The sequence below is a fragment of the Culturomica massiliensis genome (assembly GCF_900091655.1).
GTDB classification, from domain to species: domain Bacteria; phylum Bacteroidota; class Bacteroidia; order Bacteroidales; family Marinifilaceae; genus Culturomica; species Culturomica massiliensis.
The window spans coordinates 807,402-865,072 of the sequence record NZ_LT594621.1 but is presented as its reverse complement, the minus strand read 5'-3'; the positions used below and the strand labels follow the sequence as shown (position 1 = coordinate 865,072).

Sequence of the window (57,671 nt, the reverse complement as noted above, 5' to 3'; positions counted from 1 at the left end):
TATACAGCTCTTGCAATAAGAATCCTCTGTTTCTGTCCTTGACTTAATCCCTGGCCTTCATCTCCTACCATCGTATTATATTTTAACGGTAGTTTATTTACAAAGTCATCTACATTAGCAATTTTCACTGCATACGATAATTTTTTTATATCAGGCGCATTTTCTGAAACTGCAATATTTCCAGCAATCGTGTCTGAAAAAATGTAGCCATTCTGCATTACAACTCCACACCGATCCCTCCACCATCGTAGATTTATGTTATTTATATCAATACCTCCAATTAGTATTTTACCTTTCGTCGGTTCGTAATAGCCTAACAACAATTTTATCAGCGTAGTCTTTCCACTTCCACTTGCACCAACGATTGCAGTTGTTTTACCTGCCGATATTTTCAAACTAATATTATCCAATACCATTTTATCCCTTATCCCTGGATATTTAAAGTACATATTCTCTAAAATAATATCTCTACCAGACTCAGGAAAAGAGCATACACATCTTTTAGATGTATTTTCATCACTATTGGAATGAATATCATTAATTCTCTCAAGGCTAATACTTATATCCTGCCACTTATATATAAACTGCATTAATTCAGATACAGGCGAATTGAGCTGCCCGACAATATATTGCAATGACAACATCATTCCTAAAGTTATCTCCCCCTGAATGACACTTGTTGCGGCAAAAATAGTTACAAGCATATTTTTCAATTCATTGATAAAAGTACTTCCAATTTCCTGTGCCTGTTGAAGGGACATAATCTCGATATTAACATCGAACAAATCTGATTGGGTATCTTCCCATTCCCAGCGTTTACGTTGTTCTGAATTATGAAGTTTAATATCTTGCATACCAGAAATAAGCTGATATGTTTTATTTTGATTAATTGATAATTGTTCAAATAATTTGTAATCTAAAATACGTCTTTTCTTTAAAAATCGACTTATCCATAATGCATACAATATACTCCCAACAATAAATATTATAAATATCTTATAACTATATATCAATATAATCAGCCCAAATATGATAAAGCTAACAAAAGCAAACAGTAAATTAAGAGTTTGTGCGGTGATGAATCGTTCAACTCTTTTATGATCCTCAATTCTTTGCAAAATATCTCCTAAATGTTTGGAATCAAAAAAAAACATAGGTAAACGCATGAGTTTGATAAAGAAATCTGAAATCAGCGAAATATTAATCCTAGTGCTAATATGAAGTAATATCCATCTTCTTATTAAATCAATTGTAGCATTACCTAATATTAACATAAACTGTCCTAACATTATTAACCAAATAATGTTAATATCATTTTGACCAATACCAGTATCAACAAGTGTTTGAGTCAAAAATGGTAATAGAAACAACATGCCGCTACCAACAATAAGCCCTATCCCTAACTGAAGAAAATATGATTTATATTTGGATAGATATGTCCCCAGAAAAGAAAGATTTTTACCATAGATATTTTGTTTTTTCGGAGACTTACCGGAAGGCGTAAACTTAACTGTAGGTTCAAGCAAAATCCCAGAGCCTTTATCATACCCCATAGAATGAGTACTTAACCAATTATTTAAGAATTGAGCTTCATTATATTCTATAAGACCTCTTCCAGGATCTGCAATATAAAATATGTACTTATTATTCTTCTGAGTTATTTTATACAAAACAACAAAATGATTTTGTCGCCAATGAAGAATGCAAGGAAGGATTGCTTTAATGCATAAATCGTCATATGTAATTTTCCCAGCAACAACCTTAAAATCAAGATCTTCTAGAGCATTGCAGATTCCTTTGAAAGTAACACCTTCCTTACCTATTTCACATTTTTTCTGTATGATTTCAAAACTAACTATTTTTCCGTAGTATTCAGTTATCATCTTCACACATGCTGCTCCACAATCACTACTGTCAAACTGTCTAAATATTGGAAATTTTTTCTTCATCCATATATTTTTATTGTTATTCGATGTAAACGTTATTGCCAAATAAACGACTAAATTTAGTTGGTAATTATAAACCTATATACAAAGAGTATTAATAAGAAATGATATGTTGTTATCTGAACAAGCAATTAAAAAAGTCCGGCATCTCTATCCCTATTATTTAATCTCCTTTCGCTCTCATTATATTTTTTACCTACACCGAAATTGTATATTATTCCCAGCGTAAACATTGATTTATTGTCTATAATATTATTTACAAAGTTGTATTTTACTAAACTTTCGTTCAATGTCCGACTTTTATAGTCAGCATCTACTAAAAACCAAAGAACAACGGCTGTAACACTGAAATTTTTGTAAGTGTATCGAGCCATTAAGGTTGAATTTTTTTCTCCAAGATTCAGATATGGCCCTGAGAGTTGCCAATCTCTTACATTGGCACTATATGAAAATGTAAACTCTTTGATTTTTGAAGCGACCTCATAATTAAGACTAAATTGATTCTTCGTATATTCGCCAACAATATTACTGTTTATACGAGTTCTGGAAAAAGTACCACCAACCGTTATTGTAAAAATCTTATTTTTAAAAGGATCAAAATATAACGATGTCAATGCGCCGTAGTCCAACGCATAGTTTGCATTTTCATATTTCAGCCTAATAAGGCCGTCTTCTTCAATAAAAAAAGAATTGGTAGGATCTTTTTTGTGCTGCATCACACCACCGATTCTCATAGAAAGCCATGGATTGTTATAATCGTATACCAGCAATATCCGATTCATATTTGTATTCTTTAGAAACGGATTTCCCTCTTTAACAATTCCCTCTGATATATATATTTTATTACTACTTAACTCAGTAAGACTTGGCATTGTTGTAGAATTCTTATAGCTAAACCGAATTATATTATTGGGGGTTATGTTATATCCAATAAGCATTTGAGGCTCAAACATCCATGCATTTTGCCGGGCTTCATCACTGCTATTATCATAATATCCGAGGCCGATATTAAAACGATAACTAAAATTCATCCACTTTCCACGAATTTCGGCATATGTATTATTTGAGTTTTGGTTTGTGAAAAAATCACCATTTCCAAAACTATTATCTATACTATATGTAAGTCTACCTACAGAAAATTTATTGCCTATACTCAAACGCATCATTTTATTGATAGGCATTGTATAATCAATATGACCCATTAAAGACTTTTTGACATTGTTTGAAGTCATATTATCCAATAATTCCAACTCTTCATTACTTGCTTTATATTCCCTCCGACTGTACCGTTTATCCGCGTTAATATATGTACCTGTTAAATTTACCATTAGTTCCTTACCTTTAGATAAATTGATTACAGAATACACATCAAGTGAAGGTGTAAATTGCTTTGTTCTGTCCCATATAACTCCAGTTCGATCATATTCATTTTGGCCAATATACTGATCTATCTGAAGTGCACCATCTCTATGCGAGTGTTGAAAATTGGGCTCAAATTTAATCTGTAGCTGATACTTATCTTCAACATTGCGCGAATATATAATAGAAATGTAATTGTCATCATATCCAAATTTTCTTTTCTCAAACTCTCTCCTAAAATGATATTTATCATTTAATTGATATTCATAATTGTTTGAACTTTCAATATGAGAATAATTCCGATAATATGTAGAAGCATTGAACTTCAATTGATTTTTATTTTTCCAATTATAATTAATAAACATCCCCCCATTTATAAAACCAGTAGTGAAAGCACTCGTCAGATTAACTCCACCATACAATCCATCATTTGCATGTTTTGTAATAATGTTAACAACGACCGGGTAGTTTGCATATTTTGCAGGAGGAAAGTCATAATATTCTACTGATTTTACATTTTGTGCATTGATGGCATATAATTCTTGTTCTGTTGCATTTGCACCGTTTATCAATACTTTGACTTTTTCTCCATTAACTGTCGTAATTTTTTGATTTGCATAATCCAAACTTAGTTTCGATAACCCGGCAAGCAAATCCATACTGTTAACACTATTTTTAAGTTGTGAAGACGTGATATTATAAACAGTTTTATCAATTGATTGTTGGGTTGGACGCTTTCCAACAACAGTAACTTCCTCCATCTGCTCTGATTTTAATTCTAAAACAAAATTTTTAACAAACTCATTTCCTGCAGATGGGTATACAACCTTTATTTCTGAAATTAGTTTCCAAAATCCAATCCGCGATATGACAATACGGTATTTTTTAGGTTGTAAACTATAAAACACAAAATCTCCATTCGTATCAGTTATCGAAGAAGCTATAATCGTAGTCGTATCCACAATATCAACTAACACAACCGATGCAAAATCAAGCGGTTCTGTTACTTTACCAGCTGAAGATATCACCTTTCCTCGAAATTTTACCTGAGAAAAAGCAGTTAGGTAAAATAAAGATAAGATTAAAAAAATCAATATTGTACGATATAGATTCATGATTGCATACAATTAAAACAAATTTGTCTGAAATAAATATTTAATTGAGTAATTTTTAAAAACATATTCAATCATATTTTTGAAAACCTGTGTTAAGAAAGATAAAAAATAAGTTCTAAAATTTATATTAACTCACTCTAAACTATTTCAGATTTCTTAAAATATAGAGTCGTTCTAACTGTCCATTAAAATCTTACGGACAGATTTTAATAGACAGTATTTAAACTCGACCCGACCAATTTGCACAATTAATCAAATTGATTTGCAACATATGGTTCAAAAGACAATATGCCAGATGCTTTTTGAGAATCTTTGAGTTCTATATTGATCACTCCGGAAAAAATAGGAGAAATACTATTATCAAACAAAATAAAATCAATATTTTCAATGGCTATTGCCGGTATTTTTGCGAGTTTAGGTAAATTTTTTACAGGTAGTGATACCCCATTTACAAATATTCTGATACTTCCACCTTCTGAAGTTGTAATGTTAAATGTTTCTTTGTCCAAGTCTACATCCGGAATAGATGCAATAGCCTCAGCTATTGTACCTGCCTCAGCTGAAAGAGCATCAGTACCATATTTTTTGACATTGAACTGAACCTCCTCATTCTTTTCTAATTTAAAGTGTAAAGTAAGATTACCTGAGTGACTTTTAGGTAATTTAGTAAAGGTTTTACTAAATTCTCGATAGCCCGGAGCTATAATCTTGACAAAATATTTTTTTGATACTACATCTTTGCCAATATCATAGGATCCAGTATGATCTGTAAAACCGACATACTCAATTTTATTGTGATCATCATAATCGCAATATAATACAGTTGCATATGGGACACCTATCAATTTGTCTCCACTTTCTGAAAAAATAACTCCATTTACCCAAAGCGTTTGAGCATTCACTACTGTTGTCATAGATGTAATCATTAAAATTAGGCTAAAAATAAGTTTCATAGTTAAATTTGTTTTAATTCCTCTTGCAGTAAATACTGATTGAAGTTGATTAGAATAATATCATTAATATCTTCAAGTTCACTAATAGAACAATGCATTTCATTTCCATCCATTACCTTCTGTGAACAAATACCAGGACACGCAGGAAGAAGTTTACATTTCTCGCACATAACAGGAATATTAGAACTCATTCGATACAATACTTTTTCCACATTCCAATTTATTGTACCACTTGGCAATAAATTCCCTTCCTTATTTGCATCCGTAAAATCTCTCGCAGTGCATTTAAATACACTCCCATCGTAGTTAATGACAGCTTGATTATAGTTATCTGCATAACAAACATGAGTCATTACTGATTTCAAAGGATTATAATCTACAACATGTTTTCGCTGATTTGCTTCTTCAATAAAATCATAAAGATTAGAATAATCAATCGTTGTATCATCAACCTGCCATATTTTATGAATTCCTATTGAACTTTTGGCCCTGTCAATAAAATTAATATCGTCTAAAAGCTCTTTAAGAGACTCAAGCGTATCATTTTCTATATTAATTCTCACTCTGAGAGAGTAGTTCTGTAAAGTTTGTGAAATCATTTGCAGATTTAACAATATTTTATCATAAGAACCTTTATGATTTTGTTTTGAAAACCGTATTTTATCATGACGCGACCTGCTCCCATCAAAGGTAATTTGAAAATGTACTGAATAATCATTGAGAAAATTTAACAACTTCTCAGTTATAAGTGTACCATTGGTTGTAAAAATAACCAATAGTTGTATGTTATTCAAATCACAGAACTGTTTACATCTAGACAATAATGATGTACAAATCTTCGGATTGAGAAGAGGCTCTCCTCCAAAAAAACTAAGACTCAGAACTTTATAACCAGTTGCATTATAATGCTGAACTACATGTTCGAAAATCAAGTCGGATGTATGGATCGTCATTTTTGATTCTTGAACATGATTTTCATAACAATACCAGCATCTAAGATTACAATTCATTGTTGTGTTTATTGTCAAATCATATCTATGAAGGCTAAACCTTCGTTTTAATCTAATTAATTTGATAATATTTATTTCATCCACATCCTCATCTACAATTGCGCCGATATTCTTAAGTTTTGTATAATAATTATTATACATCTTTTCAAATTGTGATAAATCTTTATTTGATTTAACAAGTTCAGTGTAAATTCTATTGCTAATAATAGAATACGAACCTCTGAAAGAATTGTATAATAACACTTTTTCTTTATCAATAGGTACGTAGTGATTATAGTAACTTAATTTTTCCATCATTGCTAAAAAATCTATAATTCCTGGACTGTAAACCGAAATGAATTGATAAAAACCACTCTATACTTTTTGACAAAAGTATAGAGTGAGAAAATTAAGACTTACTTACATGCACACCCCGCTACATTATTGTTGTTAATTGTGCAACTAGGATTAACCTCAATATCCAGGTCTTTCAGAATATCTTCAAGCCATCCTGTATTACCTCCTGACAATACAACCATTTCATCTTGGTTAAATTTTTCAACGATGTCCGAATTCAGACGTAGCATTACTTTTTTTTTCATAACAAGTGGTTTTAAATTAGGTTCTAATTTTAATTTTCAAGCTGCATAAGGAGCCAGAACCCATTAACTCTTTTTGCAACCTTTAGACTCAGCTGTAATATATATCGCCCCAGTAAAACACACCAGAAAGAAAACATTTACAAATACAACCATCTCCAATAAAACTATTTATCAAATTTGTGATATTGCCTTGTTTTATTTACCGAGATATTGTTTATTAAAGAAATCCCCTCGAACAAATTCTTTTTTCCATCAATAAATAGTGAAAATATCACGCTCTAAGCTTGGAAGTGAATAGATGTATGAGCCTCTATCGACGATTATTATAATTTTTTTAAATATAAAATGAAAATATATCATTTGTCTCATTTTGTATTTCCCGATTTTACAAAAATAAGCTTTGAAAATCAGTAATTTAAAAAATAATATTTCCCATACCTGTAAAATATTATCCCGAATTCCGGTTTTATCCGCAAGAATAAAAAAAATCGTTTTGGATCTTATTCAAAATTTACTTCAATGAGTTCGTTTATGCTGGACTCTATCAAATGCTATTACTTTCAGTGATTGCTCTAACTTTGATTTCTTATTCAAATTATTAATCGCATTTATATTGTGATTAAGCATATCTTGTGTTATGTTCTTGTCTAAACTTTCTATCAGATAATATTAAATTATTACATCAGAATAATGGTTTATCCAAAAAAGGATTAAATTTGCCAATTGATTACCCATATGGACTCTGAACCTGTATGTTTGAAATCAATTAATAAATCAATATTTATTGTTTTCTTTTATATTTGTATCCGTATGGATAAACGCGACTTTCTATATTTTATTTTCGTACCACTATTGGTATTGACATTTTTTTCTCACCGGCAGCCGGAACAAACGGAGCGGACAATAATCTCTACAACCGTACAGGCAGAACTGGAAATTTTTGCCGAATACCACTGGCAGGATGATGACGACTATATATACGCACCGTCGTCCCGTAACAGAAAAGCCAATATACCGGTGCTTTCAGCCAGACTATATACTTCGGTAAGCTGCCCCTTTGGCTCGGATATTTCGAAGTCGCTAACAACTCCCTGTAAAAACAAACAGGTCTCCCTTTCCGTTTTATGTGTTTACCGGATTTGACCATATATTACGTCAAAGAACCGCCGGATAGCATTTTACACTTCAAGGATACGATAATTCTGTTTCTACATGTCCTGACTGAAACGATAGCAGAAAAAGTTCGTATCAAAAATGCCCGATATTTATTTAAACACAGGTAAAATCATTAATTTTGAACAAAACATACCGATTGACTATGGAAACCAGACATTATTCAGGTTTAAACAATATAGAAGTTGAAGAAAGCCGGAAAAAATACGGAGAAAACAGACTGACACCGCCGCCCCGGACTCCCCTCTGGAAATTATTTCTGGAAAAATTCAAAGACCCGATTATACAGATATTGCTGGTTGCTGCTACTTTATCTTTGATAATTTCCATTATACACAGCGAATATGCGGAGACTATCGGCATTTTTGTGGCTATTTTTCTGGCTACAGGAGTCGGGTTCTGGTTTGAAATGGATGCCAACAAAAAGTTCGAACTACTGAACCAGGTCAACGACGACATATTGATCAAGGTGCTTCGCAACGGCAACATTCACGAAGTAGCTAAAAAGGACATCGTGGTCGGCGATATTGTTGTCCTCGAAACAGGTGAAGAAATTCCGGCCGACGGTGAATTGCTGGAGGCTATCTCCTTACAGGTAAACGAATCGACTCTGACCGGAGAGCCGGTGATCGATAAAACCACCGATCCCGCTGAATTTGATAAAGAAGCGACCTATCCTTCAAACAAAATTTTAAGAGGTACCACCATTGTAAACGGACACTGTATCTACCGGATTGAAAAAGTCGGAGATGCGACTGAATTCGGAAAAGTAGCTGAAAAATCGACAGAAATCAACAACGATAAAACTCCGCTCAGCAAGCAATTGGAAAAGCTGGCCAAATTCATCAGTATTGTCGGCTTTATTGTTGCAGGTGCTACATTTATCGGTTTACTTACTAAAGATATCTTTACAGGCGCATTTACAGCGGATAATATCTTTACACTGGATACAGCCGGACGCATCCTGCAATATTTTATGATCGCTGTCACCCTTATCGTTGTTGCCGTGCCCGAAGGTCTGCCTATGAGCGTTACATTAAGTCTTGCATTAAGTATGCGTAAAATGCTGAAAACAAACAATCTGGTCCGAAAGATGCACGCTTGTGAGACAATGGGAGCGACAACGGTCATTTGTACCGATAAAACCGGTACACTTACCCAAAATCAAATGCAGGTGTATCAAACGAATTTTTATGCCTTATCCGGACAGCAACTCGGTGAAGATGAAGCCAGCACATTAATTCGTGAAGGTATTTCTGTCAACTCTACGGCTTACCTGGAGTATAACGATTCGGAAAAAATCAAAACCCTGGGAAATCCGACAGAAGCAGCCCTACTCCTTTGGCTGCATTCACAAGGAGTCAACTATATGGATTACCGGGAAAATACCAAAGTACTGGAACAACTTACGTTCTCCACCGAACGTAAATACATGGCCACCATTGTCCGTTCTTCGCCGGAGGATAAACCGATCCTGTACATGAAGGGAGCGCCGGAAATCGTTCTCGGCAAATGCAACCGGGTATTGACAGCTGAAGGCCTGGCTGAAATTACGGCTTATCAGGCCACCGTTGAAAAACAATTGCTGGATTATCAAAACCAGGCGATGCGTACCCTGGGATTCGCATATAAAATATTGGAGGATGAAAATTACGATGAAATCGAATCGATCGCTTCAAAAGACCTGACGTTCTTAGGTATTGCAGCGATTTCCGATCCGGTGCGTCCGGATGTTCCGGAGGCCGTACAAAAATGTCTGAATGCCGGGATCAGTGTAAAAATCGTTACCGGTGATACGCCGGCAACAGCGCGGGAGATCGGCCGGCAAATCGGCATCTGGAAAGAAACGGATACAGACGAACAAATCATTACGGGCATTGACTTTGAAAAACTACCGGATGAAGTGGCTGTTCAGAGAGTATTGAAACTTAAAATCATGTGTCGTGCCCGGCCGACGGACAAACAGCGACTGGTAGAATTACTCAAACAAACCGGTGCTGTGGTTGCCGTTACAGGAGACGGTACCAACGATGCTCCGGCATTGAATCACGCAGACGTCGGTTTGTCAATGGGTACCGGTACATCCGTGGCCAAGGAAGCCAGCGATATTACCTTACTCGATGATTCGTTCAACAGCATCGCAACGGCTGTTATGTGGGGACGCTCCTTATATCACAACATCCAGCGTTTTATACTGTTCCAGTTAACCATCAATTTATCGGCTTTATTGATTGTACTGATCGGTTCCATGATCGGTCACGAATTACCTTTGACCGTTACGCAAATGCTTTGGGTAAACATGATTATCGATACTTTTGCTGCCGCTGCATTGGCTTCGCTCCCTCCCAATCCGAAAGTGATGGATGAAAAACCGCGGAAACCTTCGGACTTTATCATCAGTCCCAAAATGCGGAACTACATTCTGGGGATCGGTTTCAGCTTTACGATATTGTTATTGGGAATGATGTACTATCTTGCCGACACCTTTGTCGATGCACAGGGCAAGGCTCTTGTCGGGTCGTCCCTATTTTTTACGACCTTCGTCATGTTGCAGTTCTGGAATATGTTCAATGCCAAAGCCTTTCTTTCACACGGCTCGGCTTTTGCCAACCTGAAAAACTGTACGGGCTTTTTAATCGTAATGTTTATAATACCTATAGGACAATTTTTAATTGTACAATTCGGCGGAGAAGTGTTTCGTACGGTTCCTCTTTCCTTAAAAGACTGGGGAATTATAATCGGAGCAAGCTCTCTCGTTCTTTGGATAGGAGAAATTCTCAGATTATTCAAAAATAACAACAAATGAAATCGGAGTAATACTCCGATTTCTCCTAATTTCCCGATAATATGAGTTCCAGAAAAATCAGAACGGCTTTATACAATGTTTTGCCGGGAGAAAAAGCCCATTGTAAAATGGCTCCGCGCCCTAAATATATTGCAGGAATTGAAGGTATTCATTCAACACCTCCGGTTAACAGTGCTGTACTCATATTGATTGTCCCTTATGAAAACGAGCTGGCCATTCCTTTTATCAAGCGGGTAAACCGTGGCAAATACCACGGCGGGCAAATTGCATTTCCCGGGGGCAAAATGGAAAAAGAAGATACCAACGCCTTACAGACTGCTCTGCGGGAATGCCACGAAGAAATAGGTGTACCCGAAGAAAAAGTATCGATTCTCGGGGTATTGAGCGATATTTACATCCCGTTGAGTAATTTCAATATTACGCCTATTGTCGGCACTACCCTTAAATTACCGGATTTTACCTTATCCAGGGATGAAGTGGAATGTGTACTCCTGGTAAAATTATCCGATTTATTCAACGACAAAAATAAAACGACTCATTCCTTTGTCCGGCACGACCATGAAATCATAGCACCGGGATATACCATCGGTAAAAACTTTATCTGGGGAGCCACAGCGATGATTATAGCGGAATTGGAACAATTAATGAAAACCAATACATTTAATCATCTGGGACAATTGTAAGTACGCTTATTTTTTCCGGCAAACGAAATACACCGGATGATAAGTCAGCGGATACGTGTGTCTTTCATTTGCAAATCGATCGTATGCCTTACAAAATTGCTGTATCTTACTCTTTGTCCAGGAATAAGGAGTGGCTGTTGCATTGGCTCCCGTCCGCTTTACATGTAATAATACTTCCAGCGGATCCTGAAAATACAGGATGTGTTGCCTTTCCTCCGCATACAATAACTCGAAATCAGCAGACAACCACTTTTCCCATTCATCGGAAGCATGGTATACTAATCCTTGTCCTGTTAATGTACGCAATTCAGTGAGGTTTTCGTCTCCAAAAGTGCTGAATATCAAAAAACCTCCCTCCCGGATTTGTCCGGCTAATTTTTTCAACGTCATTGCCGGCGCATTAAACCATTGAAATGTTGAAGCCGAAACAACCAGATCGTAAATCCGTTCGAGTGTGATCGTTTCAATATCCCCGATTAAACAGGCAGAAGCCGGCAGGTGTAATACACTTGCAGTTTTACTACACATATCATCAACCAAGTCATTTACATCCAAATGAGTATATGAAAACCGGTTCTGTAGTTTACGGGTCAGTAAGCCGGTTCCGCAACCGACTTCCAAAATGTTGCCGGCTTGTAGTTGCTGGGTATATTTATCAAGCAGACTGAACAAATGATTCACAATCATTTTCTGTACCGTAGCATTTTCGTCGTAGGTATCTATGCTTCGTTTAAAACGACGTTTTATGGTTGCTTTATCAATCATCATGTCAAAAATTTATAATATCCTCCCAACTTTGAAAATTATAGAACGGGTAGTGTCCTCCCCTCAACTTCTTTATTTCAGCTTTTCCGCTTGCCCAGTTCATCTGTTGCATAACCGGAAAAATCACATCCTTTTCAGAAACGAATATTTTATCCCATTTCAGGTTATTTTTATACACGGCACTTTGTGTACGTATCAGGCGGAGCTCTTCCACCTGTTCCGGCAAGTCGCGGCAAGGCCGGTTTGAAACGAATCGTTCCGCGTCTTCTGTTCCGTCCAGCATACGGCAAAAAAATTTATCCCTTCCCTGTATATTCATGCCTCTTTCCGTCAATGCATAGATCCGGCACGGAATACCCAGATTATCATCCACGGGGTATTCCGTACCGTTTATTGCAATATTGCATCGGGGCGAAATATTCAATTTTCCGACCGTATTGGCTGCAGCCCATACCCCCATCGACCAGGCGACCAAATATATTTCCCGATAATCTGAAAAATCCGGTAAAAACGGTAGTTCCAGCGATCTGTAATCCGAACAAATCAATAAATCACAATCTGTCCGAAGCTGGGAAACGGCCTTGTTATCCATCCCCCAACCGTTATAGAAAACGACTACCCGCCCCCCTGTATGTTGTTTAGCCCACTCTATTCGCATGTTCTTACGACAAAATATTCACTCTTATTCCAGGCAATCTATAAATTCAAACAGACAACCGTAATCTTCATCGGGAATCGCTGCATTCAATGAAAAACGAATACGGGATTCATTTTTAGGTACAGTCGGATACCTTACCGGAAGGGCAAAAAATCCGTTGTCCCGAAGTAAATCGGCCATCTCGATACTATTTTCATTGGAACCGCACACCCAGGGGACGATATGCGAGCCTCCCCTGGTCTCGAACCCTTTATCGGCCAATACCTGCCTCAATTTATCCGCAGTTGTTGACAGTTTTATTCTAAGATCGTAAAAATCAGGCATATGGTTCAATACAAAACGGGTCCAGGCCACATTCACCGGCGGTAAAGCCGTCGTAAAAATAAGACTCCGTTGGGTATTGATCAGGTATTCCCTGAACAATTGGGAACATACAACAAAAGCACCGACCGAAGCAAAAGCTTTTCCAAAAGTTCCGACAATAAAATCGATATCCTCGATACAGGCCTGTTCTTCGCAACATCCTAATCCGTTCGTGCCTCTAACCCCGACGGCATGTGCTTCGTCGACATACAGGAATGCATCGAATTCTTTCTTTATCTCGCACAATTCCTGTAAATCGGCCACATCCCCGTCCATACTGAAGACAGACTCCGTAACAATAAAAATATTCTCGTACTTATCCCGGTTTTGCTGTAACAGCTTTCTCAAATGCTCCATGTCCAGATGCCGGTAGCGAAGCATTTCAGATTCACTCAAACGCAAACCGTCGATAACGCTGGCGTGTACCAATTTATCGGCTACGATCAAATCTCTTTTGGAAGTCAAAGCCGGAAGTATTCCGATATTGGCATGGTAACCGGAACTAAATACCAATGCCGCTTCCTTATCGTACAGATCGCATAAATCGTTCTCCAGCATCTCATAATATTCATGATTTCCGGATAGTAAACGGGAAGACACGGCACTATACGGCAAAGCCCGTACATCTGTCTGCTCATAAAACTCCTCCAACAATTTCGGATAAGAAGATAAACCCAGATAATCGTTTGAAGATAAATTCAGCATCTCCCGTCCGTCCTCGTGAATCAAAAAACCATTGTGTTGTATGTTACGCAGTTTCCGGTAATTTCCGGATTCTTTGATAATTTCCAGTTTTTTGCTATAACGTTCTGTATTCATACTATTGCAATTTGAAAATGCATTACATCTCTTTGACTATTTTCAGTAAACTTTGCGTCAGCCGGCTTAATTCGTGGGGCCGGATAATGTACGGAGGCATAATGTATACCAGTTTACCGAACGGACGTACCCATATTCCCTCTTCTACAAATTTTGCCTGCAACACCGCCATATTTACCGGTTCTTTCGTTTCAATCACTCCGATCGTACCTAATACCCGTACATCTGCCACCTGCGGAAATGCTGCTGCGGGTGCCAGTTCTTCCTGCAATTGCCGTTCGATTCCGCCGATCATTTTTTCCAAATCATAACTCATGATCAGATCGACAGAAGCTCCGGCAACAGCACATGCCAGCGGATTCCCCATAAAAGTCGGACCGTGCATAAAAACATAAGGATTTTCGGTACAAATACAAGTAGCCACTTTATCGGTAGCCAAGGTAGCGGCAAAACTCATATATCCGCCGGTTATCGATTTACCGATACACATGATGTCCGGAGAAATACCGGCATGTTCCACAGCCCACAATTTTCCGGTGCGTCCGAAACCCGTCGCAATCTCATCACATATCAGCAACACACCATAGCGATCACATAATTCCCGTACCTGTTTCAAATAATCTGCCGAATAAAACCACATACCTCCTGCGCCCTGTACAATCGGTTCGAGTATCACTGCTGCAATCTCCGCAGCATGTGTTTCCAGACATGTTTGGAACGGTAAAATATCCTCTTCCCGGCAAGGTTGTCCGAAACGGCAAGCCGGTCGATCGACAAAATGTTGCACAGGCAAACATCCCTGAAAAATAGAGTGCATACCTGTTAGCGGATCACATACGGACATCGCATTCCACGTGTCTCCGTGATACCCCCGGGTAATCGTAAGAAAACTTTTCTTCTTCTCTTTTCCGGCGGCATACCAATATTGCAGAGCCATTTTCATCGCCACTTCAACAGCTACAGAGCCGGAATCGCAGAAAAAAATCTTATCCATTCCCCGGGGAGCGACAGACAATATCTTTTTTGCCAATTCTACAGCCGGACGGTGAGTAAATCCACCGAACATAACATGCGACATTTCTTTCAATTGTTTTTCGATTGCGGCATTCAGAACCGGGTGATTATAGCCGTGTACCTCACACCACCAGGAGGACATCCCATCGATTAATTTCCGCCCGTCTTCCAGCTCAATGTATACTCCTTCAGCCCTTTTTACCGGATATACGGGTAACGGATCGATTGTCGAAGTGTAAGGATGCCAGATATGCTCCCTGTCGTATTGTAATAATTCCGATGTGTTCATGATCTTTTATTTTACAGATGAAATCCCATGTTTTTGATTTTATTCATATCTTCGAGCACTTTGGAGCCCAAGGTCGTCAGCATATCCCCTACAATAGCCGCATTAATTCCGGCCTTTATTGCCTCTTCCTCAATATGCTGTATCAACAGCCGTCCTCCGGCGAAGCGCAGATAAGCGTCGGGATTGATAAAACGGAAAAGAGCTACGGTAGTTAAAACCTCTTCGTCTTTCAAAGGTTTTGCATTCTCCAACGGCGTACCCGGTATCGGGTTCAAAACATTCACCGGAATCGATTTGATACCGAGTTCCCGTAATGTAAAAGCGAGACGAATCCGTTCCGTCATGGTTTCCCCCATACCGATAATTCCCCCGGAACACACTTCCATACCAACTTCCTGGGCAGCTTTTATCGTTTCTATTTTGTCGGCAGTCGTATGAGTTGTGCACAAACGGGAAAAATAGTCCGGGGAAGTCTCCAGATTACAATGATAACGGTGTATACCCGCTTCTTTCAAACGCAATAATTGTTGCTTATTCAACAATCCCATGGAAGCACAGAGATGCATCGGGGTATGTCGCTGAATCTTCAAGGCATATTCGCACAATTTATCAATATTACGATCTGACAAAGCCCTGCCGCTGGTGACAAAAGAAAATTTGTCAACCCCATATTCCGCATTCTTTAAAGCCAGTTCCAAACAAGTCTTTTCATCAATCAGGTCGTACTCTTCCACATGCGTTTTGAACAATACCGATTGAGAGCACCACTTGCAATTTTCAGAGCAGCGGCCGGAACGGGCATTGACAATGGAACAGGTATCGAAATGCTTACCGCATTTCTGATCGCGTATTTCACCGGCAGCCTTATATAAAGACGGCTTATCCTCCGTATTACTCAATAGGACGGCTTCTTCAAAAGAAACCGATTCCCCACGTATTACTTTTTCTTTCAGTTCATTAATCTTCATCGCTCTTTTCATTAAAAAAGGATATACCGCTCACGCAGCATATCCTTTCCATGTAGTTATATTTTGAAAATGATTTCCAGTGGCTTCCGGGCATACCTTTCCCTGTAAAACCATAATTCCGCATTCATATTCCAATACGGCCTTATCTCTCCCGTCTATCCATACTTCCTCTCCTTCCTTCACAATAATTCCTTTACGGGCCGATTTCAACAAAGCACTCTCACAGATATGCAACGATACGGCAGAGATACAAACATTCTTTCCCAGAGCAACAAAGACGGCATATCCTTTCCTGCTCCAGCACGAAAAATAAATTTTCTTTTCCTTATATAAATACCTCTTCTCCATTCTAAAAGTGCGGCAAGTTAGTAAAACTTTATTTTAAAAACGGATTTTTTTTAGTAATATTGCCTGAACAGCCAAGATTATCTGACAAAATACCAATCAGGTCTGAAAGGCTGTTTATCCGGAATTGCAAATTTCACAAATTGCAGTTTCAATCAAAAATCGTAAATTCAAGATCTACAATTAATTTATATTGTAAATTTGAAATCATAAATAAATGATTAAAAACTTATTTCATGGAAAAAATCGACCTTCACCGCATCTATAAACGTAAGAAAACAGATCGGGACATCTTTCAGGAATTGATGGCATTTAAAGTCAGGGAAATATTATTGATTGCCAATTACTACGATGCCTATACCATTGAACGTGAAGGTCAGTTTACAGACAAGGTGTACGGAGAATATCTCCAGGTAAACCTTTATACCGCTCCTCGTTTTACAGCTGTCGCCTCTGAAAAAGAAGCTCTGGAGATCTTATCTCAACGCCGGATACACTTGATTATCATCATGGCAGGATTGGATAAAGTAACCCCGCAGATGATCAGTGAACACCTCAAAGATCAATATCCTGAAATTCCCCAATTGATGCTTGTCAACAACAATGCCGACTTGGCTTATTTCCACAGTATAGAAGAAAAAATAAGCCGGAGCATCGAACGTATCTTTGTCTGGAACGGTTCTACCAAAATATTTCTGGCAATGTCCAAATACATTGAGGACAAAAAGAATTTGGAAAAAGACACTCATTTGGGAGATATTCGTGTGATTTTACTGGTAGAAGACTCCATCCGTTATTATTCCCGTTATCTGCCTTTACTTTACAGTGAAATCGTAACGCAAACTCAGGAATTGATTAAAAACGAACCGGAAAACGACGATATGAGTCTGATCATGAAAATCCGGGTACGTCCGAAAGTCATACTGGTGAGTACATTCGAGGAAGCAACGGCTGTTATCGATAAATACAGGGATAATCTGATCGGTGTTATCTCCGACGTAAAATACAAACACAACGGTGTAGAGGATGAAGATGCAGGCATAAAATTAATCCAGTATACCCATCGGGCCGACGATAAAATTCCCTGTTTACTGCAAAGCCACGAAATTGAAAACGCAGCTAAAGCCAAAACGGTCAACGCTGAGTTTATCAACAAAAACTCGGTTACCCTTTCCCATGACATTACCCGTTTCATTAAAGAAAGACTGGGATTCGGTGATTTTATATTCAAAAACCGAAACGGATATCCGATAGATAAAGCGAGATCGATAGAAGAATTCAAGCAAAAACTAAGCACCATCCCCAACGAAAGTTTAGAATACCACTCCATTCGCAACGGCATTTCCACCTGGTTTATGGCCAGAGGTCAAATCAGTCTGGCAAAACGCCTGAGACGGTATCGTTTTGAAGATTTTCGTTCGACAGAAGAAATCCGTCATTTTATTCTACAGGTTTTCGAAAGTTATGAGTTAAAAAAAATAAGGGGCCGGATTATCAATTTCCGTCCGCATCTGGTCAATTCCAACCGGTATATTACCAGTCTCGGTAAAGGCTCTCTGGGAGGAAAAGGACGGGGTATGGCATTCCTGTCCAATTTCATCGAGAATGTATCTTTGAAAAAATTGATCCCGGACTTAAAAATCGTCATTCCCAAGACGGCCGTTATCGGTGTTGAAGAATACGATAATTTTATTGAATCCAACAATCTGATACAAACGATATATACAGAAAAACGTTATGAAATCGTACGGGATACGTTTATAAAAGCAGCGCTCCCTCCGGCTCTGCGTAAAAAGCTGCGGACGTATCTCGAGGTGATGAAGAAACCGCTGGCCGTCCGTTCTTCCGGACTTTTTGAGGATTCTCTGAATCAGCCCTTTGCCGGAGTGTATGCCACATACCTCATTCCCAATAATCATCCGGATATTGAAAAGCGGCTGGAAGACCTGGAAACAGCCGTTAAACTGGTATATTCCTCTATATACACGGAAGAATCACGTGCTTACTTCAATGCCATCGACTACGTCATCGAGGAGGAAAAAATGGCCGTAATCGTCCAGGAAGTTGTGGGAGAAGAACACAACGGTAAATATTATCCGAACGTCAGCGGGGTCGCCCAATCCTATAATTTTTATCCGTTCTCGTACATACAGCCGGAAGACGGTTTTGCCGTCATTGCAATCGGGTTGGGTGCTTACGTAGTAGGCGGTGAAAAAACCTATCGTTTTTGTCCCCGTTATCCTAAACTACAATTGGCTTCCATACAGGACATGATGCGTGATTCCCAAAAATATTTCTATGCCATAGACCTGGACTGCCGGAATTATGACCTGGTACGTGACGGAGAAAAGGCGGCCATTCGTCAATATGATGTAAAAGAAGCGGAAAACGACGGTACTTTACAATATTGTGCCTCTGTATACGATTTTATGAACGATCGCATCGTCTACGATTTTTCAACCCGGGGGGCCCGTATTCTGAATTTTCCGGGATTACTCGAATATGACCAGATTCCTCTGCCCGCCAGCCTGGAAATATTGCTCAACATCTTTTCCCAGGCCATGGGATCGCCTGTCGAGATTGAATTTTCACTTAATATAGAAAATCAGGTTCCGACTCTTTATCTATTGCAAATCAAACCTTTAATTAAAAATGATTTTTGGGTGGATATCGATCAGTTACCGATTGATATGACTCAGGTACTGTTACGGGCAACCAAAGGTATGGGAAACGGTAAAATCGAAACGATACGGGATGTTATCTACATCGACCCGGACAAGTTCGACCGGTTGAAAACCGAAGATATGGCTCAGGAAATTAAATCACTGAATCAAAAAATGACAGAAAGTGATGCCCGTTATCTGCTTATCGGACCGGGCCGCTGGGGTACGCGCGATCCGCTGACCGGCATACCGGTCAGTTGGTCGGATATCTCCAAAGCTCAGGTTATCGTTGAGCAGGGGTTAAAAGATTACCCACTGGATGCGTCCCTTGGATCTCATTTCTTCCATAATGTCACCTCCATGAAAGTCGGTTACTTTGCCATCCCTTATGATTCCGGCGATTCATTCATCAATTTCGATATATTAAAGCAACAACCTGTCATAGAAGAATATAAATATGCCAGACACATCCGGTTCGCAGAACCTTTAACCATATTGATGGACGGTAAAAAACAAACATCCGTAATTTTGTACGGACAAGAGGCTATACAACCGTAATCTATCGTTATCTTTGCAGCGTCAAACGCGAAAAAACATGAAAAAAGCCATTGTATTACTATCCGGAGGTCTGGATTCATCTACAGCACTGTATGTAGCTAAAAAAGAGGGATTTGATGAACTATATGCCCTGACTTTCGAATACGGTCAGAAACACGACCGGGAAATCAGAAGTGCCTCGGCAATTGCCAAAGCCGTCGGAGTTAGAGAACATAAGATTGTCCGGCTTATGCTGAATGCCTGGAAAGGTTCTTCCCTTACAGATCCGGACGTCGTAATACAGGATGGGGATGCCGACCGGACAGATATACCCGACACCTACGTACCGGCCCGTAATATGGTATTTCTATCCGTTGCAGCCTCTTATGCCGATGCTCTCGATATTACCGATATTTTTATCGGTGTCAGTGAAATGGATTATTCCGGATATGTAGACTGCCGGGAAGAATTTATCCGTTCCATGGAACAAACCATTAACCTGGGTACTGTACTCGGTGCCGAAAAGAAACAAAAAATTACCATCCATGCCCCTTTCCTGCGTATGACGAAAGCCGATGAAGTGAAATTGGGGACAAAACTGGGTGTCGATTTCAGCCTGACCTGGAGTTGCTACCGGGGAGGTGAAAAGCCTTGCGGAACCTGTGACAGTTGCCTGTTACGCGCCCGGGCTTTCGCAGAGGCCGGTATCGTAGATCCACTTGTATAACCTTAACGATAGTTCTATGATCATACGGAAATTATTCAAATTCGAAGGAGCACATATTGTCCGGAATTGTTCCTCCCGGCACTGCCGGGAAAATATGCACGGCCACTCCTATATCGTCGAGGTTTTCATTACTTCCGACCGGCTGGACAACGGCTATATGGTTATGGATTTCGGATTGCTGGACAAGGTCAAAGCCTTTATTGCAAGCTTCGATCACACATACACGCTATGGACACAAGAAGAGCCCGACTTTAAGCATTTCGTATACCGCTACAACAAACGGGTGGCAGAGATTCCGGTTTCCCCTTCTGCCGAAGGGTTTGCCCTGTTATTTTTATATATAATCAACCGGATTTTAGAAAATACAACCTTCCGAAACGGAGAAGGACACGTACAACTTTCATCCGTGCGGGTACATGAAACAGCCACCGGTTATGCCGAAGCATTCCGGGAAGACCTGAAACTGGCAGAATTTACCCCGGCCGATGTCTTATTTTCTCCTGCAATACAGGAAGAATGGAAATCCGATGAATGGTGGAAAAAAATAAGATAATACTTGCCAGAGACGGAGTTTTTCCCATTACCCGCAATGCGAAGGGAGAACCGGTATCTTCCCTTCCCAATTCCGGACTCTGTTGTCCGGGAACCATTCAGGGAGAAGGAAAGTTGAACGGTATTCCTTCTTTATTTATCCGATTAGCCGGCTGTAATTTACATTGCATTTGGACAAATCCGGACGGTAGCCTTTCTCCTTGTGATACAGCTTATGCCTCTTATCATATCCGGCAGGCCCGTTCCTGTACTTTGGAGGAAATCTGCCGGCTGATCGGCTACAATACAGGAGTTATCGACCACCTGGTCATCACAGGAGGCGAACCTTTACTTCAACATAAAGAACTGACAGAACTATGTATCAGACTAAAAAAGATTAAAAAGTTTCATATTACCCTTGAAACAAACGCAACCTTATACGCTGAAGAATTGGCAACACAGATCGATTTTTTCAGTTTATCCCCCAAATTGGCCGGTTCCATTCCCCCGCCACCTCAAAATATATTACACGACAAACAACGGCTTTCGCCCGAAACCATACAGAAATTCATATCCCATACCCGTACTCACAACAAAGATTTTCAATTGAAATTCGTGTATTCACAGGAAACGGACATTACTGAAATCAAAACACTTCTCTCCTGTTTAACAGACTGGAAAAAAGAAGATGTCCTTCTCATGCCCCAAGGCGGTAATTCCCGTGATGTAGAAGCCAACATTCAACAAACACTCCGTCATTGTATCGAGAACGGCTGGCGTTATTGCGACCGTCTGCATCTGGCTCTCTTCGGTTCCAAAGAAGGAGTATAATGTTGATTATCGCCTGGATATACAACAAAAAACTTGCAGATACGATTAAAACCCAATTGTATTTTCAGGTTGTCAGACATTCATTTTTTTCACGGAAAGCAGCAGAGGAGTTTTGTAGTAAATTTTTCCCTTATCCAGCAAATTACGGACAGTTGCAACCACTAATTCCCGGTCGAATTGTTCCTCCAAACGATGAACCAAAATCTTCAAATCAGTATCTTTATTCATCAGAATAGCTATAATTTCATCTTCAATTCTCGTTTTATCCCCGGAAGTCGTGTGCTTTTTTGTTTCCAGACATACATCACAAATGCCGCACCCCTTTTTTTCCTTTTGCCCGAAATAGTCCATCAATACCAATTGGCGACACCTCGAACTATCTTCGATATAACGTACCATTTCTTTTATTTTCGAGGCATACGCTTTTTTCCGGTCTTCGTAAGCCGCTTTCCCGATAGTCAGGTATGATACGGGCAAACGGGGTTGATGATAAACAATGTAGGGACGCTCGTTTCCGGGTACGTAACTAATGATCCTGCGTTTAGCCAACGCGATCAGGGTTTCGTATATTTCCTTACGTTTTACACCGGCCTCCTGTGCCAGATAATCCTCACTAATCCATACATATTGCGTAAAAATACCCGGATATCTCCGCATCAGCAATTCAATAATCCTGTTTTGCAAGTCATCGTCCGGACGAAAATAAGCCAAAGCCTCCCGGGATATTGTAAAGTTTATCCGGGAACGGGAATTTATATCCGTCGTACATTCCAGGTATCCTCCGACCTGTAATATCTGGATAGCCGAAAATGTACGGACATAATCCAGACCAAAATCCCGGACAAAAGCATCCGTATCAAATTCAAAGGCATAGCCGGCTCCGCTCCCTTCAGCTATCTGAAAATAATTTCCCAATGCTTCATATACCTGACGAATGTATTTCTTTTCGGGAAAACCTTTGGTAATCCGGCTTTTCAGTGCTGTTACTGCTGCCGGGTTACAGAGCAATACCGCATAAGCCCTTTTTCCGTCACGCCCGGCACGGCCGGCTTCCTGAAAATAAGCCTCCGGACAATCCGGAATATCGAAATGCACGACGATACGCACATCGGGTTTATCGATTCCCATTCCGAATGCATTGGTTGCAACTATCACCGGAGTAATATCGTTTTTCCAATCCTCCTGTCGCTGGGTCCGTTGCCGGGCTATGAGCCCCGCATGATAAAAATCGGCTTTAACACCGTTCTCCGATAGAAAACGAGCCAATTGCTCTGCCGTATTTCTTTTACGTACATATACAATGGCACTTGCCTGCAATTTACTCAATATGTGTAACAATTCCCCCAGTTTATCATTCACGTTCCGAACGACATAAGAAATATTTTCCCGTCGGAAACTTTTGGACAATACATTCGGACAAGTAAAATGCAATTGTTTCTGAATATCTTCGACCACATCCGGGGTCGCCGTCGCAGTCAGAGCCAAAACCGGAGCTTCCGGAAAAAAGGTACGGACTTCTGCAATACGTAAATAAGAAGGCCGGAAATCATACCCCCACTGTGAGATACAATGGGCTTCATCCACTGCGAATAAGCTTACTTTCATTTGTTTCAGCTTTATTCTGAACCTTTCCGAAGCCAAACGTTCCGGAGAAATATACAGAAATTTGACCGGAGAAAAAATACATTTATTGATAACCGACTCGACATGTTCCCGCTCCATTCCGGTATAAACGGCTTCTGCCTGAATCTGCCGCCGCTTGAGATCTTCGACCTGATCCTTCATCAAAGCAATCAAAGGAGTTATCACCACACATATACCTTCTTTGGCCAGACCCGCCACCTGGTAGGTAATGGACTTTCCCCCTCCCGTCGGCATCAGGGCAAGGGTATCTTTTCCGGACAGTACGGAAAGGATAATTTCTTCCTGTAAGCTACGAAAAGCATCGTATCCCCAATACTGTTTTAATATATCCCTGATATCTTCCACTCCGTTGTATTTACCCTACCTATAAATTGTAGATTTTAGATGTACGATTTTAGCTTACCCCCACAACTCTCCCTTGTAAAAAGAGGAATTATAAATGATAAGTCAAAAATCATAACGTACAAATATAATTGTATTCGGACAAAAATTGAAATTTTACGATTAAGTTGCAGGAGAAACCGTTATCCGGAAAACAATTCCTTTTTTTCAAGGAAAAAAACGTTCCGAAAACATTCGTTCTACAGCTATTTTTCGTATCTTCGCCCAAATATTTTAAATCCAAAAATCATTTACGATGTCGTTCATAGAAGATAGAATTATCGTTGAAGGGTTGACCTTCGATGACGTACTTTTAGTACCGGCTTATTCGGAAGTTTTACCGCGGAATGTAGATCTTACATCCAGGTTTTCCAAGGGAATAGAATTAAAAACACCTATTGTTTCTGCTGCTATGGATACGGTAACGGAGGCAGCCATGGCGATCTCCATAGCCCGGGAAGGGGGTATCGGAGTTATCCATAAAAACATGACAATTCAGGATCAGGCACGGCAAGTTGAAATGGTAAAGCGGGCAGAAAACGGTATGATTTATGCCCCGGTGACAATTCAACCTTATAAAACGGTAAAAGATGCTTTGGAACTGATGAAAGAATTCAAGATCGGTGGTATTCCGGTTGTGGATAACGATAATATGTTAGTCGGAATTGTTACGAACCGGGATTTACGTTTTGAAAACCGGATGGACAAACAGATTCAGGAAGTGATGACCAAAGACAACCTGATCACGACAACGGAAAGCACCGATTTACAAAAGGCTGCCGAGATATTGCAACAACATAAGATTGAAAAACTGCCGGTTGTTGATAAGCACAACAAACTCATCGGTCTGGTCACATACAAGGACATTACGAAAGCCAAAGACAAACCCCGGGCCTCCAAAGATTCGAAAGGCCGTCTGCGGGTAGCTGCCGGTGTCGGAGTAACGGCAGACACCATGGAGCGCGTAGAAGCCTTGGTCAGTGCCAATGTGGACGCCGTTGTCATCGATACGGCACACGGGCACTCGGCAGGAGTTATCGACATGTTGCGCAAAGTAAAATCGACATTCCCGAATTTACAGGTCGTAGTAGGTAATATCGCTACAGCAGAAGCTGCAATCGCCCTGGCAGAAGCCGGAGCCGACGCCGTAAAAGTAGGTATCGGGCCGGGTTCCATTTGTACGACCCGAATCATTGCGGGCGTGGGAGTTCCTCAGCTCACGGCAATTTACGAAGTGTCGAAAGTCATGAAAGAACGCGGTGTTCCGGTAATTGCAGACGGAGGCTTACGTTATTCCGGCGACATCGTCAAAGCACTGGCGGCGGGAGCCAGTTGTGTGATGGCCGGTTCTCTTTTCGCCGGAGTGGAAGAATCACCGGGAGAAACGATTATTTACAACGGCCGCAAATTCAAATCTTACCGGGGCATGGGCTCTCTGGAAGCCATGCAGAAAGGGTCGAAGGACCGGTATTTCCAGGATGCAGAAGACGATATCAAGAAACTGGTTCCCGAAGGTATTGTCGCCCGAGTTCCGTTTAAAGGCTCGTTATACGAAGTCATTTACCAGATGATCGGCGGCTTGAGAGCCGGTATGGGATATTGCGGTGCCCCGGATATAGAAGCTTTACACAAAGCCAAGTTTGTTAAAATTACAAGTTCCGGTATGGCCGAAAGTCATGCCCATGATGTAACAATTACCAGTGAAGCACCGAATTACAGCAGATAATCTTTATAGATGACAAAATAAAGTCCGGGGCATAATTTACCCCGGCTTTATTTACTTAGTACGAACGGATATGAAAATTTTCCTTTACTTGTTTTCTCTGTACGCTCTGACTGCCTGCACACAAAATTCCCACCCTAACGATGTGCCTGTTGCCAAAGTTTTCGATAGTCAACTGATGCGCTCTGAAATTGTGGCCTTTATACCTGCCGGTACTCCGAAAGACGACAGTGTGCTGATGGCACAGAGTTATATCCGCAACTGGATTACCAATAAATTGCTCCTCCAGAAAGCCATTGAGAATCTTTCGGATCAGGAAAAAAACATTCAAAAGCAAGTGGAAGATTATCGTACTTCTCTTCTCATCCATCAATACAAACAAAAGCTGATTGCACAAAAATTGTCGGAAGATATTGCTGAAAAGGAGATAGAAAACTACTACGAAGCCAACAAATTCAATTTTGTACTCTCTACCCCCATCATAAAAGCCGTATATGTCGTTATTCCGAAATCGGCCTCCAATATCAATGACGTAAGGAAATGGTATAAATCCGATAAAGCCGGTGATATGGAGAAACTGGAAGAATATTGCCTGACGAATGCCCGGAAATACGACGACTTCAACGAAAACTGGATTGAACTGAAATATGTATCCAATCTTTTGCCCGGTGACGGCAATATCCTGGAAAACGAGGTGAAACGTACCAAAAATATAGAAAAAGAAGACGATGACAATTTCTATTTTCTAAAAATCAATGAATTATGTCCCGAGCAGACCGTTGCTCCCCTCGGTTATGTACGCGATGAAATTATCCTGATTCTGAAAAATAAGAAAAAATTGCAATTTGAAAATGATCTGGATAAGAAAATCAATGAAGAAGCTATCCGGAAAAACTATGTAAAAATGTACTAAAATGCATGGAAAAATAAAAAGAGAAAATTGAATTTGATTGAAATATTCCCGGATTTGGATAAAATATATTAGTTTAGAGGCCGATTTACCGGGGATACCCTTTATATTTACCGGTGGTAAAAATTATCGTATAATTTATAAAATCAAATATAATGAAAAAAGGCTTTATCGCTATCCTATTGTTTTTTTGTACTGCGGTTGTCTATGCCCAAAACAACGTAATAGATAAGATCATCGCTATTGTCGGAGAAGAGATTATCTTAAAATCGGACATCGAAAACGAATTTCTGCACGAACAGGGACAAGGTTTGATTTCTGCTTCCAGTGATTACCGTGCTGAAATTCTGGAACGTCAGCTTATTCAAAAGCTTCTGTTGGCACAAGCACGACTGGATAGTATTTCAGTAACGGAGGACGAAGTCGAAAATGAAGTGAATTCGCGCATTCAATACCTGATGACAAATATCGGTTCGAGAGAGCGTCTGGAAACGTATTTCGGAAAAAACATCGAAGAAATTAAAAGCGATATGCGGGCTCCGATCCGTGAGAAACTGATCACCGAATCCATGCAGCAACACATTGTCGATAAAATCCGGAGTACTCCGTCTGAGGTGAAAGCTTTCTTTAAAAAACTTCCCAAAGACAGTTTGCCGGATGTACCGGATAAATACGAAATACAACAGATCGTTATAAAACCGACCGTCAGTGAAGCTGAAAAAGAACGTATACGGGATCGTTTGAGAAGTTTCCGGGAGCAAATCCTCAATGGAGAAAAAACATTCAGCACCTTAGCCGTAATGTATTCTGAAGACGGCTCTTCAGTACGGGGCGGAGAACTGGGATATGCAACCAAAAGTATGTGGGACCCTGCTTTTGCCGAAGCAGCTTTCAGCTTAAAACCCGGAAAAATTTCCAAGATCGTCGAATCTGAATTCGGTTTCCACATTATACAGTTGATTGATCGCCAGGGAGAAAAAATCAATGTGCGGCATATTATCCTGCAACCTAAAATATCCGATGCAGAACGGGAAGAAGCCCTGCATCGCCTGGACACGATCCGTGGTTATATCACAGACAACAAAATGACTTTTGACGAAGCAGCTTACTATTTTTCCACCGATAAAAAAACCAGAAACAACGGAGGACTTCTCTCCTCTCCCAACAGCCTGGATTCCCGTATCGAGAAAGCAGAAATCCGCGGAGAAATGGCAAAACAGGTAAACCGTATGAAAGTCGGTGAAATCTCAGAGCCGTTTATGGACCAGGACGAAGCCCGGGAAGAATATAAAATCATAAAGGTAAAAGCCTACTATCCCCAACACAAAGCCAATCTTGACGACGATTGGATGACATTCGAATCCATGCTGAAAAACCAGAAGCAATTGGAAAAAATGGAAAAATGGATCAAGGAGAAGCAAGCCAATACTTATATACATATCGACGACGCTTATAAAAATTCCAAATTCCGTTACGATAACTGGATAAAATAAAGGTGTCCTAACGATAACCACAAAAATAGTTGAGGGAATGAAAGATACGGTACAGCTGATCGATCAGCTGAAAGCGAAATACGAAGCATTAAAACAAGAAATAGGTCAAAAAATTGTCGGACAGGACGAAGTCATCAACAAAGTATTGATTTCAATATTCAGTAACGGGCATTGCCTGCTGATCGGTGTACCCGGACTGGCTAAAACCTTACTGGTAACCGCTATTTCAGAAACGTTGGATTTGAAATACAGCCGTATCCAGTTTACGCCCGATCTGATGCCTTCCGATATCATCGGTACTGAAATTCTGGACAATAACAGAGAATTCAAATTTATCGAAGGTCCTCTTTTCGCTAATATTATCCTGGCCGACGAAATCAACCGGACTCCGCCCAAAACGCAGAGTGCCCTGCTGGAAGCGATGCAGGAGCGTGCGATTACGGCAGCAGGGGTTACCCGGAGACTAAAACAACCGTTCTTCGTACTGGCCACTCAGAATCCGATAGAGCAGGAAGGTACCTACCCTCTCCCCGAAGCACAGCTCGACCGTTTTATGTTCAGTGTTATACTCGATTATCCGACTCTCGAGGAAGAAATCGCCATTGTAGAAAATACGACCGGAGAAGGGTTGAAAAAACTGAATAAAATCATCAGCGGTGAAGAAATTCTGGAATATCAGGCCGTGATTTGTAAAATGCCGGTTCCCAAACATATTACTGAATATGCCGTAAAACTAGTTGCTAAAACGCGTCCGGGTAAACCGGGTGCTCATGAGCTGGCAGAAAAATACCTCAATTGGGGTGCCGGTCCCCGGGCTTCCCAGTTTCTGATCTCCGGAGCTAAAACATACGCGGCTCTTCAGGGAAAGTATGCCCCGGATATGGAAGATGTTAAATATGTAGCCGAAGCTATCTTAAGACACCGTATATTTAAAAATTACAAAGCAGAAGCCGAGCATATCACCGTTGAAGAGTTGATCCGAGAATTCATGAAATAAGTTCAGAATATGAAAACATTTCTTCTTTTCATATGCCTGATCGGTATGCTTACTCCGGTCATTGCTCAAAAAGAAAGCAAAATCCGGATATTACATGCCGATTTCTATAAACCGGAAACGGCTATGAACCGCAGTAAGCTGATCGGAAATGTCAAACTAAGGCAAAACGATGTGCTCATGTTCTGCGATAGCCTGTATCAATATTCCGACAGTAATTATGTCGAGGCTTTCGGAAATGTACACGCCATACAAAACGATACATTGCACCTGTGGGGAGACTATATGAACTATAACGGCACGACCCAATTGGCTAAAGTCCGGGATAATGTCGTCCTTCAGGATCCCAAAATCACACTGACAACCGATTTTCTGGATTATAATGCCTTTACCCGCATCGGGTATTATTTCAACGAAGGTACAATAAAAGACAGTACGACTACCCTTATCAGCAACGAAGGTTACTACTTCACCCGGGACAATGAAATGTTCTTTAAAGACAGTGTCAGGGTCACAACTCCGGAATATGACCTCTATTCCGATACGATGAAATATCAAACGGAAACCAAAATTATTTCCATTTTAGGTCCGACGACTATATATGGAGACAACCGGACCCTCTATTCGGAGGACGGCTGGTACAATTCATTGAATGCTCACGCCGAATTATACAAAAACAACAAACTGACTTACAACGAATTTTACGGTAAAGCCGATACCATCTGGGTCGATAGTATTTCAGGAACAGCCATCCTGCGAAACAACATCCATTTGTATGATTCCGTCAATAACGTTATTGTAGAAGGCAATTACGGAGAAGTTCTGAAAAACAACGATTATGCCTATGTAACGGAACAAGGTATGCTTATTCTTGTGGGTAAACAGGATTCTTTGTTTATCCACGGAGACACCCTATCCGTTTCCAAAGATTCATCGGGCAACAATGTCATGAAAGCTTATTATCACACTAAATTTTTCAACCCGGAATTACAGGGCGTATGCGATTCAATGTCGTTTCCCACCGCCGACTCTACAGTATATTTATACGGTAATCCCGTCGTTTGGGCCAGTGGCAATCAGATGACGGCCGACGACATCAATATGCTGTTGAGAAATAACATGGTCCACCAATTTCACCTGAACAATAAAGCCATGATTGTCAATCAGATGGATACCGTCAAATTCAATCAGATAAAAGGCCGGAATATGATCGGGCATATGCAAAATAATGAATTGTATCTGGTTGATGTGGACGGAAACGGAGAAACCCTTTATTATCCGGACGATAAAGGTGCAATTATCGGTATGAATAAGGCGATCAGTTCTTTTATTAAAATTTACATCAAAGACCGGAAAGTGAAAGATATTCTTTTCATTAAAAAGCCGGAAGGAACTTTGAATCCGCTTATGCTGGTTCAACCAGAGGATATGCGGCTGAAAGATTTTCGTTGGCTGATCGACTTGAAACCCATGAAAAAAGAAGATATCTTTTTAAAATGATATCTTCTTCTTCCCTCTTGCTAATTCCCTGAAATCTTCTTTCCGGACTTATTCTTTAAAATACACGGTATAATTGTCCCAGAAATTTTTATCCGTTTTAATATCTTCATAGTACATACGTCCCTGAATGGCTTCCGGTGAATCGGTCTGTACCCGTGTCGTAACATATTGCATACGGCCGTTTATATCGTTCTCCCCTTCCTTATACGTATATTGTATGGTTATACCGCTCAGAAAATACACAGAATTCAGCTTTTTATAATTTGTCACGATCGTCATCTTGACATCTTCCTTCTTCGTTCCGTTTGCGGGAATCAGGTTGCGTCCCAACTGATTGAAATTATCCGCTGAAATATGAATCACATTTTTCAATACGGCATAATCTTTTAAATTTATATAAATTTCCCCACTGTATTTCGTTACGGCAGCATCTCCGGAAGTAGATAAAGAAGGCTTCTCCACTTCATAGGCAATCAGACGTACCGAATCTCCCTCATACATCAGGCGTCCTTTATTCTTTAACTTATAATCAGCAGCGTTGGCTATATCCAGAATATTACGGGTATTACGAATGACATCGGAGGTCAGGATATCGTCGAAATAAGTCAATCCGTCCAATACCGACTGAACTTCACGATCCCGTCTCACCTGATCGAAACGGTAATTCAGATTTTTATAAGCCGTATGCACATCGCTTCTTTCATAGCCTTTATTATCGAAAATCGTCACGATAGCCTCTTTCATACTCTGCGGATTACCGTTTTCAGTAATCGTATACTGGAAATAACCTTCGTAATTATAAGGCCGGGAAATGTAATTACGGCTGATATTCTCCACCACCTGCCGCAACATTTTCTTATATACCAAAGATTCCGCATATACTTCTGCCTCGCCGATACCATAAGTAACCGGCTTTAAAACGATACGTAAAAAACCTTTCTGTCCGGCTTCTGCCACTTTTATCTCATAAGAAGCATATCCTACGACAGAAACCCGTATAATCCGGTCCGCATAATTATCCGGTAACACCAATTCAAATTTTCCATCCATATCGGATGCAACTCCCGCTAAGGTTCCCAATACCCCCAAATTAGCGAAAGGGATCGGCTCCCCTGTCGTCGCATCTGCAATCATACCGTTTATCGTTATCTTATTATCCTGTGCATTTACTCCCGTTCCCAACAGGCTGAAAAGGAGTATAATGACCGAAATCACACTTTTGTTCATAGCAATTTTGTTATTTTATTTAAAATGTTTGATAATCCACCGGGCAATCCGGTTTTACCTTTCGTTTTTAATTTATATATTTGCCCCCAAAGTAAATAATTATAATTCTTAAAACCAAAGCTATTTTCGCAATAGTAAAAATTAAAGCTGATATGAAACGTACCGCATTATACATAGCAGGATTTGCATTAGTTTCCTTAAGCCTGACTTCTTGCGTATCCAAGAAAAAGTTTGACGATCTGGCCAGAGCTAAAACAATGTCAGACAGACAAGTCGCTCAACTGAAAAAGGACAAAAGCAATTTGGAAAAAAATCTCCAGCAAGCAAAAGACGATTTCAATAAAATACGTTACGAGCTGACAGAAAACAATGCTGCCAAAGACAAAAAGATAGACGAGCTCTATACAAAGCTTCGGGGACTGGAATCGAAACAAACGGCTTTAAAAACTGAACTGGAAGATATAAACGATCAAATGAAATATTCTTCCCAAAGCAAGGAGGAAAAAATCGTATCCCTCGACAGAAGCCTGAAACAGATCACTGCTGAACGCGATAAACTGAAAAAAGAATATACCGAACTGGAAAACAGCCTCGGATGGGAAAACCGGCAATTGAAATCGGAAATCGAAACCAGTAAAAACAATTTGCTGATCCGCAACAATGAAAATGCCAAATTGCAAAAAGATCTGGACGAAATGAATAAAAAACTGAATTGGATACGTAAACAAAAAGCAGAGGGAGATGCAGAAATACAAAAACTGACAAACCAGGTCAATTTATTGAAAAAAGAATTGAAACTCTGATAAAACCAACAGCAACGAAGATATGTTATATATTATCTTAGGTATAGCAGGGCTGCTGGTAACAGTTGCCCTGTTTACTTTTATTTTTAAACGTAAAAACGGCACACCGGAAGAAATCATAGCTCCCGAAGAGGGATGCTGTGGAGCACATGCTATCTGTGAAAAAGGGCTGAAAAAAATTGAAAAACAAACCGAGTATTTCGACGACGAAGAACTGGACCAATTTAAAGGAATTGCCGCTGATGCCTATGCCGATTCTCAGATAGATATGTTCCGGGAGGTACTGTACACACTGAATAAAAAAGAAATATCCGATTGGCTGATCAGTTTGGAACAACGGGAAATCGCTTTGCCTGAAATACTTCGTCAGGAAGCATTGGAGATGTTATAGGTTAATGCTTTAACTGTGCAAATATCTCTCTGCCGATACGGCAACGAAGACAGTCGTGTTTGTCACAATATTCTTTTCTCAACTGAATTAAAGCTTGGGTATGTAGGGCCGAATCGAATACAAAACCGTATTTTTCCCAGCTTCTGACAATATAGTTATTTTCAGGTTTGATCTCTTCCATCCATTGCAGGGCTTTTTCTACCAACTTTTCTTCTCCCCTTTCTCTGCCATAAAAAAACAAATAAGGTATCACCACGTTGATGATTAAAATCTGCCGGCTTCCAACGCCCAGACTTTTTATCGAAACGACAGACTCTTTACCGAACATATAATGCGTATTCCAATAAGCCGAAGCTTTAACTTCGAACAAGGAGAACACCTCCTTTAAAGTCGCAGCTTCCAAAACATACGACAATAAACTGTTGAAATGACAGATCATTGCAGCCAGTAAAGCCAAACGTAATGTCGGAAAAGCCCCGGGACGGATACGCATAAACTTCCATTGGCCGGAAGGCATTTCCCATAATTTATATTTCTTGCTTAAATACAAATATTCCCGCTTTAAATTTACACTGTAATGATCCTCCGGAGCATCGTCCAAGAGTCCGGAAACACCTAACAACAAAGCCTCTACGGACAACAAACGATCTGCATATCTCAACAGCGTTTTATACGACAAATGACAGGATAACTGATAATAGGTATCCGAATTTATATCCGCAGACCAGTATTTGCAAAGTAAACGGTAAAAACATTCTTCCCAATCGCCATTCGTTTGACCGAATATTTTCCGGATATCGTTCACTTTCCGTTCGAGCCGCTCTATGGCCAGACTTTGCAACGTCATATAAAACCAATTATCATCCAGTAAATCCAAATGCCGGTAACATCCGGGACGTTTGAATGTATCCCGCATAAAAAGATATTCATGGTACAAATAATCCGCATATTCGATGACGATGCAATCCACCTCTCTCCCGCTACTGGTGTAAACACGGGTATCATTCTCTTTTACAACGGAAAGGATCACATTATTGTAAGCTGCATCCAGGTGATGCGAATGCCGGTACCAATCACTGCTACGCAAATGAATCTCGATATTACCGGCCAACATCACTTCTCCGACAGCAATGCGGGCATTAAAAAAATCCGGACCCGCATCCCGGTTTAATTTTCCGACATCCAGAATACGAATCGGCTTACCGGCCTGTGTTTCAAATTCATCCGTCCGGTACAACGAATTAGCCCAGATATATTGTAAAAATTCTTCTTTCATAACACAACTGTAGACTCTTACAATTTACGTTAAAAAAATACAAAAATCAAGGGCATCGGCTTTTAATTTGGTGTTTTTCATTTTAACATTTTCCTTTTTCTCCTACCTTTGTTCTCGGAAGCATCAAAAATGACTTCTATTTTTAAATAAATAATTTAACAGATTAACACCTATTACTTATACACATTATTATGGAAGAGAATAAGCCTGTTCAGAATACAAAAAACAAAAGTCTGATGTTCATTATCTATGGACTATCGGCAGTTTTAGTCATACTATTCATTTTTTTCATGGTAGAATGGTCGAAAAACAAAAAACACATCGCTGCCATTCACCAGGAAAAAGAATTATTAACCCAGGAACTATCGGAATTAAGTACAAATTACGACCAATTGAAAACGTCCAACGACACTCTGAATGAAAAATTAATGGTGGAACAGGAAAAAATAGCCACCCTTCTCGACGAAATGAAAAAATTCAGAGACAACTCTTATGCTGAAATCAATAAGTATAAACGGGAAATCGGAACCCTGAAAACGGTATTGAGAAGCTATGTCGTGCAAATCGATTCCCTGAACCGTTTAAATCAGCAATTAGTACAGGAAAACACCCAGGTAAAACAACAAATGGACTGGGTACGGGAACGAAATACGAAACTGGAAAACGAACAAAAATCGATGCAAAAAGTAATTGCCATCGCCAGTGCCCTGACGGCAGAAAACTTTACGGTTGTTCCTATCAACAAGAAAGGTAAAGAAGTAAACTGGAAAAAATGTTTCCAACTCCGGGCAGATTTCGTTATTCCAAAAAACGTGACAGCCCAGCGTGGCACCCATATCGTTTATTTACGCCTTAAACGTCCGGACGATAAAGTAATTGCCTTTAGTGAAAAATCCTTCTTTAAATTCCAAAATGCTTCCCTCACCTATTCGGCTAAGCGGGAATTCGAATATGAAGGTGAACGCCTGGAGATGGCCATTTACTGGCCGAACGACGGTAGCCTCGTAAAAGGAAAATACACTGCCGAACTGTTTTGTGACAACGAAAACATAGGCAGTACTGAATTCTATTTAAAATAAATACAAACCATAAACTACAAAACTTAATGCCATGACAGACATAGAAATTGCAAATAAAGTAACTCTGAAACCCATTACGGAAATCGCATCCAGATTAGGTATTGATCCGGCATGTATCGAACAATACGGAAAATATAAGGCTAAACTACCGTTAAATTTGATCAATCCTCAGAAAATGGCCGGTAAACACCTAGTTTTGGTATCAGCTATCTCCCCGACACCGGCCGGAGAAGGAAAAACCACCGTTTCAATCGGACTTACGGAAGGATTGAATCGTATCGGCAAAAAAACGACGGTAGTGCTCCGCGAACCCTCATTAGGTCCTGTATTCGGTATTAAAGGAGGAGCAACGGGTGGCGGCTATTCACAAGTACTCCCGATGGAAGATATCAACCTGCATTTTACAGGTGATTTCAATGCCGTAGAAAAAGCCCACAACCTGCTATCGGCATTGATCGACAATAATATCCAAAGCAAAACCTCTTCAATCGGTCTCGATCCCCGCACCGTTACCTGGAAAAGGGTAATGGATATGAACGACCGTTCCTTACGGCATATCATCGTAGGACTTGGCGGCACTTCTTCGGGAATCCCCCGGGAAACAGGCTTCGATATCACCGCAGCCTCCGAAGTAATGGCTATTCTTTGTCTGGCTGAAGATTTTGAAGATCTGAAAGAACGTTTGGGAAATATCTTTATCGGTTATACCTATGACAAAAAACCGATTTACGCCCGTGACCTGAAAGCAAACGGAGCTATGGCTGCTCTATTGAAAGAAGCTATAAAACCCAACTTGGTACAAACCATCGAAGGCAATCCGGCAATTATACACGGCGGCCCATTCGCCAACATCGCACAGGGCACAAACTCTATCATCGCCACCAAAATGGGACTTTCCCTCTCAGATTATGTCGTTACAGAAGCCGGATTCGGTTTTGATCTGGGGGCTGAAAAATTCTTCGATATCAAATGCGTAAAAGCCGGTCTGAATCCGAGTGCAGTTGTATTGGTTGCGACGATCCGTGCGCTAAAATACCACGGCGGAGTAAAACTGGATGCTCTGAAAGAAGAAAACCTCGAAGCCTTGAAAAAAGGTATCGAAAATTTGGAAAAACATGTAGAGAACATGAAAAAGTTCAATATATGTCCCATTGTAGCCCTCAACCGTTTTATTACCGACACCGATAACGAAATCCAAATCGTTGCCGATAAATGCCGGGAATTGGGAGTCCCGATGGAAGTAGCCGAAGTATGGGCCAAAGGCGGTGAAGGGGCTGAAAAATTAGCCATTCTGACTGCCAAGGTTGCCGAACAATGTTTATGCAAACTTCAGCCATTGTACGAATGGAACTGGTGTGTCGAAAAGAAAATAGAAACGATCGCGAAAGAAATATACGGAGCCGCAGCCATTGATTATACGGCACAGGCCAAAAGCGATCTGAAAAAAATTCAGGCTCTCGGTTTGGACAAACTACCGGTCTGTATTGCCAAAACTCAAAAATCTCTATCCGACAACCCAAAACTTTTAGGGCGCCCGAAAGATTTTATCGTTACGGTAAGGCAAATTGAAATTGCTTCGGGAGCAGGCTTTATCATTCCGATCACAGGAGATATCATGAGAATGCCGGGGCTGCCGGACATCCCTGCAGCAGAACGCATCGATATCGACAAAGAAGGTCATATCACAGGACTCTTCTAAAAAGTCAACGGAATCTTCCGGCAACTGGGCTGGAAGATTCCATACTTTTCACATATCATATAACATTCCGTTTATAACGGTAAATTTTATTTATGCGCAACAATATACTGATCCTTATTGTAAGTATCGGATTTATTCTATTTACCGATACACTGCTGTTTTTGCTTTTAAAAAAATACCTGTATAAAAAAATCCGGTTTCTGATATACGGTCTGCATTCTTTGTTATTCCTGGGAGGTGTTTTAGCGTATCACTTTTTCATCCCTACCGTCAAGGGTCCGGATTTTTATTACTGGATCGGGCTGGGTATAGGTATATTTTTCTTATTTTACATTCCCAAGCTCATTTTTATCGTCTTAGACCTTTTTTCAATCCTGTTGGGACTTATTCATAAAAAGATACGACTTGCCGGGCAAAGCATAGCCGCAATTATAGCCGTAAGCTGCTTTATACTGATTTTATACAGTATTACCTGGGGGCGATACAATTACAAAACAGAACTTGTATCCATTTGTTTCCCACAACTTCCTCCTGCTTTTCAAAATTTCAGAATCGTACAACTTTCCGACTTGCATCTGGGCAGTAGTTCCACCCATTACAAAGGCATTCCCCAACTGGTAGAAAAAGTAAATGCCCTCCGGCCGGATGTTATCCTTTTCACCGGAGACATGGTCAACAATTTTGCAAGCGAGATCACGCCCTGGATCGGGATTTTAAACAAAATGAATGCCAGATATGGAAAATTTGCCGTAACGGGGAACCACGATTACGGTAATTACACCCACTGGGAAAGTCCGGCAGATAAAGCCCGGAATTATACGGATTTTTTACAGTATATGAAGGCTGCCGGTTTTCATCTGCTCAACAATGCTCATTATCCTTTAATAACCGGCAAAGATACAATATACATTGCCGGCGTAGAAAACTGGGGGAATCCGCCTTTTCCCCGTTACGGCAAACTACAGAAAGCACTGGAAGGAGTCCGGGATCATTTCACCGTTCTTATGTCACACGATCCCACCCACTGGAGGGCCCAAATCCTTGACTACAATATTCCCCTCACCCTCTCCGGTCATACCCATGCCATGCAATTAGGCATAGAGATTGGAAATATAAAATGGAGTCCGTCACAATATATCTACCCGGAATATGACGGACTATATGAAGACAATCATCGGTATCTGCATGTTTCACGCGGACAGGGATACCTTGGCTTCCCCGGCAGAATAGGATTAAGACCCACAATCAGTGTAATTATTTTAACAAACAACTGTAATGAAAGATAGAATATATTAACATTTTTTCTTAAATTGCAAAGCCTAACTAAACCTGACATAACTAATGTCAAACTTATTAATTTACAATGAAAAAACGTTATTATACGAGTTTCTCGAAGAGACTGGTATTGTATCTTGTCTCCCTCCTTTTGATAACCGGAAGCTTAGTCTTCATATCTATTTTTACTTTTTCCCGCGAATTTATTACAGACAATGCCTTATATCAGGCAAACACAATTGCTACCAACGTTTCCCGTTCATTTGAACGCAAGATTAAAGATATTGAAAGCATTCCCAATACAATCACCGGACTGTTCGGAAATATCGACACATCGGAAATGCGTCTGCTTCCTTCCAAAATTCTGACAGCTTACCCATTTCTGTCAGATTGCTGTCTGCATTACTCTTTTTCAGAACCCAATAAAGATGGATGCACGATGTATGCTTACAGAGGCAAATCCGGGAAAATCAAGACAAAATCCCTGGCTTACCGTCTGACGGTTCCGCATAAGAACAATATTATCCGGAAAAATGACAAACAAGGTTTTTGGAGCGTAAAAGAGTTAGATTCCAGCCATTCCATCATAAGTTATTTCCAACCGATTAAAGCCGATTCCCTGCAAACGGTATCCGGCTTACTGGAATTAAATTTTCCTTTAAAACATCTGACTGATTTTATATATGACATCAAAATTTTCAGTTCCGGTTATGTATTTGTTACGGATTCGGAAGGGGACTTCATATTCCATCCGGATCCTCAGGTATTCAAATACCACAATCTCAAAAGTTTTTGCAGTTCTCCGGGAATCGATTATTCCTCTACTCTGAAAAAATTTACAAAAGACACCACCGGCTATGAAAACGTATATAAAAAAGGCAAGAAATATTTTCTGTATTATACTCCCAGTTCCCGCATGGACTGGCATATCGGTATCATTTGCCGCTATGATGACATCAGATTATCTTCTTCCAAATTTTTATGGTTAGTATTTGCCATACTCGGAATCGGATTTCTGATATTATATTACAGTGCCATTCGCATCGTAAAAAGTTCCCTCTATCCTTTAAGTGAATTTACCGAAAACGTCAGAAAAATCACAAACGGTCAAGTGAACATAGCCTTACCGGAAGAATATGACAACGAACAATTAAAAGACTTGTACCAGGCTTTCCGGTATATGCAGGACCGTGTTTCCTCCTACATACAATGTCTTCAGACGACTACAGCTAAAAATCAGGAAATCATAACGGAAATAAATCTTGCTCAAAAAATCCAAAAGAGATTTTTGCCGAAAGACATCTTACTTCCCGCCAATATCGAACTATATGGAAAACTAAAGCAATCCAGAAGTGTAGGCGGAGATTTATACGAGTATTTCATATTGGACAATAAGCTTTATTTTGTCCTCGGCGATGTTTCAGGTAAGGGTTTCCCGGCTTCTCTATATATGGCTTCCGTCATAAAACTCTTCAGATACATTGCCAGCCGGCAGTCATCCACAGCAGCTATCTGCAATCTGATAAACACACATATGTGCGACAATACGGAAGACGATATGTACGTGACCATGTTTATCGGGATAATGGATATCCAAAACGGACATATCATTTATACCAATGCCGGACATCCCAAACCTTTCATTGTATATGCGGACGGTCGTATCTGTACTTTAAATGATGAACCGGACGTGCCTATCGGTATATTGGAAGACTATAAATTTCAGGAGTATGAATACACTCTTCCGGAAGGCTCGCAAATCTTACTTTATACCGACGGGATTACAGATGCCGAAAATATAAATGCACAATTTTTCGGTAAAAACCGGCTGATCGAATGCATTAACGGAGCAACACCCAAGAATCCCTATACCATTGTTACCCGGATACTCGAATGCATCCAGGAACATATTCAGGGGACGGAACAGTCTGATGATCTCACCATTCTGGATATACTTTACAAAGGCACTCCCCAAAAAGAGTCCGATGCTTAATATCCGGAACGATTTCTATTGATGTCTTCATCCACAACTTGCAGGTAAGCTTTCAAATGTTCGTCATTCCAGCGCAGGGAATCCCCTTGTATGAAATGATTGTTCTGGAGGTTATAAACAGAAACGCCTTCCCGCGAGATAAAACCACCTGCTCCGGAATAGGCATAATAAGCAAAGGGAACGATATCTTCGGCCAACAGGTTTTTGCTGAACTTATATGCCGAATGATCCAGATTCAACTGACTGAATAAAGTAGCCACCATATCTGTTTGTGAACCGATGGTCCGGACAATGCTGTCCTGTACGTTCAGAACTCCTCCGGCAAAAATCATCGGTATATGGAATGCTTCAGGCTCATAAGCCCGGGGATTTCCGATCTTTATCGTACTGTGGTCCGCGACGAAAATGAACAATGTGTTATCCCATAATCCGCTTTCCTTACACTTGCGGATAAAATGACCGATACAACGATCCGAATAATAAATTGCATTCAAAAACTTCTTCTCTGTACTTTCTCCCTGAATATGTTTTTCCATCGGAACCTCAAAAGGCTCATGACTGCTCATATTGAATGCCATATACATAAACGGCCGGGTAGCTTTGTTCATGTCCTCAAAAAGACGGTCAAACATATATTCGTCATGGATTCCCCATTTAAACCTTTTTTCGACAGCTTCCCCCGAAAAATCTTTCTCGGTTACCACATCCTGAAAGCTCATGGTAACATAGGAACGGAAACCTCCGAAATTCAAATCCCCCGCATAATAAAAACAAGTATGATACCCCTGGGCTTCCAGATCTTTGGGAAAACGAGGATGCTCCGTTATTTTTTGCGGATATTTCAACAGAGAATATCCCGGATAGGCAGGAAAAGCACTGATAACACCGACCATCCCCCGATCCGAACGATTGCCGGTAGCATAAATATTCGAAAAAAGAATGCCTTCCCTGGCTATTTGATTCAGATTAGGAGTAACTCCGGCTTCGCCGCCTAAAGCTTCAATAGCACTGGCAGTAAAACTTTCCAATAACAAAACGACAATATTCGGACGTTCTTCTTTCAGCAAACGGGGATAATCTTTTCCACCCACATACAGACTGTCAAACAAACGATGAGCCTGCTCGTCGGGCATGTAGCTGTATTTATTTTTCAAACGTCCGGCATGAGTCACTTCATACATAAAATTCCATACCGGATTGATGGCAGCCTGATTCGCATGCATATTCGTCTTGTGGAAAAAAACAAAACTGCTGTTCATCGGAGCTACATTAAATCCACCCCTTACCGGTATAATCATAAGTCCACCCAACAGTAAAAAAAGAACCGCCTGTAGCCAATGTCCTTTCCGGAAATGAAAAGGTCTGCTGATACAGCGTTTATAAATATAAAAACAACTCACGATCAGCACAACCAACAATACCAGCAAACCGGTCAACAAGCCGTTTGACAGAGAGGCCAGAGCCTCTCCCGGAGTTTTAATAAACAACAAAGGCGTTGCATCGACATGATATCCCCAGCTCTTGTATATTTCCAGATCGCCGATAACAATGAGCCAGAATAAAACCAGTAAAATAAAAGTATAGACAGAATAAATTCCTTTTATCCAACGCTCTCCGGCAAAAGGAGTCAAAGCCATAAAAACAGAAGCCAATAGCATAATATAACCGCCCAAAGAAAGATCCATCCGTATGCCCCTCCAAAACACCTGGCAATAATCGGAGAATACCATACCGCCACCGCCTTCATATAGCAAAAAGATGACTTTAGCAACAACAGCTGCAACAATCCAGAAGAAATAATATTTCAGAAGAAAAATAAATTTAGAACGCATATTTTGCAATTTCTTATTAAGTCTTGTGCTGTTTTTTCTTTGCAGCAGGAAATAGTACATTATTTAAAATCAACCGGTAACCGGGTGATTGCTTGTGTAAATCCAGTTCCGTCGGGGCATCTCCTACAAAATGCTGATAATCTTCGGGATCATGTCCGCCGTAAAACGTCCAGGTTCCTTTTCCATACTCCCCATGAATATAGCGAGCCTCATTGGCTACTTTATTCTCTCCCATAATCAATACGCCCGACTTAATGACATCCTTATTAAAGGCCGTTGTCTGTCCCATAAACCCTTTTATCACATTTACGTGATTCTGACATAACATGGTAGGCACCGGGTCCCATTTGGCAGAAAATTCAAACAGGGAAAAATAATCGTCGCGCTCACTCAACTTACGGGTATCCGTTACATCGATATTCGAATACTCATAAACATTCGGATTCATTTCCAGCTTGAAATCCTTAAAAGCAAATGTTTTTGAAAAATCCAATTTTTCCTGCGCATCCGGATCGGCGGGATCCCCGTCGAACATAGAGGCACAGATATCCACGTTCATCGCCGCCAAAGCAATATCGTAAGTATCCGTAGCCGAACACATCGCAAACATAAATCCTCCGGCAGAAACATAATCCCTGATCGTCCTGACAACGGCTTTCTTCAAATCGGAAATTTTCGGATAACCGTATTTTTGAGCCGTCAGCAAATTCACCCGCTCTTCCTCCTTATACCAGTCCAAATGCCGGTATCCGCGATAAAACTTACCCAATTGTCCGGTAAAATCTTCGTGATGCAAATGCAACCAATCGTAATCCTTCAACTTACCGTCCAAAATCTCCGAATCATATACGACATCGTAGGGTATTTCTGAATAGGTCAACGCCAATGTCACAGCATCGTCCCAAGGCTTTTTCTCCTTGGGGGAGTAAACGGCGATCTTAGGCGCTTTTTCCAATTTTATCGCATCGGCATTCACTTCCGGAGAAGCGATCTCGCTCAGGATAGCATTTAACCGGGACGGAGGTATGACTTCAAAAGCGACCCCTTTCAACAGGCACTCAGTACGTCCTTCCGGCGTAAAAGGCAATACAAATGCCCCTCCTCTGTAATTAATCAGCCATTGAATTTCATAACCGTTCTTCAACGCATGGTAAGCCACTCCATAAGCCTTCAAATGATTCGTCTGCACATCATCCATCGGAATCAACAAATGATTCGCCTTACCTTCTACAAAAAGGAATATAAAAAACAGGAATATAATACCTTGCAACTTTTTTATGCACTCCATCTTACGATTCACTTAATACATTTAAAACGGGGCTTCTCCCGGAAAACCCGGGTTCGAAAATGCCTTGGCACCTTCTTCAAAAGAAGTATCCAACGGAGGAACCGGTTCGTCGTTCATCTTCGACGTAAATGTCTGTGTTACCAATTCCCCGGTACTCGTTTCGGAATGGAAAGGAGACGTCGTTTCCAAATCACAGAACTGCGTCAATTCACTGCGGAAACGCAACTGAATTTCTCCCACAGCACCATTACGGTGTTTTGCGATAATAATATCCGCAATACCTTTCAGGCTGTTTCCCTGTGCATCCGTCATGATACCGTACTTTTCAGGCCGGTGGATAAATAACACCATATCGGCATCCTGTTCAATTGCTCCGGATTCACGTAAGTCGGACAACATCGGTTTTTTAGCATCCCCGGTACGCAATTCGACACCACGATTCAACTGTGAAAGTGCCAACACGGGTATATTCAATTCTTTAGCAATAATTTTCAATTGCCGGGAGATCATACTGACTTCCTGTTCCCGGTTTCCCCGCATATCCGCTCCCGCCGTCATCAATTGCAAATAGTCGATGATAATCACTTTGATATCGTATTTCTGCTTCAAACGCCGGCATTTGGCCCGCAATTCAAAAATAGACAAAGCCGGCGTATCGTCCACCAGAATCGGCGCCGTAATTAAAGTCTTGATCTTACTGTGCAAATGCTTCCATTCGTCTTCCGACAACCGGCCGTTCTTAATTTTTTCGGAGCCGAGTTCCGTCTCACTGGCAATCAAACGGTTCACCAATTGGACGGAAGACATTTCCAGAGAAAAAACAGCGATCGGCTGCTTGTAAGTAACAGCCATATTCCGGGCCATAGAAAGCACAAAAGCCGTTTTTCCCATAGCAGGACGTGCCGCAATAATCACCAGATCGGAATTTTGCCAGCCGGAAGTAACTTCGTCCAGTGCCGTAAAGCCGGAAGGAATACCGCTGATACCGTCCGGGCGTTTGCTGGCAGCTTCTATTCCCCGGATGGCATCTTCAATAATGGGAGCGATTTCTGCCGTATCTTTCTGAATATTACCGTCAGCAATGTCGAACACCGATTTCTGCGCCTTGTCGACAAGATCCGCTACATCAGTAGCTTCATCATAGGCCATATCCTGCAATTCCGTACATACTCCGATTAATTTCCGTTGTATGAATTTTTGCACAATAATCCGCGCGTGAAACTCAATATGTGCCGCAGAAGCCACCCGGGAAGTCAGTTGAGAAAGATAATAATATCCTCCCACCTGCTCCAGTTCCCCTGTACTCTTCAATTTTTCACTGACAGTCAGTAAATCGACAGGCTCATCCTTGATAAACAACTGATGAACTGCCCGGAATATCCGTTGATGGGCATCTTTATAAAAACATTCCGGTTTCAATAAATCCCCCACCACGGCAAAAGCATCTTTTTCAAGCATTAAAGCCCCCAATACAGCTTCCTCCAGGTCCACCGCCTGCGGAGGCACTTTTCCATATTCAGAAGGCAAATCCTTATAATTATTTGTCTTCGTATACTCTGTTTTTTTAGCCATAATCCAACCGGAATTACAAACAATAAATTATTATCTTATTACACCCAAACTCTTTAATTTCCAAAAACACCGTTCCGTCGCCTCCACATCAGCCATCGCATTATGAGCGTCTTCAAAGCCTTTCCCGAACAAGACCTGATGCAACTCTGACAATCTCGGCGACTTATACCCTTTTTTCCCCGGTAAACGACAATAATCCGTAGAACCTTTCATCGTACAATATTTGGGTTTCAGAAAAAGAGAAGTCATCATATGCAGCCGTTCAAATTCGGCCCCGACGATACATTCGTCAAAACTGATATTATGTCCGACCAACACCTGTGATTCATCTATCTCTTTCGAAAATTCTTCCAACACACCTTGCAAATCCACACCTTTCTCCATAGCAATAGCTGTCGTGATTCCATGTACTCTGGATACCTCCCAGGGTATTGTAAAACCTTCCGGACGGACAATAACATTCCGGCTGCGAAGCGTATTGCCTTCGTTATCCGAAACGATCCAGGCCAACTGTACCAAACGGGGCCAATTATCTACATCCGTTACCGGAGCATTCCAGCGTTTCGGTAAACCGGTGGTTTCCGTATCGAAAAATAAATACATACTCAAACGAATATTTATTGTTCCGTTTTGACTTCGTCACAATTGTCAAAACTCTTATTATACTGATGCATAGCCCGGTAACTCATACCCATACTCGAGAAACCTCCGTCATGATACAAATTCTGCATCGTTACCTTGCGGGTCAGATCCGAAAACAAACAAACACAATATCCGGCACACTCCTCTGCATTCGCATTCCCCAGCGGAGACATACGATCGGCAAAATCTATCAGAGAATCGAATCCTTTGATACCGCTTCCTGCCGTAGTCATAGTGGGCGACTGGGAAACCGTATTGATCCGGATCTTCTTTTCCCGACCGTAAATATACCCGAAACTACGGGCAATGGATTCCAGCATAGCCTTAGCATCTGCCATATCGTTGTATTCGAACATCGTACGCTGTGCAGCAACATATGAAAGAGCGACAACCGATCCCCACTCATTTATAGCATCCAATTTCTTGGCACATTGCAGAACTTTATGGAAAGAAACAGCCGAAATATCCAGGGTCTTTTGCAGAAAATCATAATCCAGATCGTCATACGAACGTTTTTTTCTGACATTCAAAGACATGCCGATAGAATGCAATATAAAATCCACCTTTCCCCCGAAATGTTTCATTGCCTCTTCCAGTAAATGTGTCAAATCCTCCGTATTCGTAGCATCGGCAGGGATTAACGGAACGTTATGCCTGGCTGCGAAATCCTGGATCTCCCCCATACGGATCGACAACGGTGTATTGGTCAATACGATCTGCGCCCCTTCTTCCAGACACAATTCTGCCACTTTCCAGGCAATTGACATTTCATTCAATGCCCCAAAAATAATTCCTTTTTTTCCTTTTAATAAGTTATACGCCATATCATTAAAATTTAAAATTCAACAAATTCTTCGCAGCCTCTAAAGCGGCTGCAGAAATCTCACTTCCGCTGATCATTCCTGCTATTTCCTTTACCCGTTCCTCCGGAGCCAGTTTCCGGATACGGGAAACCGTATGCTCCGAATGATCTTCCTTATACACCTTAAAATGACAATTCCCCGCCGCAGCAATCTGAGGCAAATGAGATATACTGATAACCTGCATGCGCGTTGCCATTTCCTGCATCATCTGTGCCATGCGATGCGCCACTTCGCCGGATAAGCCGGTATCGATCTCATCGAATACGATAACCGGCAATTGTTTGTTCTTCGACAAAATATACTTTAAAGATAACATAACCCGGGAAATTTCTCCTCCTGAAGCCACTTTCGCAATTTCCCCCGGTTGTTGATTCTTATTGGCTGCAAACAAAAACCGGACTTCATCGGTTCCCGTCGGTAAAAAAGCTTCCACCGGAGTAATAAGTACCTCAAAACAAGCATGCCTGATTCCCAACTCCTGAAGCAACTTCCTCATTTCTTCTTCCAGACGTCCTTTGCCTTTCTTACGCGATTCCCGGATTTGAAGTGACAGCGTGTGCATCTGCTCTTCCGTCTCCTGAATTTCCCTGGTTAATTTCTCTATCTCCTCCGTGGAGTTTTGTATACCATTCAACTTATCTATAATGCCGGCTTTGACAGCCAGAAGTTCTTCCACTCCCTCGGCCTTGTATTTCAGCATCAGATCGTATATTTCACTAAGACGCGCATTTACGGTCTCTATACGCCGCGGATCAAGGCCCACCGATTCGGCCCTCCCTTCTGCATCGTCTGCTATATCCTTTAACTCCAGCAAAACGGACTGCAAACGTCCCTCATAGTCTTCTGCTTCTTTTACGACTTTCCGTAAAGAAGCGATCGTGTTTTTACAATTTTTTAATACGGGAATCACTGCATTTTCGGCATCCCGCAATTGATAGGTCAAATGCCCGAAATTGGTTTTTATCGTCTCTGCATTCGATAAAACGGTCAGTTCGGCTTCCAACTCTTCTTTCTCCCCCGGCTTCAAATTAGCTCCCTCTAACTGGCTGAAACGAAATTTCAGGTAATCTTCCTCCCTGGCAGCTTCAAAAGCTTTTTCTTTCAATGTCTCTAACTCAATCAGCTTTTTCTTTCTTTTATCGTAATGTTGCCGATAGATACTCCGCAATTCCCCGTTACCGCAAAAAACATCCAATATTTCGGTCTGGTATTCAGGCTGACCGATAAGCAACGACTGATGCTGAGAATGTATATCGATCAAAAATCCGCCCAACTCCTTCAACAGACGATTACTGACCGGCGTATCGTTGATAAAGCAACGGGATTTACCTTCCGGCGTAACTTCCCGGCGAACAACCACCTCGTCGGAATAATCCAGCTCATTCGCTTCAAACCACGCCTCCAAAGGATACCCCTTCACCTGATAAACGATTTCGGCAACACATTTCTTCTCCCGGTTCATCAATGCAGAAACATCCGCCCGTTGCCCCAGCGTCAAAGCAATTGCTCCCAATAGAATGGACTTTCCGGCCCCCGTCTCTCCGGTAATAACAGAAAATCCTTTTTCCAGCCCGATCTCCGTCTTATCGATCAGGGCATAGTTATTAATATGAATACTTTCTATCATATCAATTCGTCTTATTTTCAATCAAAACACTGTACTTTGATAAATTTGCCGGATTAACCTCGGAAACAATATTGTATATCCGTTTCCGTTCATCCGTAAAGGCAGGTTTGAATATATTGACGATTTCATCCGACTTCGCATCGAAAAACACCTGCAATATATATGAATTAGGCTTAGCCCGATGTGCTTTCTGCAACAATTCCAAGGCAGACAACAACTCCAAACGGCCGTCCGTGACATTCTCCGCCATTACATCCAGTCCCAGCCGGTGATACCGGTATATACACTCCCGGACGGAAGCATAACTCCTGTCCTGCAAATTATTGATCAGCCAATACCGGTTCCTGCGGCTCTCGAACGATTTCCAGCCGGATTCCCGGGCATTCTGACACTGAGCAACAATGTTTTCAGCCTTATTGAAAAACTCATTTCCTCCCATTAAAGAAAAACTATCATAATCCAATCCCAATATGATATTGGCATAAAACGCCAGCAAATTCACCAATTCCGTATTTTGCCCCGATTCATTATATTCCAGGGTCTCAAACTCCCGGTAACGAAAATCGATGTCATTGTCTTTAAAATTCAGCAACACCGTATTATAGGATGAATTATATACCGGCCGGCTCACTCTCACCTGCAGGCTGCCCCTGAACTGATCACTTCCGATTTGTTCTTCCAGCGTAAACTGCATACTGCACTCGACACGTTCATCATAGGAAAAAACATTGGAAGACCAACGTTTATTATTTACAAACTCATACATATCCCGCTGCATATTCGTAAATAACTCCTTGTTCGTTCCCTGTATCTTTTGTGTAGAAACAGAAATATTACAACGCAGTTCCTGGGCATATACACGACAGCCCAAAATCACCAGACATATCAACAACCAACCTTTCTTCATACAGAACCGATTATCCATTTTTTCATCTTGTATTATCATGCAAAGATATAATTTTCAATTTTCAATTCTCACATTTAAATTAATTTACTACTTTTGCGCCTGCAAATAACAAATCGTTCTTCATAAAAATGACAAGCAGAAGATTAATCCGGATAAAAGTACTGCAACTCCTGTATGCTTACTACAAAAAAGAAGGAGCATCCCTGGCAGAAGCCGAGCGTGACTTATTAAAAAGTATTGAAAAAAGTACAGATCTTTACTATCAAATCCTCTTACTTTTATCAGAATTACAACGCAAAGCTTTCCTTAAAATCGATGCCGCCAAAAACAGGCATTTCGTAACGGAAGCGGATCTTCATCCCAATACCCGGTTTATCGACAACCCGGTTTTTTCTATCCTCAATAATAATAAAAAGTTCAGAACATACCTACTCAATAATCCGATTTCCTGGAATGAAAACCAGGAAATTATCAATTTCTTTTACAACACCCTACAGGAATTTCCGCCTTATCAGGCTTATATGGAAAAACCGGAAGTCAACTTTCAGGACCACAAACAACTGGTTCTCGACCTGTTTACAGAATTAATTGCTCCGAGCGATATATTCTATCAAACGCTGGAAGATATAAATATATATTGGAACGATGATTTTGAACTGGTAATGCATGTCGTTTACCGTACCCTTAAAAATATAAAAGAAGGAGATAACGAAGACAGTAATATCCTCTACCCGATTTACAACACGGAAGAAGATACCGATTTTGCCAGGAAACTATTGCGCAAAACAATAAACGAAAACCAGGACAATCTCCGGGTTGTAGATAAATTTATCCGTAACTGGGAAATCGAACGTATTTCCGATATGGATAAACTGATCATGGCCACAGCCATAGCTGAACTGAAACATTTCCCCTCTATACCGGTAAAAGTTACCTTGGACGAGTATATTGAAATTTCCAAGTCCTATAGTTCTCCTAAAAGCGGAGGATTTATAAACGGAATCCTGGATAAAGCCGTTGTAATGCTGAAAGAAGAAAACCAGATAAAAAAGAGCGGACGCGGATTAATGGGCGAATAAAAAATAAAGGGGATGCTGGCATCCCCTTTTTACTAAACTAAACTAAACTAAACTAATTCAAACTCCCTTTGTAATCACTACAATGGTCACAAGAGCAAAACCCGTAAAAGGAAATTCTACCCTTATCGGTAAAAATATATAATTAATATTTAATTTCCAAATAAATGCTACATTAATTCTGACAAGAATATCATTTCTATTTACCGGACTAATATTTAGAAACCATTTTTTCTTCCTTATAATCTGCAATATAAGCAACAGCCTCTACGACTTCGTCCACCACTTTATACAACCCCTTATAAGCAGAAGAAACAAAACTTTCCTCAAAGGCCTTGTTTATAAAATCAAAAAACAAATCATAAAAACCGTCGGTATTGATAAACACGATCGGTTTTTGATGCAGGCCCAGTTGTTTCAGGGTTATCACTTCGGTAATCTCCTCTAAAGTACCCCAACCGCCGGGCAAAGCGATAAAAGCATCAGCCGCTTTACGCATTAAATATTTGCGCTCCTTCATATCCGGGACGACGATAAGATCCGTCAGTTTTTCTGCTTTTACTCCCCGTTCCGCAATACAGCGGGGAATAATACCTTTAACGCCTCCTCCCTGCTCTAAAACAGCATCGGCAACTTCCCGCATCAATCCGCAGTTTGTTCCCCCATAAACCAGATTCCAGCCCCGTTGAGCCATTTCCTGTCCCAATTTCCGGGCTGCCTCCGCATAAACACCCTTCACCCGATTGGATGACGCACAAAATACAGCTATATTCATTCTTCCGTGATTTCAAATTATACATAAGAAAAAAGAGTGCCGCAGCACTCTTTTTCTTTATTAAGCATCGATAGTCGCATACGTGGCATTCTGTTCGATAAATTGCCGTCTGGGCGGCACATCGTCTCCCATCAGCATCGAGAATATCCGGTCTGCTTCTGCTGCATTTTCAATAGAAACCTGGCGCAGCGTACGGCCTTCAGGTGCCATTGTCGTCTCCCAAAGCTGTTCCGGGTTCATCTCTCCCAAACCTTTATAGCGCTGGATGTGCAAACTGCTTTCCTTACCACCGCCCCATTCCTGTATCAAACGGATACGTTCCTCCTCATTCCAGCAATAGCGGTGATCTTTGCCTTTCTTTACCAAATACAAAGGCGGCGTTGCAATATAAAGATACCCATGCTCAATAACCGATTTCATATGACGGAAAAACAAGGTCATAATCAACGTGGCAATGTGTGCACCGTCGACGTCAGCATCCGCCATAATAATGATCTTGTGGTAACGTATCTTTTCCAGATCAACTCCCATACTGTCTTCATCGGTCCCGGGTGTAATACCCAATGCCTTAAATATCATGACAATTTCGTCACTCTCATATACCCGGTGCCGCATAGCCTTTTCAACATTCAGAATCTTACCCCTCAAAGGCAATATCGCCTGAAACTGACGGTCACGTCCTTGTTTTGCCGATCCGCCTGCAGAGTCTCCCTCCACCAGGAATATTTCACAATTTGCAGGATTATTATCCGCACAATCCGCCAATTTTCCGGGCAAACCTGAACCTGAAAGCACAGATTTACGCTGTACCATATCCCGGGCTTTACGGGCCGCATGACGTGCCGTAGCCGCTAATATGACTTTATCGACAATAGACTTGGCATCTTTGGGGTGTTCTTCCAGGTAATTGGACAACGCCGTGCTGACAGCCTGAGCAACAGCAGTCCCGACTTCCGTATTCCCCAGCTTGGTTTTTGTCTGTCCTTCAAACTGAGGCTCCTGAACTTTTACCGAAACGACTGCCGTCAATCCCTCCCGGAAATCATCACCGTTAATATCGAATTTCAGCTTAGAAAGCATACCGGTGGTCTCTGCATAATTCTTCAACGTTTGGGTCAACCCTCTTCTGAAACCCGCCAGATGCGTTCCACCTTCTTTGGTATTGATATTATTTACGTAAGAAAAGACATTTTCCGTAAAAGAAGTATTGTAATGCATCGCAATCTCTACCGGAATTCCGTTTTTCTCCGTACAGATGTCGATTGTATTTTCGATCAGCTTTTCCCGGCTTCCATCAATAAATTCCACATATTCCCGCAACCCGAATTCCGAATAGAACACCTCGTGACGGGGCTCCTTTGTCTCCGGATCCAAATCTCTCTTATCCGTCAGTGAAAGGCGGATGCCTTTATTCAGATAAGCCAGTTCCCGCAAACGGGTAGACAACGTATCATATTTGTATTCCGTAACATAAAAGATAGAATCGTCCGGTTTAAAAGTAATGGTCGTTCCCGTTCTATCCGTATCCCCTATGATTTCAACATCCTTCAATGCCACTCCCCTACAAAATTCCTGCCGCCATATTTTACCTTCCCGGTATATTTCAGCCACTAATTTAACCGAAAGTGCATTTACGCAGGATACACCCACCCCATGCAAACCTCCGGACACCTTATAAGAATCCTTGTTGAATTTACCTCCGGCATGCAACACCGTCAATACAACTTCCAATGCCGATTTGTTTTCCTTAGCATGTCTGGCCGTCGGAATACCACGACCGTTATCCCGTACCGTTATAGAGTTATCTTCATTAATATAAACCTGAATGTGGGTACAGTATCCGGCCAATGCCTCGTCAATCGAGTTATCGACAACCTCATACACCAAATGATGCAAACCATCCGTGTTTACATCCCCGATATACATTGAAGGACGTTTTCTCACGGCTTCAAGGCCTTCCAACACCTGAATACTGTCCGCAGAATATTCTTCCGGTTCCAATTTCACTTTTTCTTCTTCGCTCATATATTTATAAGTTTATTTTCAAGGGATTTCACCGTTTTTTCCAAAACATGCAAATATAATCATTTTTCCCCGAAAAAACGAGGAGAAAGCCTACAAATTTACCTCCAGACAGACTAAAAATACATAAAAAACAGGGGATAAACCCCATTCGGATTTATCCCCCGTATTATACCATTAAGAAAAATCAAAACAAGCTGATCGTACAGGTAACTCCGGCCATCACAATGGCAACCATGCTCATCAATTTGATTAAAATATTCAAGCTGGGGCCGGAAGTATCCTTAAACGGATCTCCGACAGTATCTCCGATTACCGTCGCCTTGTGACAATCAGAACCTTTTCCGCCCAAATGCCCTTCTTCCACGTATTTCTTGGCATTATCCCAGGCTCCCCCGGAATTAGCCATAAAAATAGCCAGTACAAAACCGGAACCCAAACCGCCGGCCAATACCCCCATCACACCTGCTACGCCGAATATCAATCCGACAAGAATCGGAATAATAATAGCCAGCAAAGAAGGGAAAAGCATTTCACGTTGAGCCCCCTTGGTCGAAATTTCAACACAACGGGCATAATCAGGTTCTGCTTTACCTTCCATGATTCCTTTAATTTCACGGAACTGACGGCGCACCTCATTCACCATTTTTTGGGCAGCACGTCCGACAGCATTCATGGTTAACCCACAGAACAGAAAAGCCATCATAGAACCGATAAAAATACCCGCCAATACTTTCGGATTCATCAGGTTTACATCATAATAGGTCATGATATCCTTCAATGTAGCCGAAGCCGTATTGACAATATTTCCACCCACATCGATCGTAACCTCACCCAGGCGGATCAGTCCGATTTTTATCTCTTCAATATAAGAAGCCAAAAGAGCCAACCCCGTCAATGCCGCGGAACCGATAGCAAAACCTTTTCCGGTTGCAGCCGTAGTATTCCCCAAAGCGTCCAAAGCATCCGTACGTTTACGTACTTCTTCGCCCAATTCGCTCATCTCGGCATTACCGCCGGCATTATCAGCAATCGGACCGTAAGCATCCGTTGCCAGGGTTATCCCCAAAGTCGAAAGCATTCCGACAGCAGCGATTCCGACACCGTACAACCCCATGGCCATATTACTCATATCGAACTCCGCAGCAAACAAATAAGCCACAATGATACCGACAACGATGGTTATAACCGGAATAGCCGTTGAGATCATACCGGTTCCGATACCTTTTATAATAACTGTCGCCGGTCCGGTTTCAGAACTCCTGGCAATATCCTGTGTCGGCTTATAAGCATGGGAGGTATAATGCTCCGTAGCTTTCCCGATCACAATACCGGTCAGTAAGCCGATGATCACAGAACCGCAAATCCAATAACTCAAACCGAGTAAATAAATGACCAGAAAACTGGCTCCTACGATAAGTATGGAACTCGTATTGATTCCTCTGTCCAATGCCCGTAACAACTGTAACTGAGAAGCACCTTCCTTGGTCTTAACCATAAATATACCCAATAAGGAAAGAATAACCCCGAAAGCAGCGATCAGCATCGGCGCCAGAATCGCATTAAACTGCATTTCCGGTACAGATATATAGGCAGCAGCACCCAATGCAGCCGTAGCCAGTACAGAACCGCAATACGATTCGTAAAGATCGGCCCCCATACCGGCAACATCACCCACATTATCTCCTACATTGTCGGCAATTGTAGCCGGATTACGGGGATCGTCTTCCGGAATACCGGCTTCCACCTTCCCGACCAAATCCGCCCCGACATCCGCAGCTTTGGTAAAAATACCGCCACCTACCCTGGCAAACAATGCCTGGGTAGAAGCACCCATACCAAACGTCAGCATCGTCGTCGTAATCATAATCGCCTTATGACTGGAACTGGGATCATCCACAAAATAATCCAGCACCAACCACCACAAAGAAATATCCAGCAAGGCCAGACCGACAACCACCAACCCCATTACGGCTCCGGAACGGAAAGCCACTTTCAAACCGTCATTCATGCTACGGCGGGCAGCATTGGCAGTACGGGCAGAAGCATAAGTGGCCGTTTTCATACCGATAAAGCCTGCCAAACCGGAAAAGAAACCACCGGTCAGAAAAGCAAACCATACCCATTCATTTTGTAAACCAGGGCCATAGGCCATCCAGGCAAAAAAGATACACAGTATCAGAAAAACAAATCCGACAATCTTATATTGTTGTCTGAGATAAGCCATTGCTCCCTTACGTACATGGGAAGCAATACGTTTCATCGTATCCGTTCCTTCCGATTCTTTCATCATTCCCCGGAAAAACATCCAGGCAAAAAGCAAAGCAATCAACGAACAGACCGGAACAATCCAAAATAAACTATTCAGCATGATTTATTTATTTTATCGTCCATACTAAATCATTCAGCCGGTGTCCCCATTGCAACACTCTTACTACGCTCTACCGATTGCAATGCCAGGTAATGATCTCCGAACTTCTGTAAATTCTCCATTTCTGTATCATACTGATCCTGATGAACTTCTTCCTCGGCTGTCAGTGTCTCAAATAATTTTTTAGATACAGAATCCGCATTGGCAGCACATTCATTGGCCCATTTATTGTAATCTTCCACCGATTGCATTTCCATGCTTACAGCCAGTTTCAGCATCTCCCGGGCATCATGTATTTTCTGAACCTCTCCGGCAACCTTCATGTCCACTTCCCCTTTCAAAAAAAGAATTCTTTCAGAAAGTTGCTCAACATGCATCATTTCCTGAATTGCCGTACGGCGGAAAAGCCCTGAAAGCAAATCATACCCCAAATCATCACATACAAAATGAAAATACATATACTGGTGAACGGCCAATAACTCGTCATTCACTGCTCTGTTTAGCAATTCGATACTTTTTTCTCTGTTACTCATGATTGAATTATTTAAATTAAACTTTTAGTTAAGAATCATTGTTACAAATATAATTTAATCCTTAAATATAACAAAGAAATGTAAGAGAATGTACGTATCTAAAATTTCTTATCTGCTCTGCGAATAGAGTATATTTCCCCGCTGTTCAATAACCCATACCCCGTCTTTTATCCTTACGTTATACGTATCGTCATCTTCCTGATTCCAGGCATAACCTCCGGCCGGCAATTCCCTTCTGTCCAATACCGGATGATTTTCCTGATCCGGAACAAAAACCTCCGCTTTTAACGAATCCGCAGAAAACACTACATAAGCAGCCAAAGCCGAAGCCGTATCCTGTACCGACTGAAATTGAATACCATCTTCAAACAAGCGGATACATTTTGCCTGTACTTCCGACCAGGTATAACCCGCAGCCGCGTTACAGCCATGCTCGTCTTTGGCAACACCAACCTGCTCACCTTTTACCAAAGGCCCGAATACCATTTGTACTTTCCCGGTTGAATCTTTTAATTGTAACTCATTATTCTGAATAGAATAACCAGCAACTTTTTTCAGCCCGAGCAAAAAACGATCCTCCACAGGCATATCCGGACAGTACATCATCGTCACACCTCCCGGGTGAATCGTAAGTTTATTGCCTTTTCCTGTCTCATAAGTCGCAAAAAAACGGTTACACCCCGCAAATCCGAATATCGTAGCGGTATCCGTAAATTGCAGAGAAGGCATTCTTTCCGGTTTATCCGTAAGTCCCTCCATTTGCTTCAATTCCCACTCCTGAGAAGTCAACAAAGCCTTTTCGTTACTTTTACATGCAACGGCCAATACCAATATGGCCAACAACATAAATTGAATTTTTTTCATTTTCCCATTATTTTATTAAACAAAATCTTATCGTCATAAAACCTCGCCCGTCAAATCATAATCGTAAGCTCCGGTTATTTTTACATCATAAAACTCTCCTATCTTCAATAACTTATCCGAATGTATCAAAACTTCAGGATCAACTTCAGGCGAATCGTATTCCGTACGTCCGATATAATAATCCTCCTCCTTCCGGTCGATCAATACCCGCATTGTCTTCCCGATCATTGAATCATTTACTTCCCGGGAGATTTCCCGTTGAATCTCCATGATTTTTTCTGTTCTACGTTTTTTAACCTTCAGAGGTACATCATCCTTATAATATTTGTCACAATACGTATCTTCTTCATGAGAATAAGCAAACACCCCCAAGCGCTCGAATTTCATTTCCCGGACGAAGGCACACAACTCCTCAAAATCTTTTTCCGTTTCTCCGGGATGCCCTGCCATAAGCGTCGTCCGTAAAAAAATACCCGGAACTTCTTTTCGTATCTTATTAACCAGTGATATGGTTTGTTCTTTAGTCACACCTCTTCGCATAGTTTGCAACATAGAGTCACTGCAATGCTGCAAGGCGATATCGAGGTAATTACACACATTCTCCCGCTCCCGCATAACTTTCAATATTTCCAAGGGAAAACCGGCCGGATAGGCATAATGTAACTTGATCCAGACCACCCCCTCTATATCGGCCATCCGGCTGATCAGTTCCGCCAATTTATTTTCACCGTACAGGTCGGTACCGTAATAAGTCAGGTCTTGCGCCATAACCAAT

The 57,671-nt window shown here is 41.1% G+C and carries 45 protein-coding genes and 1 pseudogene (2 of these 46 cut by a window edge); 19 read left to right on the top strand and 27 right to left on the bottom strand.

The window, feature by feature from the left end:
* The 5 genes from BN8908_RS04785 to BN8908_RS04765 all read right to left on the bottom strand — a co-directional run.
* Window positions 1-1,949 carry the 5' portion of a peptidase domain-containing ABC transporter gene (locus BN8908_RS04785; RefSeq protein WP_021988693.1) on the bottom strand. The gene continues 268 nt to the left of window position 1, outside the view, so 1,949 of the gene's 2,217 nt are visible here — the first part of the coding sequence; the start codon lies at window positions 1,947-1,949; the stop codon falls past the left edge of the window.
* A gap of 128 nt (window positions 1,950-2,077) precedes the next feature.
* On the bottom strand, window positions 2,078-4,420 hold the full coding sequence (locus BN8908_RS04780) for a TonB-dependent receptor (RefSeq protein WP_021988692.1): 2,343 nt from the start codon (window positions 4,418-4,420) through the stop codon (window positions 2,078-2,080).
* A gap of 248 nt (window positions 4,421-4,668) precedes the next feature.
* On the bottom strand, window positions 4,669-5,373 hold the full coding sequence (locus BN8908_RS04775; RefSeq protein WP_068689472.1) for a hypothetical protein: 705 nt from the start codon (window positions 5,371-5,373) through the stop codon (window positions 4,669-4,671).
* Window positions 5,374-5,375: 2 nt separating this feature from the next.
* The gene (locus tag BN8908_RS04770) at window positions 5,376-6,680 is read right to left on the bottom strand and encodes a radical SAM/SPASM domain-containing protein (RefSeq protein WP_021988690.1); all 1,305 of its coding nucleotides are present in this window, start codon (window positions 6,678-6,680) and stop codon (window positions 5,376-5,378) included.
* Between the two features lie 98 nt (window positions 6,681-6,778).
* Entirely contained in the window at window positions 6,779-6,964 is a 186-nt protein-coding gene (locus BN8908_RS04765; protein WP_021988689.1) for a hypothetical protein, read from the bottom strand.
* A gap of 810 nt (window positions 6,965-7,774) precedes the next feature.
* Here BN8908_RS04765 and BN8908_RS04760 point away from each other — a divergent pair.
* From BN8908_RS04760 to BN8908_RS04750, 3 genes are all read left to right on the top strand, one after another.
* Window positions 7,775-8,107 (top strand): hypothetical protein, encoded by a 333-nt coding sequence (locus BN8908_RS04760; RefSeq protein WP_148453210.1) that lies wholly within the window; start codon window positions 7,775-7,777, stop codon window positions 8,105-8,107.
* 175 nt (window positions 8,108-8,282) lie between these two features.
* Entirely contained in the window at window positions 8,283-10,943 is a 2,661-nt protein-coding gene (locus tag BN8908_RS04755) for a calcium-translocating P-type ATPase, PMCA-type (RefSeq protein ID WP_068689468.1), read from the top strand.
* Window positions 10,944-10,984: 41 nt separating this feature from the next.
* A complete protein-coding gene (locus BN8908_RS04750; protein ID WP_068689466.1) occupies window positions 10,985-11,626 on the top strand; it encodes an NUDIX hydrolase in 642 nt (213 codons plus the stop codon).
* A 6-nt stretch (window positions 11,627-11,632) separates the two neighbouring features.
* On the opposite strand, the gene bioC is transcribed toward BN8908_RS04750, so the two are convergent.
* Genes bioC through BN8908_RS04720 form a run of 6 tightly spaced genes read right to left on the bottom strand, consistent with a single transcriptional unit; the run spans window position 11,633 to window position 16,850 of the window.
* Complete coding sequence (bioC, locus tag BN8908_RS04745; protein WP_068689464.1) at window positions 11,633-12,394, bottom strand: malonyl-ACP O-methyltransferase BioC; 762 nt, start codon at window positions 12,392-12,394, stop codon at window positions 11,633-11,635.
* Window position 12,395: 1 nt separating this feature from the next.
* Window positions 12,396-13,049 (bottom strand): DUF452 family protein, encoded by a 654-nt coding sequence (locus tag BN8908_RS04740; protein WP_068689462.1) that lies wholly within the window; start codon window positions 13,047-13,049, stop codon window positions 12,396-12,398.
* 24 nt (window positions 13,050-13,073) lie between these two features.
* Window positions 13,074-14,231, bottom strand: coding sequence for an aminotransferase class I/II-fold pyridoxal phosphate-dependent enzyme (locus tag BN8908_RS04735; RefSeq protein ID WP_021988683.1), 1,158 nt, complete (start codon window positions 14,229-14,231; stop codon window positions 13,074-13,076).
* A 22-nt stretch (window positions 14,232-14,253) separates the two neighbouring features.
* Window positions 14,254-15,534, bottom strand: a complete 1,281-nt coding sequence (bioA, locus tag BN8908_RS04730) for an adenosylmethionine--8-amino-7-oxononanoate transaminase (protein WP_068689460.1) — start codon at window positions 15,532-15,534, stop codon at window positions 14,254-14,256.
* Between the two features lie 11 nt (window positions 15,535-15,545).
* Window positions 15,546-16,502: a biotin synthase BioB gene (bioB, locus tag BN8908_RS04725; protein ID WP_068692110.1), complete on the bottom strand. Its 957-nt coding sequence runs from the start codon at window positions 16,500-16,502 to the stop codon at window positions 15,546-15,548.
* A 30-nt stretch (window positions 16,503-16,532) separates the two neighbouring features.
* On the bottom strand, window positions 16,533-16,850 hold the full coding sequence (locus BN8908_RS04720) for a hypothetical protein (RefSeq protein ID WP_021988680.1): 318 nt from the start codon (window positions 16,848-16,850) through the stop codon (window positions 16,533-16,535).
* Between the two features lie 233 nt (window positions 16,851-17,083).
* Here BN8908_RS04720 and BN8908_RS04715 point away from each other — a divergent pair, with 233 nt between their 5' ends.
* The 4 genes from BN8908_RS04715 to BN8908_RS04700 are packed head-to-tail and all read left to right on the top strand — an operon-like array spanning window position 17,084 to window position 22,136.
* On the top strand, window positions 17,084-20,068 hold the full coding sequence (locus BN8908_RS04715) for a PEP/pyruvate-binding domain-containing protein (RefSeq protein ID WP_068689458.1): 2,985 nt from the start codon (window positions 17,084-17,086) through the stop codon (window positions 20,066-20,068).
* Between the two features lie 13 nt (window positions 20,069-20,081).
* Entirely contained in the window at window positions 20,082-20,774 is a 693-nt protein-coding gene (gene queC, locus BN8908_RS04710) for a 7-cyano-7-deazaguanine synthase QueC (RefSeq protein ID WP_262361074.1), read from the top strand.
* 16 nt (window positions 20,775-20,790) lie between these two features.
* Window positions 20,791-21,327 carry a 6-pyruvoyl trahydropterin synthase family protein gene (locus BN8908_RS04705; protein ID WP_068689454.1) on the top strand — a complete coding sequence of 179 codons (537 nt, stop codon included), beginning with the start codon at window positions 20,791-20,793 and terminating at the stop codon, window positions 21,325-21,327.
* The gene (locus BN8908_RS04700) at window positions 21,306-22,136 is read left to right on the top strand and encodes a 7-carboxy-7-deazaguanine synthase QueE (RefSeq protein ID WP_068689452.1); all 831 of its coding nucleotides are present in this window, start codon (window positions 21,306-21,308) and stop codon (window positions 22,134-22,136) included. The genes BN8908_RS04705 and BN8908_RS04700 overlap by 22 nt, the downstream gene beginning before the upstream one ends.
* Window positions 22,137-22,208: 72 nt before the next feature.
* Here BN8908_RS04700 and BN8908_RS04695 read toward each other — a convergent pair whose 3' ends face one another.
* On the bottom strand, window positions 22,209-24,125 hold the full coding sequence (locus BN8908_RS04695; protein WP_068689450.1) for a RecQ family ATP-dependent DNA helicase: 1,917 nt from the start codon (window positions 24,123-24,125) through the stop codon (window positions 22,209-22,211).
* Window positions 24,126-24,417: 292 nt separating this feature from the next.
* On the opposite strand from BN8908_RS04695, the gene guaB reads away from it, so the two are divergent.
* The 5 genes from guaB (at window position 24,418) to BN8908_RS04670 (ending at window position 30,781) form a co-directional block, all read left to right on the top strand.
* Entirely contained in the window at window positions 24,418-25,887 is a 1,470-nt protein-coding gene (guaB, locus tag BN8908_RS04690) for an IMP dehydrogenase (RefSeq protein ID WP_021988674.1), read from the top strand.
* A gap of 70 nt (window positions 25,888-25,957) precedes the next feature.
* A complete protein-coding gene (locus BN8908_RS04685; protein WP_068689448.1) occupies window positions 25,958-26,797 on the top strand; it encodes a hypothetical protein in 840 nt (279 codons plus the stop codon).
* A gap of 152 nt (window positions 26,798-26,949) precedes the next feature.
* On the top strand, window positions 26,950-28,287 hold the full coding sequence (locus tag BN8908_RS04680; RefSeq protein ID WP_021988672.1) for a peptidylprolyl isomerase: 1,338 nt from the start codon (window positions 26,950-26,952) through the stop codon (window positions 28,285-28,287).
* 37 nt (window positions 28,288-28,324) lie between these two features.
* The gene (locus tag BN8908_RS04675) at window positions 28,325-29,284 is read left to right on the top strand and encodes an AAA family ATPase (protein WP_021988671.1); all 960 of its coding nucleotides are present in this window, start codon (window positions 28,325-28,327) and stop codon (window positions 29,282-29,284) included.
* Window positions 29,285-29,293: 9 nt separating this feature from the next.
* The gene (locus tag BN8908_RS04670) at window positions 29,294-30,781 is read left to right on the top strand and encodes an OstA-like protein (protein WP_021988670.1); all 1,488 of its coding nucleotides are present in this window, start codon (window positions 29,294-29,296) and stop codon (window positions 30,779-30,781) included.
* 48 nt (window positions 30,782-30,829) lie between these two features.
* Here BN8908_RS04670 and BN8908_RS04665 read toward each other — a convergent pair whose 3' ends face one another.
* The gene (locus BN8908_RS04665; protein WP_068689446.1) at window positions 30,830-32,008 is read right to left on the bottom strand and encodes a carboxypeptidase-like regulatory domain-containing protein; all 1,179 of its coding nucleotides are present in this window, start codon (window positions 32,006-32,008) and stop codon (window positions 30,830-30,832) included.
* Between the two features lie 152 nt (window positions 32,009-32,160).
* Here BN8908_RS04665 and BN8908_RS04660 point away from each other — a divergent pair, with 152 nt between their 5' ends.
* Both BN8908_RS04660 and BN8908_RS04655 read left to right on the top strand, forming a co-directional pair.
* Window positions 32,161-32,811, top strand: a complete 651-nt coding sequence (locus BN8908_RS04660) for a hypothetical protein (RefSeq protein ID WP_021988668.1) — start codon at window positions 32,161-32,163, stop codon at window positions 32,809-32,811.
* 13 nt (window positions 32,812-32,824) lie between these two features.
* Window positions 32,825-33,202, top strand: a pseudogene (locus tag BN8908_RS04655) (phospholipase); the annotation flags it as partial.
* Between the two features lies 1 nt (window position 33,203).
* Here the strand turns inward: BN8908_RS04655 and BN8908_RS04650 are convergent.
* Window positions 33,204-34,478: a DUF2851 family protein gene (locus BN8908_RS04650; RefSeq protein ID WP_021988666.1), complete on the bottom strand. Its 1,275-nt coding sequence runs from the start codon at window positions 34,476-34,478 to the stop codon at window positions 33,204-33,206.
* 191 nt (window positions 34,479-34,669) lie between these two features.
* Between BN8908_RS04650 and BN8908_RS04645 the strand changes: the two genes are divergently transcribed.
* From BN8908_RS04645 to BN8908_RS04630, 4 genes are all read left to right on the top strand, one after another.
* Entirely contained in the window at window positions 34,670-35,557 is an 888-nt protein-coding gene (locus BN8908_RS04645) for a coiled-coil domain-containing protein (RefSeq protein WP_021988665.1), read from the top strand.
* Between the two features lie 31 nt (window positions 35,558-35,588).
* A complete protein-coding gene (locus BN8908_RS04640) occupies window positions 35,589-37,256 on the top strand; it encodes a formate--tetrahydrofolate ligase (RefSeq protein ID WP_021988664.1) in 1,668 nt (555 codons plus the stop codon).
* 92 nt (window positions 37,257-37,348) lie between these two features.
* Complete coding sequence (locus BN8908_RS04635; RefSeq protein ID WP_068689444.1) at window positions 37,349-38,542, top strand: metallophosphoesterase; 1,194 nt, start codon at window positions 37,349-37,351, stop codon at window positions 38,540-38,542.
* A 77-nt stretch (window positions 38,543-38,619) separates the two neighbouring features.
* Window positions 38,620-40,524, top strand: a complete 1,905-nt coding sequence (locus tag BN8908_RS04630) for a SpoIIE family protein phosphatase (protein WP_068689442.1) — start codon at window positions 38,620-38,622, stop codon at window positions 40,522-40,524.
* On the opposite strand, the gene BN8908_RS04625 is transcribed toward BN8908_RS04630, so the two are convergent.
* The 7 genes from BN8908_RS04625 to porD are packed head-to-tail and all read right to left on the bottom strand — an operon-like array spanning window position 40,521 to window position 49,255.
* Entirely contained in the window at window positions 40,521-42,356 is a 1,836-nt protein-coding gene (locus tag BN8908_RS04625; protein WP_068692108.1) for an LTA synthase family protein, read from the bottom strand. The genes BN8908_RS04630 and BN8908_RS04625 overlap by 4 nt on opposite strands.
* Window positions 42,357-42,372: 16 nt before the next feature.
* The gene (locus BN8908_RS04620; protein ID WP_068689440.1) at window positions 42,373-43,644 is read right to left on the bottom strand and encodes an asparagine synthetase B; all 1,272 of its coding nucleotides are present in this window, start codon (window positions 43,642-43,644) and stop codon (window positions 42,373-42,375) included.
* A 21-nt stretch (window positions 43,645-43,665) separates the two neighbouring features.
* Window positions 43,666-45,216, bottom strand: coding sequence for a replicative DNA helicase (gene dnaB, locus BN8908_RS04615; RefSeq protein WP_021988659.1), 1,551 nt, complete (start codon window positions 45,214-45,216; stop codon window positions 43,666-43,668).
* Window positions 45,217-45,246: 30 nt separating this feature from the next.
* Complete coding sequence (locus BN8908_RS04610; protein WP_021988658.1) at window positions 45,247-45,819, bottom strand: 3'-5' exonuclease; 573 nt, start codon at window positions 45,817-45,819, stop codon at window positions 45,247-45,249.
* A gap of 14 nt (window positions 45,820-45,833) precedes the next feature.
* The gene (locus BN8908_RS04605) at window positions 45,834-46,682 is read right to left on the bottom strand and encodes an enoyl-ACP reductase FabI (RefSeq protein ID WP_021988657.1); all 849 of its coding nucleotides are present in this window, start codon (window positions 46,680-46,682) and stop codon (window positions 45,834-45,836) included.
* Between the two features lie 4 nt (window positions 46,683-46,686).
* Window positions 46,687-48,348, bottom strand: coding sequence for a DNA repair protein RecN (gene recN / locus BN8908_RS04600; protein WP_068689436.1), 1,662 nt, complete (start codon window positions 48,346-48,348; stop codon window positions 46,687-46,689).
* 1 nt (window position 48,349) lies between these two features.
* A complete protein-coding gene (gene porD, locus BN8908_RS04595) occupies window positions 48,350-49,255 on the bottom strand; it encodes a type IX secretion system protein PorD (RefSeq protein WP_068692106.1) in 906 nt (301 codons plus the stop codon).
* Between the two features lie 128 nt (window positions 49,256-49,383).
* Here porD and nusB point away from each other — a divergent pair, with 128 nt between their 5' ends.
* Entirely contained in the window at window positions 49,384-50,334 is a 951-nt protein-coding gene (gene nusB / locus BN8908_RS04590) for a transcription antitermination factor NusB (protein WP_021988654.1), read from the top strand.
* A gap of 208 nt (window positions 50,335-50,542) precedes the next feature.
* Here nusB and BN8908_RS04585 read toward each other — a convergent pair whose 3' ends face one another.
* The 6 genes from BN8908_RS04585 to rimO all read right to left on the bottom strand — a co-directional run.
* A complete protein-coding gene (locus tag BN8908_RS04585) occupies window positions 50,543-51,106 on the bottom strand; it encodes an LOG family protein (RefSeq protein WP_068689434.1) in 564 nt (187 codons plus the stop codon).
* A 60-nt stretch (window positions 51,107-51,166) separates the two neighbouring features.
* Window positions 51,167-53,131: a DNA topoisomerase (ATP-hydrolyzing) subunit B gene (gene gyrB, locus BN8908_RS04580; RefSeq protein ID WP_021988652.1), complete on the bottom strand. Its 1,965-nt coding sequence runs from the start codon at window positions 53,129-53,131 to the stop codon at window positions 51,167-51,169.
* Window positions 53,132-53,315: 184 nt separating this feature from the next.
* On the bottom strand, window positions 53,316-55,499 hold the full coding sequence (locus BN8908_RS04575) for a sodium-translocating pyrophosphatase (RefSeq protein ID WP_187373428.1): 2,184 nt from the start codon (window positions 55,497-55,499) through the stop codon (window positions 53,316-53,318).
* A gap of 29 nt (window positions 55,500-55,528) precedes the next feature.
* Window positions 55,529-56,032: a ferritin-like domain-containing protein gene (locus BN8908_RS04570; RefSeq protein WP_021988650.1), complete on the bottom strand. Its 504-nt coding sequence runs from the start codon at window positions 56,030-56,032 to the stop codon at window positions 55,529-55,531.
* Window positions 56,033-56,140: 108 nt separating this feature from the next.
* A complete protein-coding gene (locus BN8908_RS04565) occupies window positions 56,141-56,896 on the bottom strand; it encodes an META domain-containing protein (RefSeq protein ID WP_068689430.1) in 756 nt (251 codons plus the stop codon).
* Between the two features lie 33 nt (window positions 56,897-56,929).
* On the bottom strand, window positions 56,930-57,671 hold the 3' portion of the coding sequence (rimO, locus tag BN8908_RS04560; protein ID WP_187373427.1) for a 30S ribosomal protein S12 methylthiotransferase RimO. 554 nt of this gene lie beyond the right edge of the window; 742 of the gene's 1,296 nt are visible here — the last part of the coding sequence; its start codon lies beyond the right edge, outside the window; its stop codon occupies window positions 56,930-56,932.

Excerpts from the sequence above, each read along its gene's own strand:
- BN8908_RS04780 (WP_021988692.1), bottom strand. The coding sequence starts at position 4,420 with ATGAATCTATATCGTACAATATTGATTTTTTTAATCTTATCTTTATTT.
- BN8908_RS04775 (WP_068689472.1), bottom strand. The coding sequence starts at position 5,373 with ATGAAACTTATTTTTAGCCTAATTTTAATGATTACATCTATGACAACA.
- BN8908_RS04770 (WP_021988690.1), bottom strand. The coding sequence starts at position 6,680 with ATGATGGAAAAATTAAGTTACTATAATCACTACGTACCTATTGATAAA.
- BN8908_RS04765 (WP_021988689.1), bottom strand. The coding sequence starts at position 6,964 with ATGAAAAAAAAAGTAATGCTACGTCTGAATTCGGACATCGTTGAAAAA.
- BN8908_RS04760 (WP_148453210.1), top strand. The coding sequence starts at position 7,775 with ATGGATAAACGCGACTTTCTATATTTTATTTTCGTACCACTATTGGTA.
- BN8908_RS04755 (WP_068689468.1), top strand. The coding sequence starts at position 8,283 with ATGGAAACCAGACATTATTCAGGTTTAAACAATATAGAAGTTGAAGAA.
- BN8908_RS04750 (WP_068689466.1), top strand. The coding sequence starts at position 10,985 with ATGAGTTCCAGAAAAATCAGAACGGCTTTATACAATGTTTTGCCGGGA.
- bioC (WP_068689464.1), bottom strand. The coding sequence starts at position 12,394 with ATGATGATTGATAAAGCAACCATAAAACGTCGTTTTAAACGAAGCATA.
- BN8908_RS04740 (WP_068689462.1), bottom strand. The coding sequence starts at position 13,049 with ATGCGAATAGAGTGGGCTAAACAACATACAGGGGGGCGGGTAGTCGTT.
- BN8908_RS04735 (WP_021988683.1), bottom strand. The coding sequence starts at position 14,231 with ATGAATACAGAACGTTATAGCAAAAAACTGGAAATTATCAAAGAATCC.
- bioA (WP_068689460.1), bottom strand. The coding sequence starts at position 15,534 with ATGAACACATCGGAATTATTACAATACGACAGGGAGCATATCTGGCAT.
- bioB (WP_068692110.1), bottom strand. The coding sequence starts at position 16,502 with ATGAAGATTAATGAACTGAAAGAAAAAGTAATACGTGGGGAATCGGTT.
- BN8908_RS04720 (WP_021988680.1), bottom strand. The coding sequence starts at position 16,850 with ATGGAGAAGAGGTATTTATATAAGGAAAAGAAAATTTATTTTTCGTGC.
- BN8908_RS04715 (WP_068689458.1), top strand. The coding sequence starts at position 17,084 with ATGGAAAAAATCGACCTTCACCGCATCTATAAACGTAAGAAAACAGAT.
- BN8908_RS04705 (WP_068689454.1), top strand. The coding sequence starts at position 20,791 with ATGATCATACGGAAATTATTCAAATTCGAAGGAGCACATATTGTCCGG.
- BN8908_RS04700 (WP_068689452.1), top strand. The coding sequence starts at position 21,306 with ATGGTGGAAAAAAATAAGATAATACTTGCCAGAGACGGAGTTTTTCCC.
- guaB (WP_021988674.1), top strand. The coding sequence starts at position 24,418 with ATGTCGTTCATAGAAGATAGAATTATCGTTGAAGGGTTGACCTTCGAT.
- BN8908_RS04685 (WP_068689448.1), top strand. The coding sequence starts at position 25,958 with ATGAAAATTTTCCTTTACTTGTTTTCTCTGTACGCTCTGACTGCCTGC.
- BN8908_RS04680 (WP_021988672.1), top strand. The coding sequence starts at position 26,950 with ATGAAAAAAGGCTTTATCGCTATCCTATTGTTTTTTTGTACTGCGGTT.
- BN8908_RS04675 (WP_021988671.1), top strand. The coding sequence starts at position 28,325 with ATGAAAGATACGGTACAGCTGATCGATCAGCTGAAAGCGAAATACGAA.
- BN8908_RS04670 (WP_021988670.1), top strand. The coding sequence starts at position 29,294 with ATGAAAACATTTCTTCTTTTCATATGCCTGATCGGTATGCTTACTCCG.
- BN8908_RS04665 (WP_068689446.1), bottom strand. The coding sequence starts at position 32,008 with ATGAACAAAAGTGTGATTTCGGTCATTATACTCCTTTTCAGCCTGTTG.
- BN8908_RS04660 (WP_021988668.1), top strand. The coding sequence starts at position 32,161 with ATGAAACGTACCGCATTATACATAGCAGGATTTGCATTAGTTTCCTTA.
- BN8908_RS04650 (WP_021988666.1), bottom strand. The coding sequence starts at position 34,478 with ATGAAAGAAGAATTTTTACAATATATCTGGGCTAATTCGTTGTACCGG.
- BN8908_RS04645 (WP_021988665.1), top strand. The coding sequence starts at position 34,670 with ATGGAAGAGAATAAGCCTGTTCAGAATACAAAAAACAAAAGTCTGATG.
- BN8908_RS04640 (WP_021988664.1), top strand. The coding sequence starts at position 35,589 with ATGACAGACATAGAAATTGCAAATAAAGTAACTCTGAAACCCATTACG.
- BN8908_RS04635 (WP_068689444.1), top strand. The coding sequence starts at position 37,349 with ATGCGCAACAATATACTGATCCTTATTGTAAGTATCGGATTTATTCTA.
- BN8908_RS04630 (WP_068689442.1), top strand. The coding sequence starts at position 38,620 with ATGAAAAAACGTTATTATACGAGTTTCTCGAAGAGACTGGTATTGTAT.
- BN8908_RS04625 (WP_068692108.1), bottom strand. The coding sequence starts at position 42,356 with ATGCGTTCTAAATTTATTTTTCTTCTGAAATATTATTTCTTCTGGATT.
- BN8908_RS04620 (WP_068689440.1), bottom strand. The coding sequence starts at position 43,644 with ATGGAGTGCATAAAAAAGTTGCAAGGTATTATATTCCTGTTTTTTATA.
- dnaB (WP_021988659.1), bottom strand. The coding sequence starts at position 45,216 with ATGGCTAAAAAAACAGAGTATACGAAGACAAATAATTATAAGGATTTG.
- BN8908_RS04610 (WP_021988658.1), bottom strand. The coding sequence starts at position 45,819 with ATGTATTTATTTTTCGATACGGAAACCACCGGTTTACCGAAACGCTGG.
- BN8908_RS04605 (WP_021988657.1), bottom strand. The coding sequence starts at position 46,682 with ATGGCGTATAACTTATTAAAAGGAAAAAAAGGAATTATTTTTGGGGCA.
- recN (WP_068689436.1), bottom strand. The coding sequence starts at position 48,348 with ATGATAGAAAGTATTCATATTAATAACTATGCCCTGATCGATAAGACG.
- porD (WP_068692106.1), bottom strand. The coding sequence starts at position 49,255 with ATGAAGAAAGGTTGGTTGTTGATATGTCTGGTGATTTTGGGCTGTCGT.
- nusB (WP_021988654.1), top strand. The coding sequence starts at position 49,384 with ATGACAAGCAGAAGATTAATCCGGATAAAAGTACTGCAACTCCTGTAT.
- BN8908_RS04585 (WP_068689434.1), bottom strand. The coding sequence starts at position 51,106 with ATGAATATAGCTGTATTTTGTGCGTCATCCAATCGGGTGAAGGGTGTT.
- gyrB (WP_021988652.1), bottom strand. The coding sequence starts at position 53,131 with ATGAGCGAAGAAGAAAAAGTGAAATTGGAACCGGAAGAATATTCTGCG.
- BN8908_RS04575 (WP_187373428.1), bottom strand. The coding sequence starts at position 55,499 with ATGCTGAATAGTTTATTTTGGATTGTTCCGGTCTGTTCGTTGATTGCT.
- BN8908_RS04570 (WP_021988650.1), bottom strand. The coding sequence starts at position 56,032 with ATGAGTAACAGAGAAAAAAGTATCGAATTGCTAAACAGAGCAGTGAAT.
- BN8908_RS04565 (WP_068689430.1), bottom strand. The coding sequence starts at position 56,896 with ATGAAAAAAATTCAATTTATGTTGTTGGCCATATTGGTATTGGCCGTT.